At 47.2% G+C, this 57,180-nt stretch carries 58 protein-coding genes (2 of these 58 running past the window's edge); 42 read left to right on the forward strand and 16 right to left on the reverse strand.

The annotated features are described in order from the left end of the window. Window positions 1-329, forward strand: the 3' portion of a protein-coding gene (locus tag HPY27_RS14970) for a hypothetical protein (RefSeq protein WP_017251984.1). 52 nt of this gene lie to the left of the window's left edge; only the last 329 of its 381 coding nucleotides appear in the window; its start codon lies off the left edge, out of view; its stop codon occupies window positions 327-329. A gap of 193 nt (window positions 330-522) precedes the next feature. Then, window positions 523-984: a hypothetical protein gene (locus tag HPY27_RS14975; RefSeq protein WP_017251985.1), complete on the forward strand. Its 462-nt coding sequence runs from the start codon at window positions 523-525 to the stop codon at window positions 982-984. A 97-nt stretch (window positions 985-1,081) separates the two neighbouring features. Here HPY27_RS14975 and HPY27_RS14980 read toward each other — a convergent pair whose 3' ends face one another. Next, a complete protein-coding gene (locus HPY27_RS14980) occupies window positions 1,082-1,519 on the reverse strand; it encodes a Dps family protein (protein ID WP_017251986.1) in 438 nt (145 codons plus the stop codon). An 87-nt stretch (window positions 1,520-1,606) separates the two neighbouring features. Here HPY27_RS14980 and HPY27_RS14985 point away from each other — a divergent pair, with 87 nt between their 5' ends. Beyond that, the gene (locus HPY27_RS14985; protein ID WP_174225345.1) at window positions 1,607-2,239 is read left to right on the forward strand and encodes a molybdenum cofactor guanylyltransferase; all 633 of its coding nucleotides are present in this window, start codon (window positions 1,607-1,609) and stop codon (window positions 2,237-2,239) included. Window positions 2,240-2,276: 37 nt separating this feature from the next. On the opposite strand, the gene HPY27_RS14990 is transcribed toward HPY27_RS14985, so the two are convergent. Together HPY27_RS14990 and fdhD are read right to left on the reverse strand one after the other, a co-directional pair. Next, window positions 2,277-2,861 carry a hypothetical protein gene (locus HPY27_RS14990; protein WP_174225346.1) on the reverse strand — a complete coding sequence of 195 codons (585 nt, stop codon included), beginning with the start codon at window positions 2,859-2,861 and terminating at the stop codon, window positions 2,277-2,279. A gap of 31 nt (window positions 2,862-2,892) precedes the next feature. After that, on the reverse strand, window positions 2,893-3,690 hold the full coding sequence (gene fdhD, locus HPY27_RS14995; protein WP_017251989.1) for a formate dehydrogenase accessory sulfurtransferase FdhD: 798 nt from the start codon (window positions 3,688-3,690) through the stop codon (window positions 2,893-2,895). Window positions 3,691-4,091: 401 nt separating this feature from the next. Between fdhD and HPY27_RS15000 the strand changes: the two genes are divergently transcribed. From HPY27_RS15000 to HPY27_RS15030, 7 genes are all read left to right on the forward strand, one after another. Further along, complete coding sequence (locus tag HPY27_RS15000; RefSeq protein ID WP_026043355.1) at window positions 4,092-5,366, forward strand: L-lactate MFS transporter; 1,275 nt, start codon at window positions 4,092-4,094, stop codon at window positions 5,364-5,366. A gap of 53 nt (window positions 5,367-5,419) precedes the next feature. Beyond that, window positions 5,420-5,785 carry a Na-translocating system protein MpsC family protein gene (locus tag HPY27_RS15005; protein WP_007722503.1) on the forward strand — a complete coding sequence of 122 codons (366 nt, stop codon included), beginning with the start codon at window positions 5,420-5,422 and terminating at the stop codon, window positions 5,783-5,785. 194 nt (window positions 5,786-5,979) lie between these two features. Further along, entirely contained in the window at window positions 5,980-8,328 is a 2,349-nt protein-coding gene (locus HPY27_RS15010) for an FdhF/YdeP family oxidoreductase (protein WP_173623220.1), read from the forward strand. A gap of 42 nt (window positions 8,329-8,370) precedes the next feature. Beyond that, window positions 8,371-9,630 carry a molybdopterin molybdotransferase MoeA gene (locus HPY27_RS15015; RefSeq protein WP_173623219.1) on the forward strand — a complete coding sequence of 420 codons (1,260 nt, stop codon included), beginning with the start codon at window positions 8,371-8,373 and terminating at the stop codon, window positions 9,628-9,630. A gap of 3 nt (window positions 9,631-9,633) precedes the next feature. After that, window positions 9,634-10,149 carry a molybdopterin-guanine dinucleotide biosynthesis protein B gene (mobB, locus tag HPY27_RS15020; RefSeq protein ID WP_174225347.1) on the forward strand — a complete coding sequence of 172 codons (516 nt, stop codon included), beginning with the start codon at window positions 9,634-9,636 and terminating at the stop codon, window positions 10,147-10,149. 135 nt (window positions 10,150-10,284) lie between these two features. Beyond that, window positions 10,285-10,773, forward strand: coding sequence for a DUF2199 domain-containing protein (locus HPY27_RS15025; RefSeq protein ID WP_174225348.1), 489 nt, complete (start codon window positions 10,285-10,287; stop codon window positions 10,771-10,773). Between the two features lie 94 nt (window positions 10,774-10,867). Then, entirely contained in the window at window positions 10,868-11,404 is a 537-nt protein-coding gene (locus HPY27_RS15030; RefSeq protein WP_017251996.1) for a pyridoxamine 5'-phosphate oxidase family protein, read from the forward strand. A gap of 29 nt (window positions 11,405-11,433) precedes the next feature. On the opposite strand, the gene pdxR is transcribed toward HPY27_RS15030, so the two are convergent. After that, window positions 11,434-12,894 (reverse strand): MocR-like pyridoxine biosynthesis transcription factor PdxR, encoded by a 1,461-nt coding sequence (gene pdxR / locus HPY27_RS15035; RefSeq protein ID WP_174225349.1) that lies wholly within the window; start codon window positions 12,892-12,894, stop codon window positions 11,434-11,436. A gap of 225 nt (window positions 12,895-13,119) precedes the next feature. Here pdxR and hmpA point away from each other — a divergent pair, with 225 nt between their 5' ends. After that, complete coding sequence (gene hmpA / locus HPY27_RS15040; protein ID WP_174225350.1) at window positions 13,120-14,337, forward strand: NO-inducible flavohemoprotein; 1,218 nt, start codon at window positions 13,120-13,122, stop codon at window positions 14,335-14,337. 20 nt (window positions 14,338-14,357) lie between these two features. Here hmpA and HPY27_RS15045 read toward each other — a convergent pair whose 3' ends face one another. Beyond that, the gene (locus tag HPY27_RS15045) at window positions 14,358-14,867 is read right to left on the reverse strand and encodes a Crp/Fnr family transcriptional regulator (protein WP_017251999.1); all 510 of its coding nucleotides are present in this window, start codon (window positions 14,865-14,867) and stop codon (window positions 14,358-14,360) included. 165 nt (window positions 14,868-15,032) lie between these two features. Here HPY27_RS15045 and HPY27_RS15050 point away from each other — a divergent pair, with 165 nt between their 5' ends. From HPY27_RS15050 to HPY27_RS15080, 7 genes are all read left to right on the forward strand, one after another. Beyond that, window positions 15,033-15,980, forward strand: a complete 948-nt coding sequence (locus tag HPY27_RS15050) for an MBL fold metallo-hydrolase (RefSeq protein WP_174225351.1) — start codon at window positions 15,033-15,035, stop codon at window positions 15,978-15,980. A gap of 120 nt (window positions 15,981-16,100) precedes the next feature. Then, on the forward strand, window positions 16,101-17,891 hold the full coding sequence (locus HPY27_RS15055; RefSeq protein WP_173623214.1) for a M3 family oligoendopeptidase: 1,791 nt from the start codon (window positions 16,101-16,103) through the stop codon (window positions 17,889-17,891). 179 nt (window positions 17,892-18,070) lie between these two features. Next, complete coding sequence (locus HPY27_RS15060) at window positions 18,071-19,033, forward strand: metal-dependent hydrolase (RefSeq protein ID WP_017252003.1); 963 nt, start codon at window positions 18,071-18,073, stop codon at window positions 19,031-19,033. 124 nt (window positions 19,034-19,157) lie between these two features. Next, window positions 19,158-20,078 carry an ArsR/SmtB family transcription factor gene (locus HPY27_RS15065; protein ID WP_174225352.1) on the forward strand — a complete coding sequence of 307 codons (921 nt, stop codon included), beginning with the start codon at window positions 19,158-19,160 and terminating at the stop codon, window positions 20,076-20,078. Window positions 20,079-20,129: 51 nt separating this feature from the next. Continuing rightward, window positions 20,130-21,368 carry an MDR family MFS transporter gene (locus HPY27_RS15070; protein ID WP_174225353.1) on the forward strand — a complete coding sequence of 413 codons (1,239 nt, stop codon included), beginning with the start codon at window positions 20,130-20,132 and terminating at the stop codon, window positions 21,366-21,368. A gap of 370 nt (window positions 21,369-21,738) precedes the next feature. Then, window positions 21,739-22,911 carry a bis-aminopropyl spermidine synthase family protein gene (locus HPY27_RS15075; protein ID WP_174225354.1) on the forward strand — a complete coding sequence of 391 codons (1,173 nt, stop codon included), beginning with the start codon at window positions 21,739-21,741 and terminating at the stop codon, window positions 22,909-22,911. A gap of 53 nt (window positions 22,912-22,964) precedes the next feature. After that, a complete protein-coding gene (locus HPY27_RS15080; RefSeq protein WP_174225355.1) occupies window positions 22,965-23,303 on the forward strand; it encodes a DoxX family protein in 339 nt (112 codons plus the stop codon). 46 nt (window positions 23,304-23,349) lie between these two features. On the opposite strand, the gene helD is transcribed toward HPY27_RS15080, so the two are convergent. From helD to HPY27_RS15095, 3 genes are all read right to left on the reverse strand, one after another. Continuing rightward, a complete protein-coding gene (helD, locus tag HPY27_RS15085; protein WP_174225356.1) occupies window positions 23,350-25,710 on the reverse strand; it encodes an RNA polymerase recycling motor HelD in 2,361 nt (786 codons plus the stop codon). 253 nt (window positions 25,711-25,963) lie between these two features. After that, on the reverse strand, window positions 25,964-26,587 hold the full coding sequence (locus HPY27_RS15090) for a DUF6143 family protein (protein ID WP_017252009.1): 624 nt from the start codon (window positions 26,585-26,587) through the stop codon (window positions 25,964-25,966). A gap of 172 nt (window positions 26,588-26,759) precedes the next feature. Further along, window positions 26,760-27,134: a DUF423 domain-containing protein gene (locus HPY27_RS15095; RefSeq protein ID WP_012684886.1), complete on the reverse strand. Its 375-nt coding sequence runs from the start codon at window positions 27,132-27,134 to the stop codon at window positions 26,760-26,762. Between the two features lie 242 nt (window positions 27,135-27,376). Here HPY27_RS15095 and HPY27_RS15100 point away from each other — a divergent pair, with 242 nt between their 5' ends. Next, on the forward strand, window positions 27,377-27,559 hold the full coding sequence (locus HPY27_RS15100; RefSeq protein ID WP_017252010.1) for a hypothetical protein: 183 nt from the start codon (window positions 27,377-27,379) through the stop codon (window positions 27,557-27,559). 133 nt (window positions 27,560-27,692) lie between these two features. Continuing rightward, the gene (locus HPY27_RS15105; RefSeq protein ID WP_173623208.1) at window positions 27,693-29,114 is read left to right on the forward strand and encodes a SpoVR family protein; all 1,422 of its coding nucleotides are present in this window, start codon (window positions 27,693-27,695) and stop codon (window positions 29,112-29,114) included. A gap of 64 nt (window positions 29,115-29,178) precedes the next feature. Here HPY27_RS15105 and HPY27_RS15110 read toward each other — a convergent pair whose 3' ends face one another. Both HPY27_RS15110 and HPY27_RS15115 read right to left on the reverse strand, forming a co-directional pair. Further along, window positions 29,179-29,946: an SDR family NAD(P)-dependent oxidoreductase gene (locus HPY27_RS15110; protein ID WP_174225357.1), complete on the reverse strand. Its 768-nt coding sequence runs from the start codon at window positions 29,944-29,946 to the stop codon at window positions 29,179-29,181. Between the two features lie 28 nt (window positions 29,947-29,974). Then, a complete protein-coding gene (locus tag HPY27_RS15115) occupies window positions 29,975-30,676 on the reverse strand; it encodes an SDR family oxidoreductase (protein WP_017247299.1) in 702 nt (233 codons plus the stop codon). A gap of 200 nt (window positions 30,677-30,876) precedes the next feature. On the opposite strand from HPY27_RS15115, the gene HPY27_RS15120 reads away from it, so the two are divergent. The 5 genes from HPY27_RS15120 (at window position 30,877) to HPY27_RS15140 (ending at window position 37,254) form a co-directional block, all read left to right on the forward strand. Then, on the forward strand, window positions 30,877-31,809 hold the full coding sequence (locus tag HPY27_RS15120) for a 3-hydroxyacyl-CoA dehydrogenase family protein (RefSeq protein ID WP_174225358.1): 933 nt from the start codon (window positions 30,877-30,879) through the stop codon (window positions 31,807-31,809). 131 nt (window positions 31,810-31,940) lie between these two features. Continuing rightward, window positions 31,941-33,923 (forward strand): methyl-accepting chemotaxis protein, encoded by a 1,983-nt coding sequence (locus HPY27_RS15125; RefSeq protein WP_173623205.1) that lies wholly within the window; start codon window positions 31,941-31,943, stop codon window positions 33,921-33,923. Between the two features lie 215 nt (window positions 33,924-34,138). Then, a complete protein-coding gene (locus HPY27_RS15130; protein WP_017247302.1) occupies window positions 34,139-36,118 on the forward strand; it encodes a methyl-accepting chemotaxis protein in 1,980 nt (659 codons plus the stop codon). Between the two features lie 118 nt (window positions 36,119-36,236). Continuing rightward, window positions 36,237-36,773, forward strand: a complete 537-nt coding sequence (locus HPY27_RS15135; RefSeq protein ID WP_017247303.1) for a GNAT family N-acetyltransferase — start codon at window positions 36,237-36,239, stop codon at window positions 36,771-36,773. Between the two features lie 139 nt (window positions 36,774-36,912). Next, window positions 36,913-37,254, forward strand: a complete 342-nt coding sequence (locus tag HPY27_RS15140; protein WP_017247304.1) for a GRAM domain-containing protein — start codon at window positions 36,913-36,915, stop codon at window positions 37,252-37,254. Between the two features lie 61 nt (window positions 37,255-37,315). Here HPY27_RS15140 and HPY27_RS15145 read toward each other — a convergent pair whose 3' ends face one another. Further along, window positions 37,316-37,585 (reverse strand): hypothetical protein, encoded by a 270-nt coding sequence (locus HPY27_RS15145; protein ID WP_017247305.1) that lies wholly within the window; start codon window positions 37,583-37,585, stop codon window positions 37,316-37,318. A 168-nt stretch (window positions 37,586-37,753) separates the two neighbouring features. Between HPY27_RS15145 and HPY27_RS15150 the strand changes: the two genes are divergently transcribed. The 11 genes from HPY27_RS15150 (at window position 37,754) to HPY27_RS15200 (ending at window position 47,038) form a co-directional block, all read left to right on the forward strand. Beyond that, window positions 37,754-37,975: a hypothetical protein gene (locus HPY27_RS15150; protein ID WP_017247306.1), complete on the forward strand. Its 222-nt coding sequence runs from the start codon at window positions 37,754-37,756 to the stop codon at window positions 37,973-37,975. 37 nt (window positions 37,976-38,012) lie between these two features. Next, window positions 38,013-38,309 carry a hypothetical protein gene (locus HPY27_RS15155; protein ID WP_238144674.1) on the forward strand — a complete coding sequence of 99 codons (297 nt, stop codon included), beginning with the start codon at window positions 38,013-38,015 and terminating at the stop codon, window positions 38,307-38,309. 103 nt (window positions 38,310-38,412) lie between these two features. Beyond that, window positions 38,413-39,114 carry a TerC family protein gene (locus HPY27_RS15160; protein ID WP_017247308.1) on the forward strand — a complete coding sequence of 234 codons (702 nt, stop codon included), beginning with the start codon at window positions 38,413-38,415 and terminating at the stop codon, window positions 39,112-39,114. A 2-nt stretch (window positions 39,115-39,116) separates the two neighbouring features. Next, a complete protein-coding gene (locus tag HPY27_RS15165) occupies window positions 39,117-39,989 on the forward strand; it encodes a LysR family transcriptional regulator (RefSeq protein ID WP_017247309.1) in 873 nt (290 codons plus the stop codon). A 182-nt stretch (window positions 39,990-40,171) separates the two neighbouring features. Further along, window positions 40,172-41,239: an AbrB family transcriptional regulator gene (locus HPY27_RS15170; RefSeq protein ID WP_017247310.1), complete on the forward strand. Its 1,068-nt coding sequence runs from the start codon at window positions 40,172-40,174 to the stop codon at window positions 41,237-41,239. Window positions 41,240-41,442: 203 nt separating this feature from the next. Beyond that, complete coding sequence (locus HPY27_RS15175) at window positions 41,443-42,477, forward strand: Bug family tripartite tricarboxylate transporter substrate binding protein (RefSeq protein ID WP_017247311.1); 1,035 nt, start codon at window positions 41,443-41,445, stop codon at window positions 42,475-42,477. Window positions 42,478-42,558: 81 nt separating this feature from the next. Further along, on the forward strand, window positions 42,559-43,020 hold the full coding sequence (locus HPY27_RS15180; protein ID WP_017247312.1) for a tripartite tricarboxylate transporter TctB family protein: 462 nt from the start codon (window positions 42,559-42,561) through the stop codon (window positions 43,018-43,020). 12 nt (window positions 43,021-43,032) lie between these two features. Continuing rightward, window positions 43,033-44,556: a tripartite tricarboxylate transporter permease gene (locus HPY27_RS15185; RefSeq protein WP_174225359.1), complete on the forward strand. Its 1,524-nt coding sequence runs from the start codon at window positions 43,033-43,035 to the stop codon at window positions 44,554-44,556. A 23-nt stretch (window positions 44,557-44,579) separates the two neighbouring features. Next, on the forward strand, window positions 44,580-45,365 hold the full coding sequence (locus tag HPY27_RS15190) for a class I SAM-dependent methyltransferase (protein WP_174225360.1): 786 nt from the start codon (window positions 44,580-44,582) through the stop codon (window positions 45,363-45,365). Between the two features lie 235 nt (window positions 45,366-45,600). Beyond that, complete coding sequence (locus HPY27_RS15195) at window positions 45,601-46,053, forward strand: Lrp/AsnC family transcriptional regulator (RefSeq protein ID WP_017247315.1); 453 nt, start codon at window positions 45,601-45,603, stop codon at window positions 46,051-46,053. A 19-nt stretch (window positions 46,054-46,072) separates the two neighbouring features. Next, window positions 46,073-47,038: an EamA family transporter gene (locus HPY27_RS15200; protein WP_017247316.1), complete on the forward strand. Its 966-nt coding sequence runs from the start codon at window positions 46,073-46,075 to the stop codon at window positions 47,036-47,038. Window positions 47,039-47,066: 28 nt separating this feature from the next. Here HPY27_RS15200 and HPY27_RS15205 read toward each other — a convergent pair whose 3' ends face one another. Then, window positions 47,067-47,786: a response regulator gene (locus HPY27_RS15205; protein ID WP_174225361.1), complete on the reverse strand. Its 720-nt coding sequence runs from the start codon at window positions 47,784-47,786 to the stop codon at window positions 47,067-47,069. Next, window positions 47,779-49,407 (reverse strand): ATP-binding protein, encoded by a 1,629-nt coding sequence (locus HPY27_RS15210; protein ID WP_254612911.1) that lies wholly within the window; start codon window positions 49,405-49,407, stop codon window positions 47,779-47,781. The genes HPY27_RS15205 and HPY27_RS15210 overlap by 8 nt, the downstream gene beginning before the upstream one ends. 266 nt (window positions 49,408-49,673) lie before the next feature. On the opposite strand from HPY27_RS15210, the gene HPY27_RS15215 reads away from it, so the two are divergent. The 6 genes from HPY27_RS15215 (at window position 49,674) to HPY27_RS15240 (ending at window position 55,278) form a co-directional block, all read left to right on the forward strand. Then, on the forward strand, window positions 49,674-49,886 hold the full coding sequence (locus tag HPY27_RS15215; RefSeq protein ID WP_069846390.1) for a hypothetical protein: 213 nt from the start codon (window positions 49,674-49,676) through the stop codon (window positions 49,884-49,886). 545 nt (window positions 49,887-50,431) lie between these two features. Next, window positions 50,432-51,418, forward strand: coding sequence for a cytochrome aa3 quinol oxidase subunit II (gene qoxA / locus HPY27_RS15220; protein ID WP_017247320.1), 987 nt, complete (start codon window positions 50,432-50,434; stop codon window positions 51,416-51,418). A 23-nt stretch (window positions 51,419-51,441) separates the two neighbouring features. Then, window positions 51,442-53,412 carry a cbb3-type cytochrome c oxidase subunit I gene (locus HPY27_RS15225; protein WP_017247321.1) on the forward strand — a complete coding sequence of 657 codons (1,971 nt, stop codon included), beginning with the start codon at window positions 51,442-51,444 and terminating at the stop codon, window positions 53,410-53,412. A gap of 2 nt (window positions 53,413-53,414) precedes the next feature. Continuing rightward, on the forward strand, window positions 53,415-54,023 hold the full coding sequence (cyoC, locus tag HPY27_RS15230) for a cytochrome o ubiquinol oxidase subunit III (protein WP_069846385.1): 609 nt from the start codon (window positions 53,415-53,417) through the stop codon (window positions 54,021-54,023). 1 nt (window position 54,024) lies between these two features. Further along, window positions 54,025-54,342, forward strand: coding sequence for a cytochrome o ubiquinol oxidase subunit IV (gene cyoD, locus HPY27_RS15235; protein WP_100169655.1), 318 nt, complete (start codon window positions 54,025-54,027; stop codon window positions 54,340-54,342). A gap of 405 nt (window positions 54,343-54,747) precedes the next feature. Beyond that, a complete protein-coding gene (locus tag HPY27_RS15240; protein WP_017247439.1) occupies window positions 54,748-55,278 on the forward strand; it encodes a GNAT family N-acetyltransferase in 531 nt (176 codons plus the stop codon). Window positions 55,279-55,332: 54 nt separating this feature from the next. Here the strand turns inward: HPY27_RS15240 and HPY27_RS15245 are convergent, their stop codons facing one another. The 3 genes from HPY27_RS15245 to HPY27_RS15255 all read right to left on the reverse strand — a co-directional run. Next, window positions 55,333-55,869 (reverse strand): hypothetical protein, encoded by a 537-nt coding sequence (locus HPY27_RS15245; protein ID WP_174225363.1) that lies wholly within the window; start codon window positions 55,867-55,869, stop codon window positions 55,333-55,335. Between the two features lie 184 nt (window positions 55,870-56,053). After that, entirely contained in the window at window positions 56,054-56,584 is a 531-nt protein-coding gene (locus HPY27_RS15250) for a hypothetical protein (RefSeq protein WP_173623195.1), read from the reverse strand. A 50-nt stretch (window positions 56,585-56,634) separates the two neighbouring features. Then, window positions 56,635-57,180 carry the 3' portion of a YpjP family protein gene (locus HPY27_RS15255; protein WP_174225364.1) on the reverse strand. Its footprint extends 333 nt past the window's final position, so the window shows 546 of its 879 coding nt (coding positions 334-879); its start codon lies off the right edge, out of view; it ends in the stop codon at window positions 56,635-56,637.

Here is a 57,180-nt window from a genome sequence, read left to right on the forward strand (position 1 = left end):
CATTTGCTGCGAATACGGAAACAGAACCTAACGATACCTTTGAAATGGCGAATACTTTGGAGATTAACTCCTCTATCTTAGGTCAAGGGGAGAACGGTGATTGGGATACGTTTGTTTTTGTAGCAAATCAAACCGGAAAAATGAAAACGAACCTTACCAATAAGAACCAATCAGTAGTTCCATACGTTGTATTGGCTTCAGACAAAACTACCAGCCTTGCAGAGACTTCTGGTGAAGCAGAATTCGATGTAGTTGCTGGTGAAACATACTATATAAGACTCTGGTCTATTGGAAAATCCGATTACACTCTCTCATTGAACAATCTGTAAATATTCTTGAAAAAATACAGATAGCTTTTTACGAAAGCAGATTATGGCTTTGTAAAAAAGCTATCTTTTTATTTTGTAACCTGTGGCTATGATTGGGTGCTTCAAATTCCCATTTTCAACTAGTGAGAATTATATTATCATTGGGTATAATTCCATCATTCTACTTTTTGCGAAAAGGGGAATACATAACGCAATGTTTAACGAACGGAAAGCGTTACAAATGACATTGCAGGCCATGCTAGAACAGCGTATGGCACTGCGTCGACAGTATGTCGATCAGGACAAGCAGTTGGGAGCTGACATCAAGCAGCTTTTGAGCCGCATTCGTGAGTTGGATAACGAAGCCGGGATCGGAGACGATGAAAGCTCAGAAGATACAGCTATGTCGACAGAGGAATTTTCCGATGATCTGATGAAGCGAATGAAGGTGAGAAAGGCGCACATCCGTCACGATTATTTGGAAGTTGCAAAGCACATCGAAAACCTGTTACAGGAAGCGATGTCTCCGATGTCATTGGCTGATCTCTGTTCCGTGTTGAAAGCACGGCACCAGGTAGAGTTTGCGAGTCCCTACATTGGTGTACAGAAGTCATTAAAGTATCTACCCCAAGTAAAAGTAGAAAAGGACGGGCGGAAACTGATATTTTCACTTTAGGCAACCAGGGTGGATAAGCAGTTTCACGGGAGGCAAAACCCAAAAAAGGCGATGTGTCTATGCACAATCGCCTTTTGGTGTCTATTGATTTACTTGCTTATTGCAAGAAGGACTTGAGCATCCAAATGTGTTTTTCCAGGCCACTGCGGATTCCCAGCAGCATATCGGCTGTCGCTTCATCGTCAGCTTGGTCTGCCGTTTCCATAGCCAGCTTCAGCTCGTCTACGAGAATGGAGAAGTCTCTTGCGATCGTTTCTACCATTTGCTCAGCTGTTTCGCTTCCTTCTGCTTCGGTGATGCTCGCTGTGTTCAGACATGCAGCCAAAGTCGCTACAGGTTTTCCACCGATGGAGAGGACACGTTCAGCGAGGGAATCAAGATTCGCTGCTGCTTCGTTGTACAATTCCTCAAATTTTGCGTGGAGCGTAAAGAAGTGAGGTCCTTTTACATTCCAGTGAAAATTGTGTAGTTTCGTATAGAGGACTGTCCAGTTCGCCACTTGTTTATTTAGAACGCTGTAGAGTGTGTTTTCCATCGAGAATCTCTCCTTATTTATAATTATTATTTGTTTAAACTTATTATAAACTAATAAGGATTATTGTCAACACCCAGGAGGAAATTTATGCAGCAGCTGCGTATCGGTGCGGTTATCTTAGCGGGCGGAAAAAGCAGCAGAATGGGCTCGCCCAAGCAAAAATTACCGTGGAGGGACGGAACCTTTTTAACAGAGCTGGTAAAGGAAGTACAGGCGGTTGGTTTGTCTTGTTTCATTGTAGCGAACGATTTTTCGGACACTCAAGTGACACAAAAGGAACAAATTGATGAACAGCCCGTCACAATTACACCTGATCTGGTACCATCCTGTGGCCCTGTCAGTGGACTGGTTACTGCCTTTCGCGTAAGTTCCGAGGATGCTTTGCTGGTATTGTCCTGTGACCTACCTTTTATGGATCGTGGGCAAATCGCCAAACTTATTGAATTTGCGAGGGAGAGAAACGATTGGGATGTGATTGTCGCCCAATCAGAGGAACGAATCCACCCATTATGTGCAGTGTACCATCGGAGAACACAGACCAATTGGGAGCAGGCGCTGTTGCATGGACAGCGAAAACTGATGCGGACTTTAGATGAACTGCGCGTGGTGCCCTTGCCTGATGAATGGTTGGACCCTTGGGCTGTTTTTAATGTCAACACGCCTGAAGAGTACGAACAGGCCAAAATTGAAGAAGAACGCAGAAAGACAGGACATGCTTGAGGTATGTCCTGTTTTTTGTTTGGAAAAAAGAGGCTTTTCATAGAGGGCTATCATACAAGCGTTTCTCTGGACAAACCGTATAAATAGTAGTGATGGCTAACGAAAGGAGGGAAGCGCAATGATAAGAAAGTGCAAAAAACAAGGCAAACACCACGACCACCACTGTTGCTGCAAAAAACACGACAAGCATCACGACCACCACTGCTGCTGCAAGAAACACGACAAGCATCACGACAAGCATCACGACAAGCATCACGACAAGCATCACGACAAGCATCACGACCACCACTGTAGTTGCAAGAAACATGACGATTACTACGAGCTTCACTGCTACTACAAAAAACGCGATGAGCCGCATTGCTGCTGCAAAAAGCATGAACATTGCCACGATCACTGCTGTTGCTGCAAATGCCATGATTGCAAATGCTTTGAAAAACATGACCATCACTGTTGCAAGAAGTATGAAATAGATGATGAAGAAGAGGACGACGACGACGAAGACGAAGATGATGACGACAGCCATTGCAAGCATCACAAAAAGAAACATTGCTGCTGCAAATAATAAACTCCCACGTACAAAGAACAAAAGCCCGAGAGATAACTCGGGCTTTGAGATTACCAACAGCTTGTCCCGCTTTTGATTGAATCCTCCTTTAAGGTAGGAGGATTCTCTGGGCTTGTGTATACACGTTCATTTTGTCATTGCGGATAAATCCGACAGCGGTGAGCTTCAGCTCATCTGCCAATTGTAGGGCGAGATCAGTTGGAGCGGACTTGGATAATATGATGCCAGCACCAATCTTGGCAGCCTTGAGCAGCACCTCAGACGAGATGCGTCCACTGAAGACAAGAATTTTGTCCGTGGTCGAAATGTCATCTCGCAAGCATTTCCCATAGATTTTGTCGAGAGCATTGTGACGTCCGATGTCGGAGAACTGAAGCAAAACTTCATCCGGTGTACAGAGAGCTGCATTGTGGACGCCACCTGTTTGGCGGTGGATCTCAGACGACGCTTGCAATTCTTTCATCAGGCGCATGCACTGAGCAGGGGTGACAGTTGTTGTGCTTTCAACGGGCTTTGCTGTGCGCGCATCACTAAAAAAGTAAAAGGATTGTCTGCTTTTTCCGCAGCAGGAAGTAATTCTGCGTTTGGAGTAAAAGCTCTGTGACAAAATTGTTTCTTTATGCAAATCAACGTAAGCAAACCCTTGGGCCTCATTAATCGTAAGCTGTTTGATTTCCGAGTAGCTCTTGATAACGCCCTCGGCTGCGAGAAAACCGATGACCATTTCTTCCAGGTCGGCCGGAGTACATACGATTGTAGCGAATTCCTCATCATTGAGGAAAATGGTGAGGGGGTACTCGGTAACGATTTCGTCGTCTTCCCAGCCATGTTGGTCAGCCGAAATTTTCAACACAGGCAATCGGGTGGTGATGGTTAGTTCGGACATACGGGCCTCCTTTTTGTCGAAAATATGAAGTTTTTATGGCTATTTTGTGAGGAAAATATTGTCGAGTGAACGCTTACATGGTAGTATACTATGTGAGATGAAAAGTGTCATAAAATTTTCGTCTTTCCATGTATGCATAGCGTAAGGACAGATTGACACGGAGCAGCGACCCTGCCACCGATTATTTTGTAGCCTTGCAGCGAATTACATAGTGAACACAATGCTTGTTGATGCTGATGTAGCGTTCCTGCTGATGATTAACTGCTGTGTTTCATCGTAGCCCTCGTTTCCATTTGTGGAGACCTGGGTGAGTCGGTGAAATCAGCAGTTTTTCTTTTTTTCGAGAAGGCTGCTGATGGATCCACAGCATGCGAAAGACCATTGCGAAGGAGATGAATGATTTGGAACAAAAAGTGAAAAACCGCTGGCTCATCGCGTTGGCTGCGGTAGGCATCCACATCTCGATTGGATCGGTATACGCATGGAGTGTATTCACCAAGCCAATTACCGAGCAGTTCGGCTGGGACTTGCCAGACGTTCAATTTACGTTTAGTATTGCGATCTTGTTCTTGGGGCTGTCTGCTGCCTTTCTCGGTCATTATGTAGAAAAGCACGGCCCGCGCAAAGCTGGCATTCTCGCATCTATCTTTTTTGGAGTAGGAACTGTCGGGGCTGGCTTGGCGATTCAATTGAGCAGTTTGCCTCTGTTGTACTTATGTTATGGCGTGCTGGGTGGTATCGGACTTGGGGTAGGCTATATTACGCCAGTATCGACGTTGGTCAAATGGTTTCCGGATCGCCGTGGTTTAGCAACAGGTCTTGCGATTATGGGCTTCGGCTTTGCTTCCATGATTGCCAGTCCGATTATGAACGCTTTGATTGCAAATGTAGGTATCGCGAACACCTTTTATATTTTGGGCATTATTTATTTCGTTGTAATGTTGGCTTCGGCTCAATATTTGGCTCCACCTCCAAAAGGTTGGGTACCGGCTGGATTTTCCGCTGAGGGAAGAGCTGGCAGCAAGCAAATCAAAAAAGATTTGTGTCAATTGACTGCCAATGAAGCGATCAAGACACGCCGTTTTTACTGGCTGTGGCTGATGTTGTTCATCAATGTGACATGTGGAATCGCGGTTATTTCGGTAGCATCGCCGATGGCGCAAGAAATGGTGGGCATGTCTGTCGGAACAGCAGCTCTGATGGTAGGGCTAAACGGTTTGTTCAACGGTGGTGGACGCATCGGATGGGCGTCTCTGTCTGATTTCATTGGACGACCAAATACGTACACAGCTTTCTTTGCCATCCAAATGGTATTGTTCTTCCTATTACCGAATTTGACCAATCCAATCCTGTTCATGGTTGCGATGTTTATCATTATGACCTGTTACGGTGGTGGCTTTGCATCCATTCCGGCATACATTGGTGACTTGTTTGGAACGAAGCAATTGGGTGCGATTCACGGCTATATTCTGACGGCATGGGCTGCTGCCGGCTTGGCAGGACCGATCTTTGCAGCATGGGTTCGCAAGACGACAGAAAGCTATACAGGAACTATGAGTGTTTTCGCAGGAATGTTCGTTGTCGCTCTGGTGATCTCGCTAATAGTCCGTCTGGATATCAAAAAACTGAAGGAAGAAGCCAAACAAAGAGAAAAGTCTGTTGAATTGGCTAGTTAATCAATGGTAAAGTTTAAGTAGAGAATGATTTGAAGTAAAGGTGATTTTCCTCGATGAATAAGTTCGAAGCAGAATTCAGTAATTTGGTCAGGGCTTTCCGAAAGCGCCATATGGGAAAGGGACCTAGCAAGATCAGCACCACGTTCTGCAAGAACTGGGCGATCTGCGAGATGGAAGGCAACCTTTCTCCGGTGGAAAAGTTCATCGCCACTTCGGAAGACGGAAAGCAGACATTACGAGCTGCCCGAACCGAAATGGTCAAAGAGATCTATCGGAAACACCAGCCAGTTGACATGGAAGCGTTTCTTGGAGCAAAACTCGTTGATCTTTTCGTCGATATTGACATTGAACGGGATTTTGGAATGTCGATCTTTGTTTTTGATCAAGACATCGAAAAAAGAATGAAAAACGAACCGTAAGTCTAAACGAAGCAGCGTTCCTGTTCACCGGCTTAGACGTAACGGAATTCGCGAAAGCAAACACGAAGTTGAGACTAGGTAGCGAACCTGCCGTAGACAACCACCGTGAACACGCTCTTTTCCTATAGGACAAGGGACGGTTTCATGGTGGTTTTTTCGTTTCAATGGAGTTTATTAGAGGGGAGACAAAAGAAATGGGCAAGACCAAGCATGGAGGACCAATTAAGCTGGATACTTCGTGGAAGCCTTCCTTATGGGCTTCACTGATGCCGATGGGACTCGGAAAAATCAAGCCGCATCACATTCGCGATACGATGAAGGTGGCCTATGACAATCGCGATAATTTGGGCTATGCGTATCGTATTTTGACACAAGGGGTATGTGATGGTTGTGCTCTCGGCGTATCCGGTCTCTACGATCAGACGTTGACTGGTCCTCATTTGTGCACCACGCGACTGAATGTACTGCGTCTAAATACTATGTCTGCCATGGATGCCAAATGGTTTGAAGACGTGAATGCGTTGCGCAAGCTATCTAGCGAAGAATTGCGCAAGCTGGGAAGAATTCCGTATCCACTTTCAAGAAAGCCAGGCGAAAACAAGTTCACCCGCATTAGCTGGGATGAAGCGTTAAACCGCATCGCCACAAAAATTAAAAACATCAGCCCGAAACAGCTGGCCTTTTTCTTGACGGCTCGTGGGATTACCAACGAGGTATACTACACGGCAGCTAAAATGGCTCGTTTCCTCGGAACCAACAACATCGACAACGCATCACGTATTTGTCACTCGCCGAGTAAGACAGCACTAAAGCGTTCGGTTGGAATTGGTGCATCGAGCTGTAACTATCAGGATTGGATCGGTACCGATGTGCTCGTATTCTGGGGCTCTGTACCAGGTAACAACCAGCCTGTATCGACGAAATACATGTATGCTGCGAAAAAAGCAGGAACGAAAATCATCCTGATCAACCCGTACAGAGAGCCAGCGATGGAGAAGTACTGGATTCCATCTGTACCGGATAGTGCTTTGTTCGGAACGAAGATTGCAGACGATTTCTACCAAGTGAACATTGGCGGCGACATTGCATTCATGAACGGCGTGATGAAGATTTGGTTCGAGATGGAGGAAGCCAAACCAGGTTCTGCGATCAATCATGAATTCATCAAGGAGCACGCAAACGGAATCGAAGAGCTGCGCAAGCATGTGATGAATGAATCGTGGGACAAAATCATTGAATCCTCCGGTCTCAGCCGTGAGCGTATCAAAGAATTCGCGCAACTGCTCGCCAACTCCAAAAATGGCGTATTCGTATGGAGTATGGGACTGACCCAGCACAAATTCGGTACGGACAATATTTCTCAAGTAGCCAATCTGGCTACCCTGCGTGGATTCTTCGGTCGTAAGCACACAGGTCTCATGCCTATTCGCGGTCACTCCGGCGTACAAGGCTCCGGTGAAATGGGTGCCGATCCATTTAGCTTGCCTGGCGGAGACTTCGAAGAAAAATCGTGGGACCGCATTGAAAAGATCTGGAACTTCCCGATCCCGAAATGGCAAGGGGATATCGTGGGTATTACTTTGGAAAATGCAGTGTTGCCAGATGGACACGAGCGCAAGACCAGACTGTTCTACACGAGCGGTGGTAACTTCCTGGAGACGATGCCAGATCCGGACTTCATGGAAAAATGCTTGGAAAGCGTAGAGCTACGTGTACATCAGGACATCATTTTCAATACATCTACGTTGGTGGACGCCAAGGAAGAAGTGATCGTTCTGCCGGCAATGACTCGTTACGAGCAGCCGGGTGGCGGAACTTCGACTAGTACAGAGCGTATGGTCTACTTCAGTGCAGAAGTCGAAGGGCCACGTATTGAAGAAGCCCGTTCGGAATGGGAGATTTACGTAGACTTGGCGGCACGGGTAAATCCAGAGAAAAAGCATCTGATGCACTTCTCCAATGCGGCTGAAATTCGCGCAGAGATCGCCCTAGCGAATCCGAACTACGACGGCATCCAGCATTTGAAAAACCGTGGAGATGTCTTCCAATGGGGTGGCGCATGGTTGTGTGAAGATGGCGTATGCCCAACACCAGACGGACGTGCGAATCTGATCCCGATTGAGATTCCGGATTTGAACAAGCCAGAGGGCCACTTCTATGTAACGACTCGTCGGGGCAAGCAGTTCAACTCGATGGTCTATAGCAAGAAAGACCCGTTCAACAATGCGGACCGTTATGATATCCTGATCAATGCAGAGGATGCAAAAGAACTGCGCATTGCAGAAGGCGAAAATATCGTCGTTTACAATAAATATGGAACGTTCCAAGGACGGGCCAAATTCGAGGACACCAGACGCGGAAACATTCAAGTACACTGGCCGGAAGGAAACGTACTCATTCCGAAGGGTGTATACGAGACATACGCAGGTATTCCCGAATACAATACAGCCGTGAAGGTTGAAAAAGCGGACACTTTCCACGCCAACAAAGATTTGAAATACGTGGAGAGAGAAGTAGAAGATTTGGAAGTAAACGTCGGCTGACGAGCTGTAGCAATGGGTGGTCAAGATTAGGAGGAACAAGCCATGCGTTTTTCGCGACAAACACTCTCGGTTGAAGAAGCGATGAGCAAGCTGTTGGCAAAATTGCTGACAGGGAGAACGGAACAAGTGCAGATCGGGGAGGCATACGGGCGGATACTGGTCTCTGATCTATGTGCAACATACGATTTGCCGCACTTTGACCGATCGCCGCTGGATGGGTTTGCCGTGAGAGCTGCGGATACGGTTGGGGCCTCCGTTGACCACCCGATTACGCTAACAGTGCTAGAGACGGTTGCGGCCGGGCAAGTACCTACTAGAGAATTGAAAAAGGGCTACGCTACGCGGATCATGACAGGTGCGATGATGCCTGCGGGTGCGGATGCGGTCATCATGTTTGAGCAAACGTACAACCCAGCCGAAGAGGCGGATGCTGTACGGCTCAAGCGGGAGATGAAGCCTGGGGAAAATGTATCGCGTCGCGGTGAAGAGATGGCCGCAGGAACGATCATTGCCAAGGCGGGCGAGCGGATTAACGCAGGTACTCTCGCCAGTTTGGCTACGTTTGGCTATTCGCAGGTTGAGGTGTTCTGCAAGCCGCGTGTCGGTCTGATTTCGACTGGAAGCGAGCTGCTGGAGATTGATCAGCCGCTTGCTCCAGGCAAAATTCGCAACAGTAATACGGTGATGCTGACTGCCTTGATTGCCGAGGCAGGGGGCATCCCTGTTTCGTTTTCAAGACTGCCGGATGATTTGTCGGTGGCAAAGACGAAAATCAATGAATGCTTGCAGGGCGTGGATCTGGTCATTTCAAGCGGCGGTGTGTCCGTTGGGGATTTTGATGTGATCGCGGCATTAGTGGATGAGCCCGAGGTGGAGCTTCTGTTCAACCGGATCGCGATACGTCCGGGAAGTCCGACAACAGCGATGATCATGGAAGGCAAGCCTTTTATTGCCCTATCAGGTAATCCGGGTGCCTGTTTTCTCGGATTTGAGTTATTTGCGCGAACAGCGATTCGTCGCATCTCGGGAGAAGCCCATGTAATGCAGCAGGTGATTAAGGCGAGACTTGGTGTCGATTATACGAAGCCTTGTCCATACCCGCGTTACCTGCGAGGAAAGCTCCTTGAAAAAGACGGGGTTTTGCACGCGATCCCTGATTTTAATGAAAAGGCAGGGAATCTGGGGACGTTGAAGGACAGTGAATGCTTTATGATCATACCAGCCGGGGGAAGCGGGCAAAAAGCAGGAGAGCTGGTTGATGTTCTCACGCATACCGCCCCAACCTGGAGAAGAGAGGGATAGCGAATGGTTAAGCCACCTTGTGTTTTGCAGATTGTTGGTTATTCGAACAGTGGCAAGACGACGCTGCTCACCAAGCTCATTCCGATCCTCGAAAAGGCAGGGATAAGAGTCGGGGTCATCAAGCATGACGGGGGACATGATTTTGAGTGGGATCAGCCAGGGAAGGACACCTGGCGTTATCGTGAAGCCGGAGCATCGCTTGTTGCTATCACTTCGAAAACGAAGACAGCCATCGTGGAGCAAAAGCCGCAGGAGTTGTCCGTCCTTATCCAGCGCTTAGCAGTCGCCGGGGCCCAGCTCGTTTTAGTAGAAGGCTTCAAGCGTGAAGGTTTTCCCAAGCTCGTCCTGCTTCGCAGGCCAGAAGATGAGGAGCTTTTATCGATCGTTACTCATCTGGTAGGGATCGTAGGTTGGTCAGACAATCGTCAGCCGGGGTTGCCATTTTTCGATATTAATGACATAGACAACTTGGCCACGTTTGTAAGGGAACGGGTATCCGTTTGGTATTGTCAAAACTGATTAGAATAATTGAGATCATTCCAGCTTGGGTTGGGATGATCTTTTTTTGTAGCACTTGCTGGCAAGTTATCCATGTAATGAAAGATGTGGTAATGTAAATAAAAAATCGGCGAGAAATGATAAGGAGCAAAGAACATGAAATGCCCTCACTGTAACGAAGAATTAAATGAACTTCCTTTCTGTTATGGAATGGAAGCACCACATTATTTTTACATGGTACCAGAAGAGAAAAGAACAGAATTAATAAAAGATTTTTGTGTAATTGATGAACAGCATTTCTTTATTAGAGGACACATTGAAATACCAATATTGGATACAAATGAGAAGTTTATATGGAGTGTTTGGGTTTCTCTTAGTGAAGAAAACTTTTTGAAATCAAATGAACTGCTGCACGTAGAAGGAAGAGAAAATGAAGAGCCTTATTTTGGTTGGTTATCGACTGAACTTTCCATCTATCCCGAAACGACACTATCATTAAAGACATTGGTACATACACAAGAAGTTGGTGCGGTTCCATTAATAGAAGTAGAACAAACGAGTCATCCACTTGCAGTTGAACAAAGAGAAGGAATTACAATGGATAGAGTGAAAGAAATTGCTCATTTAATCAATCATACTAAGTAAATGGATTGCTTCAATCTGGTAGTTTTGGACGTATATATTCACTCCAATGGCTGATAAACTTGCAGCATGTTTCAAAATAATAGGAGTGATAACAATGAATGGAGTGCGTTACAAAATTAGAGAAGTATTGGATGAGAGCAAGATTGAGGCATTTTTGCAGCAAGCTAGAATCGGACATCTTGGAATGGTCGATGGTCATTTGCCGTATGTTGTTCCGCTCAATTTTGTCTGGACAAACGGGAAGCTATATTTCCATGGAGCCACCGGCGGGAGAAGAAATCAGGTTATGGATGCGAATCCAGAGGTCTGTTTTACGGTTTGTGAAGAATATGGAACGATTACTGATCCGGTGCCAGCTAAGACGGACACAGCGTATATGAGTGTAATGATTTTTGGCAAGGCACAGCCTATAGTCGATCTGGATGAAGCTACTCACATGTTGCAAGAAATGATGAATAAGTATGTACCTGGCTACTTCAATCGGCCTTTACCCAAGCAGCACGTAGACAAATACCGTTCAGCAGTATTCGGTGGTCCGGTTCAGGTGTATCGAATAGATCCAGATCATATCACAGCGAAAGAAAATCCAATGGAAGAAGAGAAAATGTTCAAACCGGGTAAAACTGTGTAAATGCTTTTGTGAAAACAGAAATGCTGCCGTTATTGATGCGGCAGCATTTTGCATGATGAACGCCGTGTAATCTCCGCAAGACGAAGAATGCCTTCTTCAATGGTTGATTCATCTACTTTAGCAAAACCCAGCACCCATCCTTTTCGATCGCTTTTCAAACAATACTTGCTAAGTGGATAAACACGGATTCCTTTTTCGAGTGCTAGGTTCGTCTCGGCTTCTTCGACAAACGATTTATCAGCTTCAAGAAGGATATGCAACCCCGTTTCTACGCCGCTTAGTGTGAAATGTTCGCCGAGACCTGTCGTGATGATGGCCTTTGTCATGGCTTCATGTCTGCGCCGATATACATTTCGAACTCGTCTCATATGGCGCATGAAATGACCATGCTCAATAAAATGAGTAAGCGTTAATTGTTCCATAATCGGAAGATGACGATAGGTTAATTCATGGACTTGGACGAGCTGACGAATGGCTTCTTTGGGACCAATGATTGCCGATATTCGAATACCAGGAGCAATCATTTTGGAAAAACTCATCATATACAGCGTGTTCTGAGGTCGCTGACTGAACAAGGTTGGAAGTGGGTCGCCGCGATAGCGAAATTCGCTGTCGTAATCATCCTCAACAATCCAAAACTGCTGCTCGGCAGCCATGTGTAACAATTGTTGCCTGCGAGGTTCCGACATAATGACTCCAACCGCACACTGGTGCGATGGCGTAACATAGACAAGCTTGGATCCCGGATGAATATGGTCTACGCATAACCCGTACTCGTCAACTGGAACGGAGACAACTTGCATACGCCGATACTTCATTGCCATCCAGGCAGCAGGGAAGCCAGGATCTTCAACAGAAACGGTATCTCCTTCTTGTAAAAGGGCTTGGGCGATCAAATCAATGCTATGTTGTGCGCCTGAGGTTAACATGATTTGATCGATAGTCACATGAACGCCCCGTTCAAGTGACAAATATCGTTGGATCTGTTCACGTAGCGGTTGGTATCCATAGGCATTGCCATAAGCCCAACTGTCCAGATTCGTTTCTGTGGAAGCTTGTAAAAACGAACGTCTCCAATTCTTTTGAAAATGTTCGTCCAAATATGGCTCATGGGGACTGAAATCGATCTCAACCTTTCGACTATCTTTATCCCCGAACCAACCGTGCAAATGACCGATTGTAGCGTTTAATAAAGGCAATTCGGGGGGGACAGGTCCTTCGGTCGCAACATCCTCTGAAGGACGCGTTGCATACGTCCATTCGCTCACTCTAGTCCCGCCGCGACGTGAGGTTACCGTGTATCCGCGGCTGAATAACTCCTCATAAACAATCTGTATGGTGGAACGGGAAACGCCAATTAAAGAAGCGAGTTCGCGGGAGGGGAGCAGCAATTCACCTGGCTGCCATTTTCCAGTGGTAATATTATGGATCGCTTGGTCCAGCAGTTGCTGCCAGATTGGACGCTCGTCATCTCGGTTTACTGTTAGCATTCATTCACCTTCAGTGTTTTTGTTGGAATGATAGATTTGGCTGATATGCTATCATGGCAATCGTTTCTTTTGCAACAAGAGAGTTGGGGGACGACTTTTTCTTATGGTCTTTTGCAGTTGTCACAAATCGTTTCTATTTCCTGTGACCAGAATCACATGTGTATTTCTGAACCTCCCGTACACTTGAAATATAGAAAGAACGAAGCACTTCAAGGAGGTTCTACGATGTTAAGCCCAAAAACCATTGAAATCATAAAATCAACCGTTCCTGTGCTAGAGGTACACGGAACTGCCATTACAAAACGCTTTTATCAAATGATGTTTGCTAAGCACCCTGAGCTTCTCAATATTTTCAACCACGCCAATCAAAAGCAGGGAAGACAGCAAACAGCTCTGGCAAATGCGGTTTATGCTGCGGCTTTGTATATTGATAAGCTGGAAACGATTTTGCCTGTAGTGAAGCAGATTGGACACAAGCACCGCAGCCTGGGAGTGAAGGCTGAACACTACCCAATCGTCGGGGAAAACCTGCTTGCTGCGATCAAAGACGTACTTGGCGATGCCGCTACAGACGAGATTTTACAAGCATGGGCGGAAGCGTATGGCGTCATTGCGGATGCTTTCATCGGTGTGGAACACGAAATGTATGATCAGGCCAGTGGAGAACCGGGGGGCTGGGCTGATTTCAGAGAATTTATCGTCCAGAAAAAGGTACGGGAAAGTGAAGTCATTACTTCTTATTATCTCGTTCCAGCGGATGTCGGGGCGATCTCTGCCTATGAACCGGGGCAATATGTAAGCGTCAAGGTGGAGATACCTGGAGAGGAGTACACGCATATTCGCCAATACAGTCTCTCAGATGCTCCGGGCAATCCGTACTATCGCATTTCTGTCAAAAGGGAGGATGCGACGCAAGATAAGCCAGCAGGGAAAGTGTCTGTTTACTTGGCCGAGGAAGTCAAGGAAGGAGATACCTTGCTCCTGTCTGCTCCTGCTGGAGATTTTACATTGAATCAAGAAGACAGCCGTCCAGTTGTACTGCTCAGTGGAGGGGTAGGATTGACCCCGATGATCAGCATGCTAAACACACTGCTAAAAGCAGGAACAGATCGTCCGATCACCTTCATTCACGCAGCACAAAACGGAAATATGCACGCTATGAAGCAGGCTGTAGAAGATTTGGCAGCCACTCATCCGCAGCTCTCTGTTCACTGGTGCTATGAAAAGCCGACTGAGCAAGATCGTTTGAACGGTGCTTTTCACAAAGAGGGGTATATCGACTTGCCGTGGCTGCAAAGCATTGTGGAGACGAAGGATGCGAACTACTATTTCTGTGGGCCAATCCCTTTCATGAAGGCAATCAACAATGCACTGTTGGAATGGGGAGTACCGGCAGACGATATTCACTACGAGTTCTTTGGACCGGCAGCGACCTTGGCCTAAAAGGCTGAGAGGGCCCAAGCTTACTCGCGATTCGCAGCTTGAGCGCGCAGCAGCCGATTTACCGTCTCGCGGCGAAGCCCGATGAGCTGACCGATTTCATCCTGAGTCAGCAAGTCTGAAAGCGAGGCGACAGGAATGAATGTCTGAAACCAAAGCTGGAGCTTGCGCAGCTTTTCAGCAGGAGAGACTTCGGTTAGTTGGTCGATACGCTGCTGCATCATCCGCAGCTTCCCTTGCAGCTGTAGCGCGATATCACGACACTTTTCAGGATTGTCATCCAGATGGCGATACCAATCCGGGGCAGACAATACTTCGACCTCGCAGGTCACGAGAGCGATTGCTGTCCCGTAATAGGGATTCGGGCTCATCAATGAATGATGCGGGATGATCTCATCCGGAACGATGATGTTGACCAGCGTCAATGCTCCGTCTGCATGTACCCGAACGATTTTTAACAGACCGCTCTTCAAATGATAGAGCGGTCCAGATTCTCCTTGTCGAAACAGGACTTCTCCCTTGTGCAGGATCATGGGTTTCTCCTCGATTCTCTACGTTTTTCTCTAGCAATTATAGCAAGCCCGGCAGGAGGAAGTAAGCAAGCGTAAAAAGCAGTTTGCCGCTTTTTTAGGCTTGCTACAGCAAGGATGCCTTTTGCTATAATGGGGAAATCACAGCTAGATAAAGGGAGTTGTCTGATGCTCAACTTTGTTACATGGGTAGGCTTCATAGTGGGGGGACTCCTTATCGGATTGATTGGCTATGTGGCTTACCGCTACTGGTACCATATGGGGCAGCTTCCGAAGCCGGAGTTTCGTCATCTGGATACAAAAAAGCCAATGCCTGCCGACTGGAGTCATGATGAGGTTACATTTACATGGATCGGTCACTCGACGATTCTGTTGAATATGTTTGGTACGAAAATACTGACGGATCCGGTTTTGGGCGAGAAGCTGGGGATTAAGCTTGCAGGTGTCCATTTTGGTCCCAAACGCTTCACACCTCCTGCCCTCGACTTTGCTGAAATTGGCGAGGTAGATATCATCTTGCTATCGCATGCCCATTTGGATCATGTCGATCTGCCTACCTTGCAGAAAATAGCGAATCGCTCCACACATGTCATTACGGCGCACCAGACGAGCAAGCTGTTTAAGCATATGCCGTTTGGATCGTATGAGGAAATGCAGCCGGGAGAAGCGATTACAACCAAAGAAGGAATGACGGTTACTGCGATTCCTGTTCGCCATTGGGGCAACCGCTTTCCATGGAATCATGAGTATGGCTACAACGGCTATATGATTGAGAAAAATGGCGTGCGCATCCTCTATCCAGGGGATACCGCTTATATCTCCATGGAAAATTTGCCGAAGCAATTCGGGCCGATCGATCTGGTGTTCATGCCGATTGGCGCCTACAAGCCAGACGCGTATCAAGCAGCACATTGTACGCCAGAGCAAGCATGGCAAATGTTCAAGGAGACCCAAGCCAAGTGGCTGGTGCCTATTCATTGGAACACGTTTGTGCTCTCGCGTGAGCCAGTTGATGAGCCGTTCGAGCGTCTGTTGGCAGCAGCGGGGGACGAGAGGGACAGGATCGTTGTTGAAAAACAAGGGGAGACGTTTTCGATCCCTGTTCAATCGATGTGAAAAGCTGGCGACTGCATACATGGCAGTCGCTTTTTACGTTGATATGAATAAATGGGGAAGGAATAGCTACCTTATTATAGAAATATTTTTATCGAAGGAGTTTTTGGAGGAGGAGTACATATGACAAAAGCATTTCCACAACGCTGGGATATGGATGTGATTTTTCCTGGTGGTAGTGAATCGGAGGATTTTCTGGCGTTTTTAGGGACGTTGGAAGGGGATATTGCGAACCTGAAGGCGCGGTTGGAGCAATCTGGTGCAGGTTTGCATGAAACAGCGGCTTTCAAGGAAGTTATCACTCATGTCCAAAGCATTGCCGTGCGGGTGAGACAAGCAGGTGCATTCATTTCCTGCCTGACTGCTCAAAATGTAAAGGATGAGCCAGCCAAACTGCTGGGTGGGCGTGTAAAGAGCATCTCGGCTGCGTTTGGTGCAGTATTGACGCGCTGGGAAGAACAGCTGCTGGCTGTCGACGAGGCTGCATGGGAGAAGCTGTTGGCAGACGAAGAATTGCAACCGCTTGCTTTTGTGCTGAATGAGCGCCGCCGCCGTGCACAGGAAAAGCTGTCCCCTGAACAAGAAGTGCTAGCAAACGATTTAGCCGTAGACGGGTATCACGCTTGGCAAGATTTGTACAATACCGTCGTGGGACGTATGACCATTGAGGTTGAGGTCAATGGAGAGACGAAGCAGCTGTCCGTCGGGCAAGCTTCTAACCTGATGAGCAGTCCTGATCGTGCTGTTCGTGCCCATGTTTTTGAAAAGTGGAAAGAAGCTTGGGGCAAAGAAGCGGAGTTGTGCGCGCAGGCGCTGAATCACTTGGGTGGTTTCCGTCTCTCTCTGTACCGTCATCGCGGCTGGGATTCCGTCCTGCGTGAACCGCTGGATATTGGACGGATGCAGGAAAAAACACTCGACGCGATGTGGCAGGCCATCGACAATCGCAAGGATCGCCTGGTTGCCTACCTGGAGCGCAAGGCAAAGCTTCTCGGTGTAAACAAACTGAGCTGGTACGATGTAGGAGCTCCAGTCGGTAAGGTACATAAAGAAGTGTCTTACGATGAAGCAGCTGCCCTGATCGTTGAGCACTTCAACCGCTTCAATCCGAGCATGGCTGAGTTTGCGCAAAAGGCATTCGATGAGGGCTGGATCGAGGCAGAGGATCGTCCTGGCAAGCGCCCAGGCGGATTCTGCACGAGCTTCCCAGTCAGCAAGCAGTCCCGCGTGTTCATGACGTATGCGGGAAGCGCAAGCAATGTATCCACACTGGCACATGAGCTGGGGCATGCGTATCATCAGCAAGTCATGTGGGATTTGCCAGCACTTAACCAAAATTACGCGATGAACGTAGCGGAGACAGCATCGACCTTTGCAGAGATGATCCTCGCTGACGCTGCTGTGAAAAATGCAGCCAATGAAGATGAAAAACTGGTGCTCTTGGAAGATAAGCTGCAATCCATCATCGCGTTTTTCATGAACATCCACGCTCGCTTTATTTTCGAGAAAAACTTCTACGAGAAGCGCAAAGAAGGTCTCGTTAGCGCGGCTGATCTCGACCGAATCATGGAAGAGGCGCAAAAGCAAGCGTACAATGGAGCTTTGGCAGATTATGAGCCGCACTTCTGGGCATCCAAACTGCATTTCTATATCACGTCGTATCCGTTCTACAACTTCCCGTACACATTCGGGTACTTGTTCAGCATGAGTGTCTATGCGCGTGCGCTTGAAGAAGGCGAGAGCTTTGCGCCGAAATACGATGCACTGCTCCAAGATACGGGCCGCCTGATGGTAGAGGACTTGGCGAAGAAGCATCTCGGTGAGGATATGACGACAGTTGAGTTCTGGCAAAAAGCTGTTGATCTGGCTGTGGCAGACATCGACGAATTCCTGCGCCTGACAGAAGAAGCATAAATCACGAATAAATAAGCTCCAAGCAGTCTGTCGCTTTTCTGACAGGCTGCTTTTTCGTTGAGAGATTGTTAATATCGCAGACGAAATCTTCGGATAACCTTTACCTGCGGTTTATAGAATCCTCGCTATTTTTTCGTACAGTAAAAGAGAAGGGAGTACTTGCAAAGGGAGGCATCGTAATGGACACTGGCAGTCATCTTTTGTTGGGTGTCACACTGGCGGGCTTAGCTCATATCACGCCGGCAGTGGCACATGATCCGGCACTTGCTCAGGCGCTGATGGTCGCAACGGTAGTGGGCTCTCATGCCCCGGATTTCGACACTGTGGCCAGACTTCGCGGTATTTCTTTTTACATTCGTTTTCATCGGGGAATTACTCATTCGATTCCCGCCTTGTTTCTGTGGCCCCTCATCATCAGTCTTGCTCTCGCCTGGGGTTTTGGTCTCATGGGGCAGTTCGGGATTTTGTACGGTTGGACGCTGCTGGCTGTTGTGCTGCATGTTTTTCTCGATATGCTAAACGCCTATGGAGTCCAGTGTATTCGCCCTATTAACAAGCGCTGGGTGCATTTGGATGTACTCGCGATTTTTGAGCCACTGGTGTTCGCGGTTCATCTAGCAGCGGCGATATGGTGGATAGCTTTTAACGGAGATCCCAGTGTGCTATTTCCGATAGCATATGGCATGACGTTCGTGTATATTGGTGTGCGGGCTTGGCAGCATCACCGTAACGTCAGACGGGTAGAAAGGGCATTGGAAACAAGGGGCATAACCCATGTTTTCCCTAGCATACATCCTTTTCACTGGCGATTCGTCGTAGAGACGGAGGAACTGTTTTACACAGGGAGAATCGAGTATGCACGTGTGATACTGGAGGATGTGTATCCGAAACAGCAGCGTGATGCAATCATTCAGGCTACTGTCGGTGTGGACGGAGTTCGTGCTTTTCTCGGATTTGCTCAACGAATCCACGTCACGTGGAAGGAGATTGCCGACGGTTATGAAGTCACGTGGAGTGATGTGCGTTTTTGGTACAACCGCAAGCTGCCATTTGGCGTAGATGTTGTCTTGGACCGTGATTTGAATGTTGTTGATCATCGGTTGGGCTGGCGAAAAAAAGCGTGGGACCCGCCGTTTGTATAAAAAGGCTGTTAGCAATGCCCCGTCAGTGAATCTGGCGGGGTTTTACTGTTTTTTACAAAAGTAGCTTTGCAAGCTCCGGAAAGAATGATACACTGAAAAAAACTAAACGTTCGATGGTGATAGAATGAATGGATTATATTCGATCAGAGTAGAATGGTCTCCTGCGTATGAATGTATCATTAGCCTCTACACTTACATTTACGAAAAGGAGCGCAAGCATTATTTGCTTGGTACGGCTTGGAAAGAGGAGACAAAACAAATGCTTCCGGCTTCTTTTGCAGATGAACTCGCAGATGAACGTTGGGAGGTACTCCACCGTTTGGTGCTGCTTGTAGCACAATCGCCTCAGACCAAATCCGTCGAAGAATTTCTTGGGTGGCTAGAAAGCATCCCTCCCGGTGAAATTTATGAGCGCCTCGCGCCATGGGTGGAGACAATCCCGCTGAACCTGGGGGAAATCCGTGATCACAGCTTGTCGCTGCTTACCCGGTGGAATGAACATTATTTTTCGAAACTGGAACCACGCATTTTACAAAGTTTGCAAAGGAGTGCCGATGAGCTGACGGCCCGCGTCAAAGAAATGCCTCCGATCGATTTGGTCGATCAAGTAACGAACGGTATCTGGATTGAGCCGATGGCAGATTTGCGAGAGGTTGTACTGATCCCGCAATATCATAGCGCCCATTCTTCTGTGCTCGACTTTTATCGAGGGCTTGCCACTTGCATGTATCCTGTCAAAGATGCGGCAATGACCAGACCACAGCCGCTCCTGGAGCTGTTACCCATCACACAGTGCCTGGCGGATGAGAAACGTCTGCAAATCTTGCGTTGTCTAGCGAAAAAGACTTGCACTCTCGGGGAATTGCAAAAGCAAGTATCACTGGCAAAAAGCACCGTCCATCATCATGTAACGGCGTTGCGCAGAGCGGGGTTGATTCGAGCTCATTATACAGGCAGTACGACGATTTCCTACTACAGTCTGCGCGAATCGTTCGTCGAGCGTCTTCCCGTCTTGCTTCGTTCCTTTTTTCATACACCAGAGTAAATTTGCTTACGGAAATGGCATGATTCTGTTGAGAGGGTAGGTTGAATCAGTATGAGCAAAATGAGGCAAGTGTGGGAGGCGTATCACCCGATTGTTCATTTATTGATGGCAGGGACGGTTTTCGTTCAGCTAACGCAATCCATGAGCATTCCGTTTTTGGCCATCTATCTCGGTGAAACGACGAAGCTCTCTCATGCCTATATTGGACTTATTATCGGTGCAGGTCCCTTGGCTGGAACAGTCGGGGGATTTGCTGGCGGGATTCTCTCGGATTTATTTGGCAGACAAAAGTTGATGTTTTTTTCCTTGCTGGCTATGGCGTGCTCGATTATCGGATTCATTACAGTAGCGTATCCGATCGGTTTGCTTTTGATCAGTATGATAATGGGATTGTCGGCCTCGATATTTGCGACGGTTTCAAAAGCATTGATGGGAGACTTGACTCCTGAGCATAAGCGTTTTCGTGTGTTCTCGAATCGCTATCTTGCGAACAATCTTGGCTTTGCGATTGGTCCTATGCTCGGTGCTTTTCTGGGGATTTCCGGCAGCAATCTGGCATTTTTTTTGACGACGGTATCCTTGGTGAGCTTTGCTATCATTTTAGTAGTGGCATGTCGGAAATGTGGGGTCACCGATGATGACGGGGGGAACGGAGAGGTAGAGAGAGCTAGTTTGGCTGAGATCTGGCAAGTGCTCAGAAGGGATGTCGTTCTTCTTACCTTTGTCACAGGTGGAGTCCTGTTAGTGACGGTGTACGGTCAGATGTCTGTTACGCTCTCCCAATACTTGCGGGAAAACTTTTCAGAGGGAGTCGCCTTGTTTGGAACATTGATGAGCGTTAACGGATTTACCGTCTTGCTTTTACAAATTCCAGTGACGAGGCTGGTTGAGCGTTATTCCTTGTTTGCGCGGATAGCAGGTGGCGCTGTGCTGATGGCTATAGGAGAAGTCGGCTTTGCTTTCTCACCAGACTGGGCTTGGTTTATTACGGCGATGATCATATTTACATTAGGGGAAATCCTGATTGTACCTGCGGAGTATGCGCAAATCGACGAAATCAGTCCTGCGAATATGCGAGGGACTTACTATGGGGCACAAAGCGCAACGATGCTGGGTAGCTTTCTCGGACCATGGGCAGGAGGTATGGTGCTCACTGCATATGGTGGCCCCGTGATGTTTTTGGTCATGGCAGTATTGGCGCTGGTTAGCTTGATCTTTTATTGGCTGGGACGCAGGCTGCATGAAAAGCGGAAGCAGCCTAGAAATGCGATCGTAGAGACTGCCATATAGCTTCTTGCCGATTGATTGCGAGTGCCGTATAATGGAAAGTATCTTTTCAAAAGGGGACGTTTTGATGTCGGTGTGTGTTCTTAACTAAGCAATTGGATAGGGTACTCCCATTCTTTTTGGCAAAAATCTCATTTTATGTGAGCTTATTTGCTATGGAATAGAGGAGGCCTTGATTGGTTAAGAACTTACGGTCATCCATCTACCCATTTGCTCGACTACGGGAACCGTGCTCTTACGCACGGTTTTTTTGCGTGACTATCCACGCGCACGTAGCGAACGTATGCCTTCAAGGCGGAGATGAACGAATGTTCATGCTCTGCCTTTTTGCATGCATCGATGGGTCCATCCCTTTTGAAAAGAGGTTCTCTACATGAAAAATTATATCGAAGACACCTATAAACAAGTGCGTTTACAAGAAGGTCAACGAGTGATCGAACAGTTTCTGCTTGCGTGTTATTTTCATCCGGGTTTGCCTACGAAAGAGCTGGCAAGAAAGCTACTCTTGCCTGTACCTGTGGCGACTGCCATTAAAAAAGAGCTGATCAAGGCAGGTGCCATACAGCAGGGGAGCGGGGTAAGATGCACCGCAGAAGGGGAAGCGTTCATTGAGCAAAAGCTAGGGTATGGTGGGTTGGATCGAGAGTTGTACGAGAAGCTGATGAAAGACGACGAAGTTTGGAAAAACGAGCTGGTTGACTTGCAAACGGAGATGGAGACGATTTTTGCTGGGCGTCCGCAAGTCGATGTACAGATTGATCAGTCCAAATGCACAGTCGAGACGAGCTTGCGCAGGGCAATCTTATGCTTGCGGCATCAAAGCTTGGTGGGCAAAAAAATATTATGCGTCGGGGATGATGATTTAGTCAGCATCTCGCTGGGGCTTTTGCTCAAGCGTTTGTTTCCAGGGAATCAACAACGACCAGAGCAAATTGACGTAGTCGATATCGATGAACGCTTTCTCCAGTACATTACGGATGTGTCCAAGCAAAAAGCATTGACCGTAGCCTGCCATCAGGCTGATTTGCGGCAGCCGCTGCCGAAGAAGCTACAGGGTGGGTACGATTGCTTTTTTACTGATCCACCTTACACGCTGCAAGGAATGGCTTTGTTTTTATCTCGCGGAATCAGTGGGCTGCAAAAGCAAAAAGGACTGTCCATCTTCCTGTCCTTTGCGCATAAATCCCCGGATTTCACGCTGAATATGCAACGGGAGTTCGTGCTGGCAGGCTTGACCGTACGAGAGGTGCTCAGTCATTTCAATGAATATGAAGCGGCGCAAATGATTGGCAATAAGGGGCAGATGATCGTGCTCACCACTACAGAGCTGACGGCTCCGACGATCAAGCATCCGTTTCTGGAGTCGCTATACACAGGCGAAGAGACTCCTTCCAAACGTGAGTATCAATGCAAGCGTTGCAAAAGGTCGATCCAGGTAGGGGCACAGGCAAAAATAGTGACGATTGAACAATTGAAAAAACGCGGCTGCCCTCGTTGCAAGCATCAGAGCTTTGAGCTGTTGTCCCGCCGGAGAGCACAAGACTGATTGTACGCTAGTGGGCATATGGTAGTGGTGGAGGGGAGGGAGAATAAGAGAAGATGGCTTACGAAAAAGCGTTTGTTTTATTACGGATCGGGACGGGAATCTTGTTTTTCATTCATGGCATAGCCAAGCTGCAAAAAGGGATGGCTGTTGTTGTGACGACGTTTGGTGATCTCGGCTTGCCGGGGTGGCTGGCGTATCTGGTTATGATCGTAGAACTGATCGGCGGTCTCGCGCTGATCATCGGAATTGGGGCGAGATATGCTGCCTGGGGATTAGCTGCGATCATGGCAGGGGCGATTGTGATGGTGAAATGGGCGAAAGGCTTTGTGGGCGGTTATGAGCTCAACTTGATCCTGTTGCTTGTCACGATTTGTGTGGGTCTAAAAAGGTGAAAAAGAGATCCGGCTGAACCGGTAAGCGGTCAGCTGGATCTCTTTTTTAAACAAACAGCTCGTAAAGCTCAAGAGAAACGTTCTCTAAAAATGGACTTTTTTCACCCGAATAGTAAAGATGCAGCTCGTGCATGGCTCGTGTGCATGCCGTGTAAAAAAGCTTGCGTTCGCTTTCTTCGCCATAGCATGCGGCGGAAGCATCATAAAGGATGACCGCATCGAACTCGACCCCTTTTGCCAAGTAAGCGGGAATAATCAAGATTCCTTTTTCGAAGGAAAGGGTGGCGGGCTTGATCAAGCGAATCGGCAATCTTTCTTGTAAAGCGTCATGAACGCCTTGGGCTTCCTCTAGCGTTTTTGTGATAACAGCGATCGTCTGATGACCATGATCGGCGAGCTCACGTATGCGCGTTTCGATTTGATCGGTATGAGCTTGAGGTGATGTCACTTTGGTTAGAGTTGGCAAGCGACCGTCGCGCATAAAAGGCTCAATCATATCTCCGTTTCGCAAAAGTTGTCGTGTAAACAAGACGATGGGATAGGTGGAGCGGTAACTTTTGGTCAGGACAAAGGTCTCCGTCTCTTCAGGCTCAAACAGGGATGTGACAGCCTCAAAGCTATTCTGGTGATACGCATGAGCGTAAATCGCCTGATTCCAGTCTCCCAGCACGGTCATTTTGGCACGGGGAAACAAGCTCTTGATGAGAGCGAACTGAAAGGCGGAGTAGTCCTGGGCTTCATCGAGAAATACATGACGGACGAGATTGTTCGTCTGCTTGCCCTCCAAACGTTCCTGCAAATACAAATAAGGAGGGATGTCTTCACATGCCAAATACTGTTGCTCTAAACGCTCTGCTGTCTGTTCGCACACGGCGGGCCAATTGTTCAATACATCGTGGTGGAGAGTATTTGGCGCAAGCGTCTCGAGCAAGTCAGGTGACAAGAACAGCTGACGGTAAATAGCGCGAGTATCAATAAATTGAAGTTCCCGGATAAAATCGCGCAGAGGCTGAAACTGCTTTTTGACGATCCAGTTGGCTAAGAGCTCCTGCTCGCGTTCGAAGTCATCGAACGTATCCTCCCGAAACTGCTTTTTGCGGCGCAGCGATTGATAGGCAGCTACGTAAGCGTCTCGGTCAAGTAGCTCCATTTCCTCTTCGACCCATGGTTTTGATCGTTCTCGCTGTTCCAGTTTTTTCAGCTCTGTCAGCAGTGATTTGGCAACGAGTACCATCCGATTGGGGATCGGCAGACTCGTACTGAGAGAATAAAACAGCTCATGGATGTGGGCAGCACTGATTAGTGTCTGGTTTCTAAATGTAACGGGGCGAAACATGATACCAGATTCCTTTAGGATATTCGCGTATTCGTCCATGGCTTGCAAAAACAAGGCGCTTGATTTGAAACGGATTCCTTCCAGACGCGCCTCGTATCCAGACTGATCACTTGCTGTCAGTACATACTCCATCTGTTCAAGCGGGTTTTCCAGGCGGAAGTTGTCACCGAGACGATGCTCCGCATATTCCTGAAAAGTCGTTTGCTGCATATTTTCCTCGCCGAGCTCAGGAAGAACGGTCGAGACGTAGCTATTAAACAAGGAGTTGGGCGAAAACAAAACGATTTGCTCCGCGGTCAATGTCTTGCGATAACGGTATAACAAATAAGCGATTCGTTGCAAAGCCGCAGACGTTTTTCCGCTACCGGCAGCTCCGGAGACGATGACGAGTCGGCTGCGTTCGTTGCGGATGATGCGGTTTTGATCCCGTTGGATCGTGGCCACGATGCTTTTCATCTGCGAGTCAGCCTGTTTGCCGAGTACCTCCTGAAGCAGCTCGTCGCCAATCGTCACGCCCGTATCGAACAGGTGCAACAATTTGCCGTCGCGAATGATGTATTGTCTTTTACACGCAATCTCTCCATTTACGATTCCACTTGGGGTATTGTACTCTGCTGGCCCCGGCGAATAGTCGTAATACAGACTGGAGATAGGTGCGCGCCAGTCGTAGACGAGAAACTCCTCGTCGTTTTTATCCAGCAAGGAAGCAATGCCGAGATAGATGGCTTCTGGCTTCGATTCTAGCTCTTCTTGAAAATCAATCCTGCCAAAATAGGGAGAGTGCAACAATCGCTGTAGCGTACGCAACTGATTTTGGGCATGGCGATGGATGCGTTCACGTTCGGACAGGACTTCCGCTTGCTGCTTGATACTGGCGTAAGTCTCGACAGCTTCGATGGCATCTTCGAAGTTGACTGTCACATCGTCCCAAAAATGCTTGCGAATTCCGATGATATCCTCGCTCACGACATTCACATGCTCTTTGAGGTCATCTATTCGGTTCTTTATCTCTGAGATGACTCGTTCAACACGTTGTTGTTCGTTTTGCCGATCTTGATCAGTCACGCTCATGGTACCGCTCCTTTTTCGTTCCCCATTTTTGATCTGATGGTTTGACAATCGAAAGTGAATGTGGTACTATTATATTGGAGATAAAGTAGATACATATTAACAATTGACCAACAGACCAATTCTCATTGTATCACGTGAAAATTGGCTTTTCAACATGGTGTAGGAAAAATACGAATTGAAATGACAGGGAACTCCTTTGGGGGTTCCCTTTTTTGTTGTGACTAGACTTGTCCGTCAAGCGTTCCAGTGAGAGCTACCCATATACGGGTTGTTCCCACCAGTCTATGGAAAGGTAAAAGGCTGTCTTCTCACCAGTGTTTGGAACGCGAACAATGAGCGCCATTCCTGGTCCGAGAATCCACTGTCCGCCAGGGGTCGCCTCAACGGTGGAGGACGCCGGAATGATTCGCGTGGCGGTCTGAATGTGATCAGAAAAGGTATCCGTCATACCGGCGCCATGCAAAACTTGCCCTTGAGCGGCGGGACAAGCGGGGAGTTGAATATAACCAGAAGTCACTTGACGTGAGAGAGTTGCACCAGTGAGGGAGGAGCCTTTGCCAAACAAGAAATGTGCTTCTATCGGGTGCGGGGATGGATTGGTGACCATCCAGTGATGGACAAACAAATGAACACCGGAGCGTAAGGGATTCGACAAGGCAGCGATCCCGATAGCCCCATCGCTCACGATCATTTTTTCCGATTGCCCCATGAAGTATTTGCATTGATCCGCCATCGACATCGCATACGGAATGTGAACACTCCGACTCAGCTGTTCCGTAGCAGAAGGAGTGGGAAACGGATAGTACCCCATCTGCATGTAGACATCTGGTATTCCACCATAAAAGTACGAGGGGCGGGTATAGGAGGGCTTCGTCATGATTTCCTCTCCTTGTGAGTGGGGTAACTGCTAACCCTACAGCATATGGCAATCGTCCATGGAGGGTGTCAGGAGCTGGCGTTATTGGCAGGCAAAGTTCCGCTGAAGTCATGGCGTGGCGGATAGAAAAAAGGCTGGGAATGAAAATCCCAACCTTTTGCAAGATTTTTGTCTACGATACGGTTTTCCAAGCATGAATGGCAAGCAGCGCCCATCCAGCGAGGAACAAAACTCCGCCAATCGGCGTAATCGCACCGAGAACCTTAATTCCGGTCATCGCCAGCGTGTAGAGACTGCCGGAGAAGATCAACGTACCAGCTGTAAAGCACCAGCCCGCCCAAACGAGGCCAGAAGAATCCGGGTACCACTTGAGCAACAGGGCAACCAGCACCAGAGCCAGTGCATGTGTCGTCTGATAGGTCACGCCCGTATGGAAAATGCCCAGCGAATACTCGTCCAGTTTTTCCTTCAGTGCATGTGCTCCGAATGCTCCTAACGCAACCGAAAGAAATCCACTGATACTGCCAAGCATCAAAAACAGCTTCATGAGTGCGTCACTCCTTTTTTCGCATAACCTGTACACTTGTCTGTTCTCTATTCTAACTTAAAAATCCAAGTTCAAAAAGTCGACTTTTCAGCACCGAGAAAGTGGCGAGAACCGCTAAAGCCCAATTGTAATTTGGTGAACATGCCTTGGACTACCGTACAGACCGCTTGTCAACCTCTAACATAAAGTAAAGTATCGCAGTGGCAACGCTTACAGGCTGCTGCGACGGGAGGTGACGTAATATGAACAAATGGATTTCCAACGTTGGAGGTCTCCTTGGTGGTTACGCATTGCTGAAAGCACCAGTGGATGGTTCCTTCCTTAATGGATTGGACCCGCTGGTAGATGGAGTTGGTCTCATCGCTGTGGTCGTATTCGCGGGAGCTCTTATTTATTCTGGTGTACGCGACTGGTTTAAGGGTTAAGAAGTAAGATGGAAAACAAATCAAGGGTGTCTCCAGTCGGGGATGCCTTTTTTTCTTCGGAAGGCTGGCGTCTTTTAGCATGGTCCCCCATATACATAAAGTAGACCGACTGCAAAAGGGGGAGGCGAAACGATTGACCAACGACGAGCGAAAAGAACTGGAGCGATCCATTGACGAAATTACCGAGATCGCCAAAGGGTTCAATCTCGATTTTTACCCGATGCGATACGAGATATGCCCGTCTGACATCATCTATACATTTGGCGCGTATGGAATGCCGACACGATTTTCGCATTGGAGTTTTGGAAAGTCCTTCTACCGGATGAAATTGCAATATGACCTGAATCTGAGCAAAATCTACGAGCTCGTCATCAACTCCAATCCTTGTTACGCGTTTCTTTTGGACGGCAATTCCTTGATCCAAAACAAGCTCATTGTGGCTCACGTGCTTGCTCACTGCGACTTTTTCAAAAACAATGTGCGCTTCTCCAACACCAATCGGGATATGGTCGAAAGCATGGCGGCCAGTGGAGAGCGGATTCGTCAGTATGAGATCGAGTACGGTAAGGATGCTGTCGAGAATTTGCTCGATGCGAGCTTGGCGATTCAGGAGCATATCGATCCGAGCTTGCTACGTCCAAAGCTGCGTTGGAAACGAGAGCCAGAGGAGTCGAATAAAAAGACGAGGAACGAACGGCAATCTCCTTATGACGATCTCTGGGGATTGGACCGCAAAGCAAAAGAGGAAGCCGAGCCAGTAAAAGCACCACGCAAATTCCCGCCAGAACCGGAAAAAGACCTATTGCTATTCATTATGGAATACAGCAATATCCTAGACGATTGGCAACGGGATGTGCTGACGATCATTCGAGATGAGATGCTGTATTTCTGGCCGCAGATGGAAACGAAGATCATGAACGAAGGCTGGGCCACCTACTGGCATATGCGCATCCTGCGGGAAATGGAGCTGACGGAAGCGGAGACGATCGAGTTTGCCAAGCTGCATTCCTCCGTCATTCAGCCTTCGACGACGAGTATTAATCCGTATCATTTGGGTCTGAAAATTTTGGAGGACATTGAAAAACGCTGGGATAATCCGACGAAGGAAGAGCAGGAGCGCTTCGGACGAAAGCCAGGAGAGGGACGCGCGAAAATTTTCGAGGTGCGTGAGCTGGAGTCCGACATCAGCTTCATTCGCAACTTCCTGACCAAGGACCTCGTCAGTGATCTGGATTTGTATATGTTCGGCAAGCAGGGCAACGATTGGGTTGTCGCGGAAAAACAGTGGGAGCAGGTACGCGATGGTCTTGCGGGCACACGGGTTAATGGGGGATTCCCTTATGTACTCGTGCACGATGGGGATTACTTACGCTCCGGCGAGCTGTACTTGAAGCATCATTTCGAGGGGCTGGAGCTGGATGTCAAATACGTAGAAAAAACATTGCCTTACATCTATACCTTGTGGGGGAAATCCGTTCACCTGGAATCGATGGTGGAGGATCGACAAGTGTTGTTTACGTACGACGGCAAGAAAGTGCACCGCCGCTTTTTATAGGGGAAAAAAGGCCGCATGCCCGGTGGAAGCTGACCGAGCGTGCGGCTATTTCTACGTGTCCGAACTAGGACAACTGATCCGTAATTCCGATGTGACTGCTGATCCCGCCGTCCATGGTGATGCTGGCTCCGTTGATGTACCCGCTATGTGGTCCGACGAGATGATAAATCATCTGGGCGATTTCCAACGGCTGAGCTACGCGTTTCACCGGGCTTTTGACGATGACTCGATTCATGTAATCCGAAATATCCTCCGGACGTACGCCCATCGCGGTATCCACATATCCCGGACAGATGGCATTGCAAGTAATCCCATGCTCTCCCCATTCCGCCGCAATTGTTTTTGTATAGCCGATCATGCCGTGTTTGGAAGCGACGTAGGTGGATGAATGCGCAGAGCCTAGCAAGCCCTGAATAGAAGCGATGTTTACGATCCGCCCGAAGTTCCTTTCTTTCATCTTGGGCAACAGGTTTCTGCAAAACAGGAATACACTCTTCAGGTTGGTATTCATGATCCAATCCCATTCTTCATCGGAGACTTCGTCCACCCGGTGGAATGGACCGCCCACTCCTGCATTGTTGACCAAGATGGTGATATCTCCGAAATGCGATTCCACAAGCTGGATGGCTTCTTCAACTTGCGCTCGTTGACCGACATCACAGCGAATGGACAAGGCTTGACCGCCTGCCTGATTAATTTCTTGGGCGACTATTTGTGCCTTTTCTTCTTGTACATCAAGAACAACGACACGGACCCCATGCTGAGCCAAAAGCTTTGCTGCTGCGGCCCCAATCCCATTGCCTGCTCCTGTGATCATTGCTACTTGTTGCATTTGTAAACTCTCCTTATTAATCTGTCATCTAGAGAATGCCTTTAGGAGGAAGGATTTTGACTTCATCGATTCGAACGTGTAGGGGACGGGAGGCGATATCTAACACGGTATCTGCCACATCTTTTGGTACGAGCATCGCACTCGGATCAAAAAAATGCCGGTCCTCCGTCATGTTTGTATGAACGGCGCCGGGAAAAATGGTAGAGACCCTCACATTGTCGTTTTTCCATTCTTCATTGCAAATTTGAGAAAAGCCTTGGACGGCAAATTTCGAAGCACCATAAACGCCGTTTTCCGCAATGGGAATATATCCGGAGACACTCGCGATATTGATGATTCGGCCTCCGTGAGCTTTCATTACCTTGTATCCTTCACGGCTGCAAAGAAAGAGTCCGGTTACATTGGTGCGGAAAACATTCTCCCATTCTTCTAAGCTTGTTTGTTCAACAGGCTTAAACACGCCGACTCCTGCATTGTTGACGAGGACATCTAGACGTCCGTATAACCTTTGTACTTGCGCAAATAGGGCAAGGACACTTTGCTCGTCAGTCACGTCCAGCTGTATATTCGTCACACTTCCAGGTTCAGCGTGTGCGATCTCGTTCGGATGAGGCGCGGATCGAGAGGTTGCCCAAACAATCGCTCCTTCTTTTGCCAGAACATTTGCCATTTCAAGACCCAATCCTCGACTGGCTCCTGTGATGACCACGATTTTATTCAGTAGTTTCATCTGTACCTCCATATACGAAACATCCATCCAATAATTGGATGCTTATATGTTGTTTAATGGTACAGAAATTTGACTTCCCCAGCAAGCGCCATAGGGATGAATTTCGGTAAAAGTAGTAGTAATTTGCTGGGCAGGAACTAGGTATTTGATCGTGGAAAGCTTTGTTAGTAAACCTATTTCACCCCTGGGAGGCTCGTTCTATGGAAAAGCATGCGGCTGTTATCGGATCAGGTGTTATGGGACATGGAATCGCGCAGCTATACGCATTGGCTGGATTTCGTGTTTCTCTTTACGATTTGCAGGAAGCGTTTTTGATGAAAGCAAGAGCTAGCATTGAGCACAGCCTTTCTCTTCTGGTTGCAGAGGGAGTGATTGCAGACCAGTCTAGAGTAACGGCGCTCGAGCATATCGTCCTGACCACGGATTTGCGAGCGGCAGTATCTGATGCAGAAATCATCACAGAAGCGGTACCAGAAGTCATCGAGCTAAAGTGGGAGCTGTTTGAAAAGCTGGAGCAATACGCGAGGCCAGATGCGATAATTGCTTCCAATACGTCTACGTTTTCCATTGCACGATTGATCGAAAAAGCAACGACGCCACAACGTTTTATCATTACACATTTTTTCAATCCAGCCCAATTGGTTCCGTTGGTTGAGGTAGTCAGGCACGAGAGCACGGCGCAGGAAGTGGTTCACAAGACGATGCAGCTGATGGAAGAGATCGGGAAGTCCCCAGTTTTGCTGAAAAAGGATGTACCGGGCTTTATCGCCAATCGGCTGCAAACAGCTTTGATGAGAGAAGCTTTTCACTTGCTTGCAGAGGGTGTGGCAGATGCAGCCCAGATCGATACGGTGATGAAGGATGGAATTGGCTATCGTTGGGCTTTTGTCGGGCCTATTGAGACGGCGGATTTTGGTGGACTCGATACGTGGAAGCGTGTGATGGATAACCTAGCGCCAGAGCTGGATGCTTCGACAAAAGCACCCGCCATTATTGAAGAAAGAGTAGCAGAAGGCAATCTCGGTACCAAGACCGGAGCAGGTATATACTCATATATGGATACGTCTGTCTCACAAAAGCTTCGTGTACGTGACGAACAGTTCATCCGCTTGGGGAATATGAAGCGCGGTTGAAGTGACTTACAGAAAAATACTTTATTCGTAAAAAATTCACTACATACTCATTCATTCCTAGCCGATATTAGATTGGGGTTATATCATGGAAAAAATTTCCCCAATACAACCTAGAAAGTAGTTGAGAATGAGTGAGAGTTCGCTTAATAAATTGGAGTAGAAGCTTTAAAACGAGGTTAATCGCATCCTTCCTGTTAATTCTGCTTGTTCCTACTATTGTCGTTGGAACACTGGCTTCCAATCAGGCGAAGCAGGAGATGGAAAAGGAGATCTTGAACAGCGCCAAAGAAAATGTCGGGCTGGTCAATTCGATTGTGACGAGTACGTTTAAACCCAAGCTGGATACTATTGAGTTTTTAGCAAAAACCATTAACAAAAGCATGTATCCAACCAAAGACAGTGCAGCGCTCGTTATGCCGCATCTGGATATTTACAGTGGAATGCTTCCGGACACGAATGGCGTAGGTTTGGGCACAGTGGACGGACAGTATTATCAATCCCCGAAGGTAACAGTTAAGGCTGGCTTTGATCCGCGAACGAGAGAATGGTACAAAAAAGCGATGGAAAATAAGGGGAAGGCTGTCATTACCGAGCCGTATGTCTCAGCAGCATCAGGCAAAGTCATCGTTACCATTTCTAAAACGACGGATGATGGATCAGGTGTAGTCGGCATTGTGATGGGCGTCGAGCAGATCAAAGGTCTGGCGGACATGGTCAGTATCGGAAGTGACGGGTACGTCATGATTTTGGACAGCAACAAGAAGTTCGTTGTTCATCCTGAAAAAGAGTCTGGTACTGTGGCTGAAGAGAGCTATTTTGAAAAAATGTATGAAGGTGCATCAGGTGACTTCCGTTACGACGAGCAAGGTAACGAACAAGAAGTGCACTACACGACGAATGAGTTGACTGGCTGGAAAATCGCTGGAAAGCTGGATCGTTCGGAGATACAAAACTCTGTACAGCCTATCTTTACCTTTACGTACGCGACAATCGCGATTTGCTTGATTGTAGGAGGGCTGATCGTAACCGTTGTTCTGCGTTCGCTTATCCGATCGATTCAAGCGGTCAAGGTACATGCAGTCAAAGTGAGTGAGGGCATACTGACGGAGCCTATCCAGGTTCGATCCAATGACGAGATTGGGGAGCTGGGCCGCGCGTTCAATACGATGCAAGACAACCTGCGCACGCTTATTTCAAATGTAGAGACAAGAGCAGAACAAGTGGCCGCTTCGTCTGAGCAATTAACCGCGAGTGCGCAGCAGACGAGCATCGCCACTGAGCATGTTGCCACAGCCGTGCAAGAAGTTGCTGGCAGCGTAGAGAAGCAAACGAATGGAATTGACCAAAACGTCCACTCTCTCCAAAATATATCAGACGGCGTAGCGCAAATTGTAGAGAGTGTGCATGGATTGACGGATATCGCTGAGCAAACAACTATTCACGCTGGTGAAGGCGGCGAATCGGTTCAGAAGGTGATGGGCCAGATGAACTCGATTCACGCATCTGTGGAACAGCTCAATCACATGGTCCATTCCCTTTCTGAACGCTCCAGAGACATTGTTGCCTTCTCCGAAGTGATCAGTGGAATTTCGCAGCAAACAAACCTGCTTGCACTGAATGCAGCGATCGAAGCGGCGCGGGCTGGCGAGCATGGCAAGGGGTTTGCGGTTGTAGCAACAGAGGTAAGATTGTTGGCAGAGCAATCGCAGGAATCGGCCAAGCAAATTTCCGACCTTATCGTAGAAATTCAACGCGATACGCAAGAATCCGTTGAGACTATGGAGAAAGTCAGACGCGATGTCTCGGAAGGCTTGCGGATTTCCAAAGGTACGATTGATAAATTCGAGGAAATTTTGACAAGCACGAAACAAACAAATCCTCGTATCGAGGAGGTCTCGTCGATCGCTCAACAAATCGTGGCAACTGTTGCGGAAGTGAAGGTAACAGCGAACGAGTTGGCGATGATTGCAAAAGGCAATGCTGAGACCGCAGAGGAAGTAGCCGCTTCTACAGAAGAGCAGCTCGCATCGATGCAAGAGGTCTCAGCCTCTGCCCAATCGCTGTCATCGTTGGCAGAAGAGCTAAATGCGATGATTAATAAATTTCGTTACTAAATAGTCAATCAATATCGACCGTCCTGTCTATCTACATAAGCAGGGCGGTTTTTCTATGGCCTCGGGGGCGGTATACTCCCCGCTTTTTTTATATCTATTACAGTTCTTTATATTTTTTACTTCATTAAGTTTCCTTCGTTACCGATATAAAAAATTAGGACTTCACCAACATGAATCGTTTATCCAAATACAACTTAGAAAGAAGATGAAATGAAGTGAAAGTTAACCTTAGGAATTGGTTCAGAAGCTATCGAACCAAACTTATCATCACATTTCTCTTGATTCTGCTAGTCCCTTCCCTTGTCGTGGGAAGCTTGGCTTACCATCAAGCGAAACAAGAAATTGAAAGACAGATCATGGATAGCGCCAACGAAAACGTCGATTTGGTCAACTTCATCGTCAGCAATACGTTTGAGGGCAAAAAGAAGGATGCTGACTATTTGGCAAAAGATATCACACCTAGCGTGAAATCAGCGGATGTTCAAGAAGAAATCATGCATCATTTGGAGATGTATATGGGTATGCATGTGGAAGCGTCCAGTATCAGTCTGGGAACGGTTGACGGACAGTACTTCCGCGCTCCCAAGCAAGAAGTACAGGCAGGGTTTGATCCGCGTACGAGAGACTGGTACAAAAGAGCGATGGAAAACAAAGGGACTGTCGTCGTGACAGAGCCCTATATTTCGGCGGTATCAGGTGAGGTTTTAGTAGCGGTAGCAAGAACGACGGAGGATGGTGCAGGGGTTATCTGCATTACCGTTGGGATTGAACAGATCAAACAACTGGCAAACTCAGTCAGCATCGGTTCTGATGGAGATGTCATCGTAGTGGACAGCAATAAGAAGTATGTCGTCCATCCGGAAAATCAGGCAGGAACGCTGGCACAAGAAAGTTATTACGATAACATGTATCAAGCAGAAACAGGTAAATTCAATTACGAGGAGCAAAGCATCCCGAAACAGATTTACTATGTGACGAATCCGGCTACTGGTTGGAAAATTGCCGGGTCGATGTACCTGTCTGAGGTTGAGGATGCTGCACAGCCGATTTTCGCGCAAACGTTTTGGACGATTACGATCTGCTTGGTGCTGGGAGGACTCATTGTAGCAGCTGTACTGCGTTCCCTTCTCCAGTCCATCCAGGAAGTGAAGATACATGCAGTCAGAGTGAGCCAAGGTATTTTAACTGACCCGATTAAAGTACGGTCAAACGACGAAATTGGTGAGCTGGGCCATGCTTTTAACACGATGCAGGATAACCTGCGCGCGCTCATTTCCGATGTCGAGGCCAGAGCGGAGCAAGTAGCAGCGTCTTCGGAGCAATTGACTGCGAGTGCGCAGCAGACGAGCATTGCAACCGAGCTTGTAACGACTGCTGTTCAGGAAGTAGCTGGCAGCGCGGAACAACAAACGAGCGGAATCGACCAAAATGTTCGCTCATTGCATGACATTTCGGAAGGGGTCACACGGATTGTTGACAGTGTCAATGTGTTGTCGGATACTGCTCAGCAAACAACGGTTCAGGCAGAAGAAGGTGGCAACTTTGTCGCTCAAGTCATGAGTCAGATGAAGTCGATTCATGAATCGGTAGAGCAGTCGGATCGCATGACCAAATCGCTCTATGATCGTTCGAAAGAAATCGGCACGATCTCGGATGTCATCAGCGGAATTGCCCAGCAGACGAATTTGCTGGCATTGAATGCTGCGATTGAAGCGGCGCGGGCTGGTGAGCATGGCAAAGGCTTTGCCGTTGTTGCTACAGAGGTGCGCCTGTTGGCTGAGCAATCACAACTGTCGGCCAAGCAAATTTCTGAATTGATCACAGAGATTCAGCGGGAGACTAAGCAATCCGTCGACAACATGGAAAAAGTCAGACTGGATGTTGCAGAAGGCTTGAACGTTTCGGAGGAGACGATTCACAAGTTTGAAGGCATCATGGAAAGCACCAGACTGACCAATCCACATATCGCAGAGGTCTCCTTGATCGCACAGCAAATCTTGGCTGCTGTTCAGGAAGTAACCGCGACAGCCAATGTGCTCGTCACCATTGCGAAAAGCAATGCCGAAACGGCCGAGGAAGTAGCAGCTTCTACCGAGGAGCAGCTCGCCTCCATGCAAGAGATCTCATCCTCCGCTCAATCCTTGTCGTCATTGGCGGAAGAGCTGAAAGTATTGATCAATAAGTTTACCTATTAATCTGTATCCCTAAACAAACAAAGCGCCCTGTCTCTAGGCATACGAGCAGGGCGCTTCGCTGTATAGATGTGATAACATATGGGCAACACAAGCGATATGGATTTAGGAGATGGGAACGATGAACATGAGGATCAGAATAGAACAGGTAGATGATTATTCCGTTACGGAACAGGTCGTAAAAAGTGCATTCGCGAATGCGGAGTTCAGCGATCACAAAGAACATGAATTGGTGTCTCGCATCAGAAAATCTGATGCATTCATCCCCGCGTTATCTCTAGTCGCGATTGATGAAGAAAATCAAGAAATCGTTGGACATATACTTTTGTCGAAAATCTCCATTCGCAATGACAATCAGAGCATAGAGTCACTTGCACTTGCCCCAGTGTCAGTCCTGCCTGATTATCAAAGCAAAGGAATCGGAAAGAAATTAATTCTCGAAGCCCTTCAAAAAGCAAAAGAACGGGGATACCAATCTGTTGTTGTTCTCGGGCATTCCGAATATTACCCAAAGTTTGGCTTCCAAAAAGCTTCGCACTGGGGAATAAAAGCACCTTTCGACGTACCGGATGAGGTATTTATGGCTTTGGAACTGCAAGAAAATGCATTGGCTCAAGTCTCGGGCGTTGTTGAATACTCCAGTGCTTTTTTTGAATAGGTAGGGAGAGTTAATGAAAAGAAACGCAGTAGATTGGTGAAGCCATCTATTATGTTTCTTTATTCCTAATTATGGTAATATGAAGTGCCTACCAATTCGAGAAAAAACGGAATCGTATGTCGGAGGGGAAAAGGAAGAAATGGAACTCAGGCGAAACGAATCGATCGTGCTAGAGAATATACCAGCATACCTATTCAGAAGAATGGAAGGAGGAGGTGGGAGGTTAACGATTACGAGTGAAAGACTTTATTTTCAACCACACAGTCTCAATATTCAAGCACAACCTCTCGAAATAAACTTGAAGGATATGGCGGCAGTTGAAAAGCGGAATACGCTGTTCGTGATCCCAAACGGAATGAAAATCAAGATGCATAACGGACAAGAGCATAAATTTGTTGTATGGAAGCGAGCGGAGATCATCGGCATGATTCAGGATACAAAAATGAAGCAAAAAATGACGGTGATCATTAAGACGAGGTAAGCTATCCGTTCAATGAAAATCGCCTGCCACAAGCAATGCTGCGCAAGGCGATTCCCACATCTTACAAGTCCTTTGCAATGTGCGGTTTGCTATAATGACTGGTACCCCCACCGCCAACCAATACTCTTCCACCTTGTCTGAAGATGAGCAATTTCCTAGATCCATTTGAAAGCAGTACAGTGATTTTTGCCCGATTCGCTGTTGCAATATATATAACGTAACCACTTCTGGAGATTACTGTACGCCAGTTGCGATCGAATTCAGAGCGCAGAACCCGATTGGAGTACACTTGGCTTTCCACGCGTCTCGCAGTGATTCTTTTCTTTTTCATCGAGTCTCAACACCTCCTGTCAATCTATCCTATTCAGGGGGGAGAAAAAGGAATGGACAAGAGTTGTAGGCGATTTTACTATTTTCGTTGCAACAACACAGGAAGCGTTCTATGATAACACCAAGGACGGTATCCATTATAAGAGCCGTAAAAAAGGAGTGAAAGACAATGGCAAAAAGCGCAGCACGCAAGCAACGGGAAAAGCTGGCCCGTGAAGGCAAAAGAAATCCGGATCTCAACAGAAGCATTTTCGCTTTTGCTGACATGAGACAGCGGACGACGAAGACCAGAGCAGAAAAACTGAATCAACAGAAGCACAAAAGGTCGTTATCCTACCAAAGTGATGATGGCCTTTTTTATTTGCGTGCGAAGCTTGCTGCAATCGTTTAACATAAAGTCATCCCGTACCAAAGTGAGGCATGACATCATGAATAATACCATTCATCCCGAATGCGCGAGAGCCATTCAACAACTCCTCCAGCTGAAGGACCCAAAACGCGAAGACTTTTTGGCTCTGAAAACATACGGAAATGATCGCTATTCCGCAATGGGCTGGGAGGAGCTACAGACGTATATCAATGAAAAGACCGTCATCATTGTCGAGCAGTTTGAAAATGAACAAAATATTATGTCTGCCTTGCGCTGGGTAGCGAGAGGATTGCCAGTTTGGCTAGCGATTCGAAAAGTGCGAGCGGATTATTCTGTGTATGGATACAAGAAGTAGCCTGTCTTTTTAAAAAAATATATGCAAATAATAGAAATAATACTGCGCTAACGAAAAGATAGGTCTATTATTGTCAGTATCAGCAACATTGGAGGGAGACATCATGACAGAATACTTACTTAGCTTACTACAAATCATTATGATCAACCTGGTCCTGAGCGGAGACAATGCAGTCGTTATTGCTCTTGCCTGTCGGAACCTGAATCCAGAGCTACAGAAAAAAGCCACCTTTTGGGGGAGCTTCGGTGCAATCGGATTGCGGATCATTCTTACCTTCATTGCCATCTGGCTGTTGAAAATCCCGTTTGTCCAAGTCGTCGGAGGGCTTTTGCTCATCTGGATTGCGGTCAAGCTGTTAAAGGGTGAAGATGAGGACAGTCACATTGGTGGCGGAGCTAGTTTTGTTGAGGCACTTAAAACCATTATTTTTGCCGATCTGATTATGAGTCTGGACAATGTCATTGCCGTAGCGGGAGCAGCGAACGGGAACCTGGTTTTGGTCATCATCGGTCTTACCATCAGCATTCCACTCATCATTTGGGGAAGCCAGTTGCTGATGAAGCTGATGAACCGTTATCCGATCATCGTATTATTAGGGGCGGCTTTGCTTGGATATACAGCAGGAGAAATGATTGTAGGAGACAAAGCAGTTGGCAGCTTCCTAGAAGGGGTAATGCCTTCGTTGCATATGATTTTGCCGGTAGCATTGGCACTTCTGGTGATCGTGATTGGAAACTATTTGAAACGGAAGGAGAAAAATGTGATAAATAAAGAAGTGACAAATAATCATGCGGAGACACTATAGCCATGGAATATCGCGATTGGTACATTCTCCAAACCTTGTACCAGGAACAAAACATTACAAAAACAGCCGAAAGCTTGTATTTGTCCCAGCCTGCGCTGACCAAACGACTGCGGCAGATTGAAAAAGAATTTGGCGTACAGATCGTGCAACGGGGGAGTAGAGGCGTCCATTTCACTCCGCAAGGCGAGTACTTGGCCAAATGCGCGGATGAAATGCTGCTCAGACTGCGCAATATCAAGGAGCATGTCTTGAACATGGGAGACGAGGTCAATGGTACGCTCCGGTTGGGGGTTTCCAACTATTTTGCACGGTACAAGCTCCCGATGATCTTGAAAAAGTTCAAGGAAGTCTATCCAAACGTCGAGTACAAGGTAGTTACCGGATGGAGCAAAGACGTCTACAAGTCCGTGTATAATCAGGACGTGCACGTAGGCTTCGTCCGAGGAAGCTACAACTGGTCCGACCAAAAGTACTTGCTGTTCGAGGAATCGGTCTATGTCGTTTCCACGGAACCCCTTCATATCGACGACCTGCCCAGCCTGCCGCGAATCGACTATGAGACCGATCCGATGCTGCGGGCGTTAGTGGACGACTGGTGGACCGAACGATTTTCCCAACCACCGCTGATCGGCATGGAGGTCGACAAGGCGGATACATGCAGTGAAATGGTAGCAAACGGTTTGGGGTACGCCATCCTTCCACGAGCCGTGCTGAATGGCAAAGACGATCTGCACATGATTGAGCTGACCAGCGCAGAGGGGGAGCCGATCAAGCGAAGTACCTGGATGTTTTATCATGCCGACTCAATGGACTTGCAAATGGTCAAGGCATTTGTACGCTTCATGGAGCAGGGTGAGATATCATTCATCGATTAAGCTGGGAAAAAGGAACTGCTGGGAACTCTCGACTCGGGAGCCAGCAGTTTTTTATTATTCATACAAGGAATCGCCAACGATAACCATTTTGTATTTTTGCTGCGAGCACAATTGTTTTACACTAGGTGTACCCCCACCCTAGAAGCTTCATACAACGTCGGAGAGTAGGAGAGGGAACGCTTATGCTGCTACGTATTCTGTTTACATTGCTGCTCGGATCACTGGGAGGCTGGCTGTTTGCTACCATCCACAGCCCACTTCCTTGGCTGCTCGGAGCGCTAGTCACCACCGTTATCTGTAATATGCTTGGGGTCAAAAATCTTTGGATTCCCCGTTGGTTTCGTCAAGCAGGATTGACAGTGATTGGGATCACCCTTGGTCTGCGAATGACACCTGAAATCGTCGAGACGATGACAGGGCACATCGGTTTGATGCTCATCACCACGATCTTGACCATCTTGATCAGTTTGGTGAACGCTTGGATATTTTATAAGGTCTGCCGAGTAGACGGAATAACGGCGATCTTCAGCAATATTCCCGGCGGATTATCGGAAATGGTGTCGGTGGGGCAAACGGCGGGAGGAAATCAACAAGTCATCACGATTTTCCACTCGATCCGTGCGATCAGCGTCGTGCTTTGTACCCCTTATCTTGTGACATTTCTACCTACCCATGCTGCCATACAGACGGCTACTACAGAACACACGCTGGGGATTGGGCAGACAGTCATGCTTCTTGTGGTTGGTGTCATTGGAGCATTGATTGCGTCACGCTGTTATATACCCGCTCCGTTCTTGCTAGGTGCCTTGCTCGTGACCGCTTTGATTTCGATGAATACATCGCTTGTGGGAGAGAGTCCTGCGTTGCCAAGCATCCTGGTCCAAGGGGCGCAAATATTCATCGGGGTCAGCATCGGTCTTGGCTTCAAACGAGAGGACATCGCCAAAAACCGCCGATTCTTTCTGTTCGGTCTCATGCATTCCCTGTTCTTGTTCGTTATGGTGATCGTGATTGCTATCGGCATTTCTTACGTGACTGCTACCGATATCGTGACGGCCATTTTGGCTACGGTGCCAGGTGGACTCGCCGAAATGAGCTTGACTGCCTTGGCGACAGGAGCCGATCCGCTCTTAGTAACGGCGTTTCATCTGTTTCGTGTGGTTCTTGTACTCACGTTGTTTTCCTTTGGTGCTCGTGCATGGACGAACCGCCACAGCAGGATAAAACAGCCAAAGGAGACCAGCGCCTGACGCAGTTTTTACAGTCGAATCAATGGCAAGGCCTGTACGTTCCCTAATCGGAAACGGCAGGTCTTTTTGGCGTGAAAAAAATGAAAATAATCATAAATATGGTGTTTATCCAAATTATCTGAACAAACTAGGAAGCGTTTTCATCGAATGCTATGATCTCCTTAACTTATTTGAAAACGCTATCAATCGAGGGGGTTATAAAGATGAAAAAATCAAACAAATGGACAAAATGGACCGGAGTACTCCTCACTACGGCAATGGCACTAAGCCTCGCAGCCTGTGGAGGCGGCGGTGGGCAGACGGCATCCACTGGAGGAGCTTCTACCTATCCAGAAAAACCAATCTCGGTTATCGCTCCGTCGGGGGCAGGCGGCGGCTTGGATAAAACAGCGCGTTCCCTTGCAAAGGTGATGTCAGCAACGAAGCTGGTAGACAAGACGATCTCCGTCGAAAACAAGCCAGGTGGCGGACAGGCAGTTGGCTTGGCTGATTTCGTGACGCAGGACAAGAAGAACAACTATAAGCTCCTGCTTCCCTCTACACCAATCGTCATCAACAATGTGAAAAAAGAAGGAAACAGCCCGCATTCCTACAATGATATGACTCCGCTGGCACAATTGACGAAAGATTACGGCGCGATCGTAGTAGCAGCCGATTCTCCATACAAGGATCTGAAATCGTTAATGGATGCAATCAAAGCGGATCCAACCAAAGTAACGGTTGCAGGCGGTTCTGCTCCTGGCTCGCTTGATCACTTGACCTTTTTGATGCCAGCTGTAAAAGCGGGAATTGATCCGAAATCTGTGAAATACATTTCCTACGATGGCGGCGGAGAAGCGATCGCATCTCTCTTGGGTGGCAATGCTGACGTACTGGCTACAGATGTATCCGGTTCGGGTGAATACTTGAAATCCGGCAAAGTAAGAATCTTGGGTGTTTCATCCCCTGAGCGTTTGAAAGGTATGTTCAAGGACATCCCGACGTACAAAGAATCCGGTTATGACACGGAGCTGATCAACTGGCGCGGTGTATTTGGACCAAAAGACATGACGCCAGATGCTGTTGCTTACTGGGAGCAAAAATTGAAAGCGATGACAGAGACTCCTGAGTGGAAAGCAGAGCTGGAAGCAAACGGCTGGGACGATGGCTACAAAAACGGCGCAGACTTCAAGAGCTACCTGGGTGAGCAAGAAAAAATGTTCAAGGAAATCTTGGGCTTGCTCGGAATGGCGAAATAAAAAGGTTTGATGGGGGATGGAGAAGGAGCGATTCTTCTCCTCCTTCATTCTGGATTCTTGTACGAACAGGAGGGAACATGCGTGAGCAAAACATTTGACCGCTTCGCCAGTCTGGCTTTTCTCGTGTTAGGCGTAGCATTTGTGGTCGGGAGTCAAAACATTTCGGCGAGCGCTTACGGCAGCAATGTCGGACCAAACATTTTTCCGATGGGACTCGGAAGTCTTCTGATCCTGCTCAGCCTGCGATTATTTTATGAAACGTTCAAATACAAGCAAGAGGGCGAGAAAGAGAAGCAAAAGCTCGATTACAAACGGTTCCTCATCATTCTTGTCGCGGCATTATTCTACGTATTGCTTTTAGAGGAAATCGGCTACGTGATCAGTACCTTCCTTTTCCTTTTGGTTGGATTCCAGACGATGCAAAAAGGAAAATGGCTCAATAGCGTGATCATTTCCGGTGCGTTTTCATTCGGTGTCTACTTGTTGTACGTGGAAGTTCTCGATGGCACGTTGCCCGGTTTACCAACATGGTTAGGCTTGTAGGAGGTGGATGAAATGGGTGCGATTGATTATTTGCTGGACGGATTTGCCACTGCCCTGCAATGGCAAAATATTATCTTTGCGTTTGTCGGCGTCTTGATCGGGACAGTAGTCGGGGTATTACCAGGGATTGGGCCAATCAGTGGCGTGGCCTTGTTGATTCCAGTGACAGCTTCGTTGACGAGTGGACTGCCGCCAGAAGCAGCGGCGACCAGCGCCATTATTTTGCTGGCAGGGGTTTACTACGGAGCGATGTACGGCGGCTCTACCACTTCGATTTTGTTGAATACACCTGGTGAGTCATCTTCTGTTGTTACTGTACTGGACGGATACCCGATGGCCAAGCAGGGAAGAGCGGGAGTTGCTCTCTCCATCGCTGCGATTGGTTCGTTTTTTGCCGGGCTTGTCTCGCTTGTCGGTCTGGTATTTTTGGCAGAGCCACTCTCTGAAGTAGCGCTCAAGCTCAGTCCAGCAGATGAGTTTTCGCTGATGATCTTGGGGTTGTGTGCACTGAGCGGGTTGGCAGGCAAGTCCGTCACGAAAGCATTGATGATGACGGCTTTCGGCTTATTGATCGCGACGATCGGGCTGGACAATGTATCTGGCGTGGCGCGTTTTACCTTTGATATGCCAGAGCTTTATTCCGGTTTGGAATTCTTGACGATTGCCGTTGGGGTATTTGCACTCGGGGAAGTGTTCAAGACGATCCTCGAACGTGATATCAATGAGGGGGAGATCGCCAAAATCTCCCGAATTTTACCGACTAAGCAAGACCTGAAGGAAAGTGCCGGACCGATTCTCCGCGGATCGCTGGTTGGATTCTTTAAAGGTATTGTTCCTGGTTCTGGTGCAACACTGGCATCCTTCCTTGCCTATTTGTTGGAAAAGAAAATCAGTAAAACGCCTGAAAAATTTGGCAAAGGGGCAATCGCTGGGGTAGCGGCTCCAGAGTCGGCGAATAATGCAGCATCTGGCGGGGCGATGATTCCACTGCTGACCTTGGGGATTCCGGGTACAGGGACGACAGCGGTATTGATGGGTGCATTGATTATGTACAACGTGCAGCCAGGTCCGCTCTTGTTTGAAGATCATCCGAGCATCGCTTGGGGCTTAATTGCCAGCATGTTCATCGGAAACGTGATGCTCTTGATCCTCAATATGCCGCTCGTAAAGGTGTTTGCGAAGCTGATTGAGACACCGCCTAAATATTTGATCCCGATGATCGTTGCCATTTCCGTGTTTGGTGTATACGCAGTCCGTGTCTCCGTATTTGATCTAGTCTTGCTGCTCCTCTGTGGACTCGTGGGTTACTTTTTGGCGAAAAACGATTTCCCAATGGCTCCACTCGTTCTTGGCTTGGTCTTGGGTCCGATGATTGAAAACAATTTGCGACGCGCGTTGACGACGTCCAATGGTGATTTTTCTATCTTTATTCAAAAGCCAGTATCGCTGGTGTTTCTGATCATTGCGGTTCTATGGATCACCGTTCCCTTGATCATGAAAATGAGAGGGAAGAAAGTAATCGTGAACGAAGAATAGAAGAATAGGGGAGGGCGATTCTCATGCGCGATGACAAAAAGATCAAAGAGGAAGTCAGACAGCAGTTCGGTGCGAATGCCGAAAAGTATGTGAATAGCCAGACGCATGCTACGGGAGAGGATCTCGCTCTCCTGAAGCCTTGGCTGAATCCTTCGCCTGATTGGGTATTTCTCGATGTGGCAACGGGTGGCGGTCATCTTACCAAGGCAATCGCTCCACATGTCGGTCAAGTTTTTGCGACCGATTTGACGCAGCCGATGCTCGCAGCGGCGCGAAACCATCTGAAATCTCACGCAAGCAATGTCTTTTATGTAGTTGCGGATGCGGAAGCACTTCCGTTTTTGAGTGAAACCTTTGATGCAGTCGGGTGCAGAATCGCGGCTCATCACTTCCCGAACCCAGAGGCGTTTGTAAAAGAAGTGGCCCGTGTCCTAAAGCCGGGTGGAAAATTTGTGCTGATCGACAATATCGCAGCAGAGGATGAAAAGCTCGATCAATTTGTGAATACGCTGGAAAAACTTCGAGATCACAGTCATGTACGAAGCTACTCACGGTCCGAATGGTTAGCATGGATAGAGCAAGAGGGACTGGTGGAGAGTCATTCGCGCATCCGTAAAAAGACGTTCCCGTATGCGACTTGGGTCAGACGTACGACTGAGACTGAGGAGCAGGTTGAGCAAGTAACCGCGCATATCACAAGCGCCGATGAAGAAATCCAAGCCTACTTCGCAGTTGAAAAAGAAGGAGAGCAAGTCGTTTCCATCCAAGTGGATGAGTGGATGGCGTTGTTTGAGAAGAAACCAGAATGATCAGGACGATGCTTCTAAGCTGGTCCCCGCTTACAATCAAGCGGGGGCTTGTTCTTTTTTGTATGGGTACCTAAGTAACGATTCGTAATGATAAGGGGGCTTTCAAGATGGTTTTATTGCATTATATTTTTGATATCTTGCTTCTGTATTTACTATTCGTTTGAATTCGGTCAATATAGAGTACGAATGGTCTATATGAAGGAAAATATGCTACTATAACCACAGGAGGTATGTGATGGATGAGGTTGACCTGAGAATTGTTCAATTGCTCGAGGAAAACGGAAGGATATCTCACGAGGAAATCAGCAAGCTGCTGCACATCTCGCGACCAGCTGTCCACCAACGGGTTGCCAAGCTTGAAAAGAATGGCGTTATCAAGGGATACCGTGGCATCATTGACTGGAGAAAATTAGAGCAAAGACTGAAGGTATTGATCTTCGTCAAAGCAAGATGTCAGGATTTCAAAGAAATCACAGCAAAGATTGTGAACGTTCAGGTACCAAACGTGACCATCATCGAATGCCAGCGGCTCGCGGGAGAGTGGTGTATGATGCTAAAAGTACGTGCGACGGCACCGGAAGACATCACCAATCTGATCGATGAAATGGTCCAGTATGACGAAATACTGGAAACCTCCACGACCTTCATCTTGTCGACGATCTACGAGGATGGCAGGAAAGAAATTTGAAAGCCAAGGTGGAAACACAATGACAGAAAAAAAAGATTCGAAATTATTTGTCGTTACGATTGCGTTGCTAGCGGTCTACCTGTTTTGGGGAGGCACTTATCTCGGAATGAAGATCGCTATTGAATCGATGCCACCCTTTATTATGGCGGGGGCGCGATTTTTTCTGGCGGGATTGGTCCTATTCCTGATTGGGCGTTGGAAAGGAGCAGAGCTGCCAAGTGCAGCAGAATGGAGAGGGGCTGGAATAGTTGGGGCGCTGCTGCTTCTCGGTGGGAACGGTGTAGTTGCATGGGCACAACTCAAGGTACCGTCAGCAATCGCGTCCTTGTTAATCGCTACGGTTCCATTATGGATTCTCGTTTTCAACTGGATCGGTGGCAGCAAGCAAAAGCCAACTGTTGGAGTCATGGGAGGAATCCTGTTTGGCTTGGCGGGGATCGCTGTGTTGGTTGTCCATCCCGAGGGAACAGGCAATCAAGGGATCGACACGATCGGAATCGTGGCGCTTCTGTTTGCCTCGATCTGCTGGTCAGTGGGATCGCTGTATTCGCGCAATGCAAAGCTCCCAGCATCGCCTGTGATGGCGACGGCCTTGCAAATGATCGTCGGAGGAAGCTTGCTGGGGATCGCGTCGCTGTTTCTCGACGATTGGACGAAGCTGCATATAACGGAGATTTCCCTGCGTTCCTGGATTGCTTTTGGTTATTTAGTTGGATTTGGTTCTATTGTCGCCTACACGGCGTACATTTGGCTTTTGAAAAATGCAGAGCCTTCTCTGGTTTCCACGTACGCCTATGTGAACCCGATTGTCGCTGTATTTCTAGGCTGGCTGATCGCTGATGAACAATTGACAAGCCAAACCTTGATTGCTGCTGTCATGATCATCGCAGCCGTTGCCATCATCACGATGTTTCGGGAAAAGAGTCCAGGTGCGACAAAACCAGTAGCAAGAAAAGAAAAAGGGAAGCTTCAGGTTCATAAATGAAGCTTCCCCTTCTTTTTGCCATCAGGCATTATTTGGCCGTTTTTTGCGGTACCCAGCGGTATTTTCGTTCCGGACGCCCGACGGTTCCATAGAACGTCTCGACAGTCACCTCATTAATAGAGACGAGAAATTCGAGGTATCTGCGCACCGTCGAATGGCTCATGCCAGCAAGTGCAGCCAAATCATCGGCATTCATGCTTTGAGTGGTCTCCTGCATCTTGTCCCGGATCAGCTTTAACGTCAGCTTGTCGATGCCTTTCGGGAGTGTAGTGACAGTCTCAACGGTTTTGGTAGCAGGAGTGTGTGCGGCTTTTGTAAACAGCTTGTCCACTGCTGTTTGATCAATGGTTGTATGCTGCTGCAGCTGACGTCGCGTATTGGCATATTGCTCCAAGGTAGACATGAATTTATCGATCATAATCGGCTTGATGATGTAGCTGTATGCCCCGCCACGTATCGCTTCTCTCACGGTTTCCACATCGTTTGCGGCTGTGATCATGACGACATCGATCCCGCGAAAATGATTCCGTACTTCACGCAACAGGTCAATCCCGTTCATATCTGGTAAATAAATATCCAAGAGCAGAACATCCGGCGTAACGACGTGAAGCATCTCCAATGCCTGTTTTCCAGTCGTGGCCGTGGCAATAATCTGGAATCCTTCCAGTTTACTTGTGAATTGTTCATAGATTCTAGCTGCAATTTCGTCATCTTCCACGATCATGACGGTAATGGGTTTCTCAGACATGGTGGATTGCCTCCTCTCTACTTACTTCGTCCCATTTCTTGGGGACGACGACGGTGAAACGCGCTCCGCCAAGATCACTTTTTCCGAGTGAAATTTGCCCCTCTAACACCTCGATGGCGTTTTTCACAATAGCCAAACCGAGTCCTCGATTTTCACCTGATTTCGTAGTGACACCGCTTTCAAAGATGCGGGGCTCCAATTCTTTTGATACCCCATGTCCATTGTCTTCGATGTCAAAAATGATATCGCCACCTAAATCAGTAAAGGATACGTGGACCATTGCGTCAGAGCCTTTGTATTCGAGGGCAGCTTCCATCGCGTTGTCGATCAAATTGCCGAGAATAGTGACCAATACCTTTGTATCCAAGCTGTCAGGTACATTTCCCAAATAGCTGTCCTGATCAATTTCGAGTAATACCTTCAGCTCTTTGGAGCGATTGATTTTCCCTAGCAGACAAGCTGCGATGAAGGGCTCTTTGACTGAACTCGTAATGAAGGCGAGAATATCCTGCCGTTCCTTTACTTCATCGGTGATGAGTTCGATTGCTTTGTCGTACTCCTTTAGCTTGAGGAGACCGTAAATGGTGTTCAAACGATTTAAATATTCGTGATTTTGTGCACGCATATTGTCCGAAAAGGAACTGATTTTCGTAATTTCTTCGGTGAGTTGCTCGATTTCAGACTCTGGACGAAATGTGAAGACCACGCCTCTGATTTCATTATTGCTCAAAATAGGAGAGTAGTCGGTTATAAAAATTTCATGCCCCAGCAAAATTTTGTAGTTCATTTCTTGTGTATTTCGATTGACAGAATGAATGATGTCGCGCAATTGCGGGCTAGCGATCGATTTGCCTACGGTCAAATCTTCTTGGAGGAGGGAACGTGCGCGTTTGTTCATCGAGACGACACGCCCTTGCATATCGACTGCTACCGTAGCATCGCGAATCGATTCAAGAATAGCTGCTTTTTCCGTAAACAAAAATGAGATTTCTTCTGGCTCCAGACCAAAGATCAATCGCTTGACTCGTCGGGCAATGATAATCGCGCCAATAATTCCGATAACCAGCAGCACCAGGGATAAGGAAACGACCCTTTCCTTGTATTCTGCGACCTTTTTCTCTACATCACTCATCACATAGCCGACAGAGGAGACGCCGATTGTTTCGCCTTTCTTATTGACGATCGGTGTTTTTGCTTTGATGGCTGGACCTGAAATGCCTGTCCCCCGATAAATGACCGAGCGATTTTCTAAGAATACGGGGTCATTGCTGGTTCCCATCGGTAATCCAATCTGCTTTGGGTCGTAGTGAGAGTACCGAATACCATCCTTGTTTCCAATCACGACATAGCTGGCGCCCGTTTCCATCCGAATGGTTTCGGCTATCGGTTGAATTGTCTTGGAAGGGTCATCCGTTTCAAAAGCTGCAATAATGCGTTCGTCCATGGCAGATAGCTTGGCGACCGTCATGGCTTGCTGTCCAATATAACGATCCAAAATGTCATCTAATATGAAGGAAAATAAGGCAGTTCCTATCCCCATACTGATCAGGACAACGATGGAAATGAGCAGAACCATTTGGGTTAAGAGGCTGATGCGGGCTTTTTTGGGTGTATGAACCATGGGCAAACCACCTTCGATGACAGTTCAAGATGTTAGGAATGTATGAAACCGTTTACTCCATTCATTATAACAATAACGCTTTCACATTTGTGACACAAAGTAAATTTGTAACAACACGATAGCCAATAGGTTTATGAAAAAAGTTTTGACAATTTTTTTATAAAAAAATGAACAAAATATGAACAACAAGTGAATATTGTGTTACAATAAGAGCATCAAACAAAAACGGTCACGCAAAAAATCTATGATGATAGGGGTTTTGTGTTATGAATAACGATCGAAAAGCAGCAGATGTATTAAGATGGATGGCTTGGACAGTACTATTTGTTGGTGCTGCTATTATGGCTTTCACTGCAAGCGATTTCAGATCGCAGAACTTGCCGTTGATGGTGTCGATCGGATTTTTGATCGCTGGCATGAATATCTTCATTATGAGCACGGTGTTTCGCTTAATGACACTAAAAAGAACGGACGCCTAACAAGATAAAAATAGTCCCGTTGAGAACCTCTCATTTTCTTCATTTATAAATGAGAGGTTTTTTTATTTATATGGAATTTTGCCGTCAGCCAAATGAGCTGGCGTTTTTTTGATTTTTTTATTAAAAGTGAAAAGAAAACTTGACATTCACAATTGGGCGAGATGACCAAAAATGGGTGCTGGACTTCATTAGAGGAGAATCCTAACAAGAATATGATCAACTCGTGACTGCAATGTGAACACTTTGTAACAGAAAAGCTACGAAATATTGAACGTCGTTAAAAACGAGTACAAAAGCTCGCTGACTCTGATAGTATGTATATGCGGCAAATAGTGAAGTTCACTTGTGTTAAAAAACCTCTATTGTGAGGAACTCTCGAAAAGTGTGAATGCACGTTAAAAAAGAAGGTTTTCCAAAGCCTCGTTCGAGACCTCTCCATAGAGAGTGACTGCACTATCGACATATGTGAGGCGAAGTCACCTGAAAAGAACTGCGCTCTCAAAGTATTACATGCTTGTTGTTTGTGACTAGGAGGGATTAGGAGAATGAGCGGAGGAAAAATGCTGAGGCATATCCAGTTTTGGATCTTGGCAGTGTTGGGCACCGTTCTGCTGACAGGCTGTGGTAGCGAATACCTCGTCTTGAATCCAAAAGGACCTGTAGCAGAAACGCAGTACAATCTCATTATTATTTCCACGATATTGGTCGCTGTCATTATCGTTCCGGTTATTGTGCTTACCGCTTTCATTGTATACCGCTATCGGGATACACCGGGCAATAAAGCAAGTTATAAGCCGGAGTGGGCACACAGTACAACCCTAGAGGTAATTTGGTGGATTATTCCTATCGTTATCGTTGCATTGCTGGGTTACTTTACTGTCCGTGATATTTATTTGTTAAAAGAGAACCCGAATAAAGAAGTTGCCCCTATGACCATTCAGGTTACGGCTTTGGACTGGAAATGGATGTTTACGTATCCAGAACAAAATATCGCAACTGTTAACCATCTGGAGATTCCAGCAGGCGTACCGATTCGCTTCCAGGTATCTGCTGATGCACCGATGAACTCTTTCTGGGTTCCAGAATTGGGTGGACAGATTTATGCGATGGCGGGAATGGCTACCGAGCTGTATCTGCAAGCAGATGAACCAGGTACATTCGCTGGATTTAGCTCCAACTTCTCTGGTGAAGGCTTCGCCAAAATGCAGTTTAATGTAGTGGCAAAACCGAAAGAAGAGTTCGATAAGTGGGTTAAAGAAGTAAAAGGTACGACTCCAGCTATGACGAAGGCAGATTATGAAGAACTTCGCAAGCCTGGCGTGACAGATAAGTTTACGTATTCTGCATTCCCAGAAGGTATGTTTGAAGAGATCGTTGCGAAATATGGCCATGGTCACGATATGGACTATGTGATGGAGAAACTTCCTGCGCCTGCAGGTGACAAGTCTTCTAATGAGACTTCGCAAAATACGCAGCAAAAGACTGAATCGCACAACATGCCTGGAATGAATCATTCCAGTATGAACCACTAGGCGAGAGGGAGGAGGAATACCACGTGTGGGAGAACATTAAGGATTTTGCATCCACGTTCTTTGTAACAGGTGACCCGCTGATTTACGGTGCGGACGTATCGATTGTACTATCCATGGTTGCGATCGTATTCGTTCTGACTAAGTATAAAAAATGGGGTTGGCTATGGCGTGAATGGTTGACGACAGTTGACCATAAGCGTATTGGTATTATGTATTTGATCGCATCGCTTCTGATGCTGTTCCGCGGTGGGGTTGACGCCCTGCTGATGCGTTTGCAACTGGCATTCCCGAACGTAGAGTTCCTGAACTCGGATCACTATAATGCCATCTTTACGACTCACGGTACGATCATGATTTTGTTCATGGCGATGCCGATGATGTTTGCCTTGTTCAACATGGTAGTACCGCTTCAGCTCGGTGCTCGAGATGTAGCGTATCCGTTCTTGAACGCACTCAGCTTCTGGCTGTTTATGCTCGGTGCGATGCTGTTCAACATTTCGTTCGTAATCGGGGGCTCCCCGGACGCTGGTTGGTTGTCTTACCCGCCATTGTCACAAAATGAATTCAGCCCTGGGCCAGGTCAGAACTTCTATATATGGGGGATTCAAATCTCCGGTATCGGTAGTTTGGCGACAGGGATTAACTTTATCGTAACGATTCTCAAAATGCGTGCACCTGGCATGAAGCTTTCCAAAATGCCATTGTTTAGCTGGTCCGTATTGTCCAGCTGCATTATGATTATCTTCGCTTTCCCAATCTTGACTGTAACACTTGCACTGTTGTTCCTTGACCGTTTTGCAGGTGCTCACTTCTTCACGATGGACGGCGGCGGTAATCCGATGATGTACCTCAACCTCATCTGGATGTGGGGTCACCCTGAGGTATATATCGTAGTAGTACCAGCTTTCGGTATCTTCTCTGAAATCGTGGCTACGTTCTCACGCAAAAAGATTTTCGGCTACAAATCAATGGTTTGGGCGATGATGATCATTGCCGTTGTATCGTTCTTTACATGGGCTCACCACTTCTTCACAATGGGTACGAGCGCAAGTGTTATCGCCTTCTTTGCGATATCAACGATGGTTGTTGGTATCCCGACCGGGGTTAAGGTCTTTAACTGGCTGTTTACAATGTACCGTGGTCGGATATCCTTTAAACAACCAATGCTGTGGACCATTGCCTTTATCCCGTGCTTCGTTATTGGTGGAGCGACAGGGGTAATGCTAGCAGTAGCTCCAGCAGACTATCAGTATCACAACAGTTACTTCTTGGTTGCCCACTTCCACCAAGTGTTGATCGGTGGGGTAGTATTCGGTTACTTGGCTGGTATTTACTACTGGTGGCCAAAACTGTTCGGCTTCAAGCTCGACGAGAAGCTGGGCAAATGGGGCTTCTGGTTCTGGAATATTGGTTTCTACGTGTGCTTTATGCCGCAATACGCGCTCGGTTTCATGGGTATGACTCGCCGTTACTACACGTACGGTTGGGACCGCGGCTGGGCAGATATGAACCTCGTATCCACTGTTGGGGCATTCATGATGGGTATCGGTTTCATCTTCCAAGTATGGCAAATCGCTTACAGCATCAAGAATGGTGAGCGCGACACGACAGGCGATCCATGGAATGGTCGTACGCTGGAGTGGTCGATTCCGTCACCTGCACCGTTCTACAACTTTGCTGTTGTACCACAAGTGAAAGAAATGGATGACTGGTGGGCAACAAAAGAAGCAAAAGCAAATGGCACCTATAAAGAACAACCGGCGAAACTTGAGCCGATTCATATGCCGAAGAACTCTGGAATTCCGTTTATCATGGCGAACTTCTGGTTCTTGGTAGGTTTTGGTTTCACGTTTGGTTGGGTTTGGATGGCCGTCATTGGATTCATTGGAGTATTCGCATGCATGTGGGCACGCTCCTTCCAATACGACACGGATTATTACGTACCGGTGGAGGAAGTGCGTCGCACTGAGGCTTCACTGGGGAGGGTGGTGTAACGATGGCGCAGCATCATGACCATGGTCACGGCCACGACCACGACCATCATGAAGAGCATGAACAATTAAAGGTTCTTGGTTTTTGGATTTTCGTTGTAACAGACTGCGTGCTGTTCGGTACATTGTTTGCAACATATGCGGTAATGATGAATAGCTTTGCTGGCGGACCAACTGGACAGGAATTGTTCCAGCTGCCAGGTGTTATTGCCTCAACCTTTATCTTGTTGACAAGTAGCTTTACCAGCGGTCTCGCTGTTCTGGCGATGAACAAAGGCAATGTTAAGCAGCTGATTGCTTGGCTGGCTGTAACTGGTCTTTTGGGACTGTCTTTCGTAGTGTTGGAAGTCACTGAGTTTATGCACTTGATGAGCGAAGGCGCAACCATGGCGACTAGCGGCTACTGGTCCGCTTTCTACACACTGGTTGGTACGCACGGATTGCACGTAACGCTTGGTCTGTTCTGGATGACTGCGTTGATTATGCAGCTGAAGCGTCGTGGAATCTCTGCGGTTACTCGCCGCAAAATTACCAACTTTAGCTTGTACTGGCACTTCCTTGACGTTGTGTGGATCTTCCTCTTCACAGTCGTCTACTTGATGGGGGTGATGTAAGGTGGCACAACATCAAAACCATGGCGGACATCATAGTCACGGATCGATGAAAGAGTACGTAATCGGTTTTATCCTGTCGATCGTGCTCACCATTATCCCACTCGTGCTGGTCATGAACTCGATTTTGAGTAAAACGGCGACCATAATCGCGATCTTGGTAATGGCGGTCTTGCAGTTCGTAATTCAGTTGGTCTTCTTCATGCACATCCGCGAAGGAGAAAAACCGCGCTACAACGTGCAGACATTGATTCTTGGACTTGTGATTGTATTTACAATCGTTGCAGGTTCCCTCTGGATCATGTTGTTTAACAAATATTAATCAGTTAAGAGCGTGGCACAAGCGATTCGTTGCTTGTGCCGCGTTTTTTTTGTTTTTTTGATAGTAGCGGTAGTGAAGGGAAGAAGCGCATTTCCAGTCTACGCTTCGGCCTACGCCCCGCAAGGGGGATTGACTGTCCGCTTCGGAAAAAATAGCGGGAGCGCTTCAAACGTTGTAGTTTCGATGAAGGATTCCATAAATGAAGCTGAAATTCCCCGCCATTTTTACCGAAGCTGAGTTGGGCTCCAGAGGCGCTTGGACTGGAAATGCGCTTCTTCCTACGCGGCATTTAGTCAACCAGTGGAAGTGATTCAAGAAGTAAAAGATTGTTTGGCTAGTAAACCTCTCTTCTTGGAGATATAATAGAAAGAATTTTACGCCAAAATGTGCAAGGGGAGTGAGACGATGGCTGGGCAACTGTATGTAACGAAGCCTTGTGCAGAACTTCAAGCAGAGTATATTTCCTTTTACGAAGAGTGGAAAGAAAGTGGAGAGCCTATCGTACCGTGGGTGGTGGATCGGGATCCTTATGATTTTCCTGCGTATCTGGAATTTCTGGAGAGTGAAAGCAACGAGGAAAATCTTCAGGATGGCTATGTTCCTCATTCGACGTATTGGCTCGTGAATGAGGAGCGACGCATAGTTGGGGCGGTGAATATTCGACATCGTCTCAACGAGCGTTTACGAAAATACAGCGGGCATATCGGATACGGAATCCGGCCTTCCGAGAGACGCAAAGGATATGCGACGGAAATTTTAGCGCAAGCCCTAAACATCACGAACGAGCTGGGGATAAACGAAGTATTGGTGATTTGTGATTATGATAATGTTGGATCGGAAAAAACGATTCGGAAGAACGGGGGCGTCTTTGAGTCGGAATGTACAGACGAGGATGGATTGGTCATTCGCCGCTTCTGGATTACACGACCTTCGTAAAAGGAGAGGGCTATCTCATTGTCCGTTTACAAGACGTTTGAGATAGCCCTTTCCCTATTTATTATCTACCTCATATGCAATCAACTTGCGAACCCATTGCTCCATCTCATCAAGAATATAGTCGGGGGGTGGAGTTTTGCCGTCCTTTTTTGGTAGGACGAGCCATTGTAATGGTTTTGGGACATGGCAGATTTTCTCAAGAAGTTGTATTCCTTGATCGTCACTGATGATGTCTCGTAAAAAGATGAACATTCTTTTGTTTAACGTATGGATTAGCTTTCCTTCATATTTTGTATCGGAGATCGTAACGCAAGGGTGGCCATGCCGCTCAATACTGCCTAATACTTCAACCCATACAAAATCATACAACTGGGAAAGTTCAGCTTCAAGGAGATCGGGATCTTTAATAGGGACTGGACATGTGGAAGAGAAGGAACGATCTAAGAAAATCTCTGGGTCCATTTCCATAAAGTCTAATACTACCTTACAAGATGCATCTTGTTTGTTTTCATGGGTGTATAAAATATCCCGGACTTTGTTGCAATCAATTTTTTTGCCAATCACAAAGCCGATTCGCAGTTCGATTATCATTCACTCCTTATTGAAGAAGAGAAAATCGAAGTACCTCAATTATCTATCCATTAATCTTCTCCCCAATGTTCTAGAAATTGATTTTTTCTTGTAATTTTAATCTGGATTTACGCGAGATTGTGAAAGAAGAGGGCTATCTCAACGTTAGTTTGCATGACGTTTGAGATAGCCCTTTCCCTATTTATTAATCTACCTCATATGCAATCAACTTGCGCACCCATTTCTCCATCTCGTCAAGAATATAGTCTGGGGGTGGGGTTTTGCCGTCCTTTTTTGGTAGGACGAGCCATTGTAATGGTTTGGGGACATGGCAGATCTTCCTAAGTAGTTCTCTTCCGTGATTGTCAATAATGATATCACGTAAAAAGATTAGCACTCTATTGTCTATCGCATGGATGAGCTTACCTTCATATTCTATATCAGAGATAGTAACGGAAGGATGCCCATGTCTCTCAATACCGCCTAGTACTTCAACCCATACAAAATCATATGACTGGGAGAGTTCAGCTTCCAGGAGATCGGGATCTTTAACGAGTACCTGTTCTGTGGAAGAAAAGGGACGACTTAAAAAAATATCTGGGTCCATCTCCATATAGTCTAATACGACCTTACAAGATGCAGCTTGTTTGTTTTCATAGGTGTATAAAATCTCTTCAATTTTTTCGATATTTAATTTTTTTCCAATCACGAAGCCTATTTGCAGATCGATTGTCACTCACTCCTTCATGAAGAAGAGAAAATCGTGTTAACACGATTTCCTGTCCATTAATCCTCTCCCCAATGTTCTGGGAATTGATTACTTTTCGTAATTTTAGTTTGGCCATGATGCCACTCGAAATTATCATCCTTTTTATGCCAATGGAAGTCAATGCTTCTACCTTTGTCCACTCTTTTCATATGAAATCTCAATAAGTGTTTATTTGTCCTCTTGTGAATAATATTGAAAACCTTTTCTCCTTGGTTAATGCCATTTAACTCATTTTTATCTTCTGGGCCGTCATAATCAATATCTCCATTATATTGTTCGTGCAACGCATCAACTTCTGCCCATATCTCAGGCTCTATTCTTTCTTCAAATTCGTCATAGGCCATTCTTTTTATTTTCTTCCCCATTTTTTTCTTAACGGCTTCTTTAAGAGCCAGTCTTAGGAGAATAGGTAATATAGTAGCTTGAACTTTATCTTCGCTTTTAATGCTTGAGTTACTTTGCAACAGCAGGACTTCTGTTATTTCGGGCAATACCGAATGATTTTCAGCTATTTGGTCTTTTACATCACGTATTAAACTGTTCAGCTCTTTTTCATCATCGTG

This window comes from Brevibacillus sp. HB1.1 (assembly GCF_013332445.1).
Lineage (GTDB): Bacteria > Bacillota > Bacilli > Brevibacillales > Brevibacillaceae > Brevibacillus > Brevibacillus porteri.

What these genes read in the sequence shown, in the direction of transcription:
- helD (WP_174225356.1), bottom strand. Translation starts at nt 25,710, where the DNA reads ATGAGCGTGACTGATCAAGATCGGCAAAACGAACAACAACGTGTTGAA.
- HPY27_RS15210 (WP_254612911.1), bottom strand. Translation starts at nt 49,407, where the DNA reads ATGGTTCATACACCCAAAAAAGCCCGCATCAGCCTCTTAACCCAAATG.
- HPY27_RS15060 (WP_017252003.1), top strand. Translation starts at nt 18,071, where the DNA reads ATGGACACTGGCAGTCATCTTTTGTTGGGTGTCACACTGGCGGGCTTA.
- HPY27_RS15160 (WP_017247308.1), top strand. Translation starts at nt 38,413, where the DNA reads ATGACAGAATACTTACTTAGCTTACTACAAATCATTATGATCAACCTG.
- pdxR (WP_174225349.1), bottom strand. Translation starts at nt 12,894, where the DNA reads ATGCTAACAGTAAACCGAGATGACGAGCGTCCAATCTGGCAGCAACTG.
- HPY27_RS15145 (WP_017247305.1), bottom strand. Translation starts at nt 37,585, where the DNA reads ATGAAAAAGAAAAGAATCACTGCGAGACGCGTGGAAAGCCAAGTGTAC.
- HPY27_RS15010 (WP_173623220.1), top strand. Translation starts at nt 5,980, where the DNA reads ATGGGCAAGACCAAGCATGGAGGACCAATTAAGCTGGATACTTCGTGG.
- HPY27_RS14975 (WP_017251985.1), top strand. Translation starts at nt 523, where the DNA reads ATGTTTAACGAACGGAAAGCGTTACAAATGACATTGCAGGCCATGCTA.
- HPY27_RS15215 (WP_069846390.1), top strand. Translation starts at nt 49,674, where the DNA reads ATGAATAACGATCGAAAAGCAGCAGATGTATTAAGATGGATGGCTTGG.
- HPY27_RS15070 (WP_174225353.1), top strand. Translation starts at nt 20,130, where the DNA reads ATGAGCAAAATGAGGCAAGTGTGGGAGGCGTATCACCCGATTGTTCAT.
- HPY27_RS15065 (WP_174225352.1), top strand. Translation starts at nt 19,158, where the DNA reads ATGAATGGATTATATTCGATCAGAGTAGAATGGTCTCCTGCGTATGAA.
- HPY27_RS15200 (WP_017247316.1), top strand. Translation starts at nt 46,073, where the DNA reads ATGACAGAAAAAAAAGATTCGAAATTATTTGTCGTTACGATTGCGTTG.
- HPY27_RS15120 (WP_174225358.1), top strand. Translation starts at nt 30,877, where the DNA reads ATGGAAAAGCATGCGGCTGTTATCGGATCAGGTGTTATGGGACATGGA.
- HPY27_RS15095 (WP_012684886.1), bottom strand. Translation starts at nt 27,134, where the DNA reads ATGAAGCTGTTTTTGATGCTTGGCAGTATCAGTGGATTTCTTTCGGTT.
- HPY27_RS15135 (WP_017247303.1), top strand. Translation starts at nt 36,237, where the DNA reads ATGAACATGAGGATCAGAATAGAACAGGTAGATGATTATTCCGTTACG.
- HPY27_RS15005 (WP_007722503.1), top strand. Translation starts at nt 5,420, where the DNA reads ATGAATAAGTTCGAAGCAGAATTCAGTAATTTGGTCAGGGCTTTCCGA.
- HPY27_RS15100 (WP_017252010.1), top strand. Translation starts at nt 27,377, where the DNA reads ATGAACAAATGGATTTCCAACGTTGGAGGTCTCCTTGGTGGTTACGCA.
- HPY27_RS15015 (WP_173623219.1), top strand. Translation starts at nt 8,371, where the DNA reads ATGCGTTTTTCGCGACAAACACTCTCGGTTGAAGAAGCGATGAGCAAG.
- hmpA (WP_174225350.1), top strand. Translation starts at nt 13,120, where the DNA reads ATGTTAAGCCCAAAAACCATTGAAATCATAAAATCAACCGTTCCTGTG.
- HPY27_RS15175 (WP_017247311.1), top strand. Translation starts at nt 41,443, where the DNA reads ATGAAAAAATCAAACAAATGGACAAAATGGACCGGAGTACTCCTCACT.
- HPY27_RS15075 (WP_174225354.1), top strand. Translation starts at nt 21,739, where the DNA reads ATGAAAAATTATATCGAAGACACCTATAAACAAGTGCGTTTACAAGAA.
- HPY27_RS15140 (WP_017247304.1), top strand. Translation starts at nt 36,913, where the DNA reads ATGGAACTCAGGCGAAACGAATCGATCGTGCTAGAGAATATACCAGCA.
- HPY27_RS15195 (WP_017247315.1), top strand. Translation starts at nt 45,601, where the DNA reads ATGGATGAGGTTGACCTGAGAATTGTTCAATTGCTCGAGGAAAACGGA.
- cyoC (WP_069846385.1), top strand. Translation starts at nt 53,415, where the DNA reads ATGGCGCAGCATCATGACCATGGTCACGGCCACGACCACGACCATCAT.
- HPY27_RS15115 (WP_017247299.1), bottom strand. Translation starts at nt 30,676, where the DNA reads ATGAAACTACTGAATAAAATCGTGGTCATCACAGGAGCCAGTCGAGGA.
- HPY27_RS15050 (WP_174225351.1), top strand. Translation starts at nt 15,033, where the DNA reads ATGCTCAACTTTGTTACATGGGTAGGCTTCATAGTGGGGGGACTCCTT.
- HPY27_RS14985 (WP_174225345.1), top strand. Translation starts at nt 1,607, where the DNA reads ATGCAGCAGCTGCGTATCGGTGCGGTTATCTTAGCGGGCGGAAAAAGC.
- HPY27_RS15090 (WP_017252009.1), bottom strand. Translation starts at nt 26,587, where the DNA reads ATGACGAAGCCCTCCTATACCCGCCCCTCGTACTTTTATGGTGGAATA.
- HPY27_RS15030 (WP_017251996.1), top strand. Translation starts at nt 10,868, where the DNA reads ATGAATGGAGTGCGTTACAAAATTAGAGAAGTATTGGATGAGAGCAAG.
- HPY27_RS15110 (WP_174225357.1), bottom strand. Translation starts at nt 29,946, where the DNA reads ATGCAACAAGTAGCAATGATCACAGGAGCAGGCAATGGGATTGGGGCC.
- HPY27_RS14980 (WP_017251986.1), bottom strand. Translation starts at nt 1,519, where the DNA reads ATGGAAAACACACTCTACAGCGTTCTAAATAAACAAGTGGCGAACTGG.
- HPY27_RS15155 (WP_238144674.1), top strand. Translation starts at nt 38,013, where the DNA reads ATGAATAATACCATTCATCCCGAATGCGCGAGAGCCATTCAACAACTC.
- HPY27_RS15190 (WP_174225360.1), top strand. Translation starts at nt 44,580, where the DNA reads ATGCGCGATGACAAAAAGATCAAAGAGGAAGTCAGACAGCAGTTCGGT.
- HPY27_RS15055 (WP_173623214.1), top strand. Translation starts at nt 16,101, where the DNA reads ATGACAAAAGCATTTCCACAACGCTGGGATATGGATGTGATTTTTCCT.
- qoxA (WP_017247320.1), top strand. Translation starts at nt 50,432, where the DNA reads ATGAGCGGAGGAAAAATGCTGAGGCATATCCAGTTTTGGATCTTGGCA.
- mobB (WP_174225347.1), top strand. Translation starts at nt 9,634, where the DNA reads ATGGTTAAGCCACCTTGTGTTTTGCAGATTGTTGGTTATTCGAACAGT.
- HPY27_RS15170 (WP_017247310.1), top strand. Translation starts at nt 40,172, where the DNA reads ATGCTGCTACGTATTCTGTTTACATTGCTGCTCGGATCACTGGGAGGC.
- HPY27_RS15240 (WP_017247439.1), top strand. Translation starts at nt 54,748, where the DNA reads ATGGCTGGGCAACTGTATGTAACGAAGCCTTGTGCAGAACTTCAAGCA.
- HPY27_RS15205 (WP_174225361.1), bottom strand. Translation starts at nt 47,786, where the DNA reads ATGTCTGAGAAACCCATTACCGTCATGATCGTGGAAGATGACGAAATT.
- HPY27_RS15245 (WP_174225363.1), bottom strand. Translation starts at nt 55,869, where the DNA reads ATGATAATCGAACTGCGAATCGGCTTTGTGATTGGCAAAAAAATTGAT.
- fdhD (WP_017251989.1), bottom strand. Translation starts at nt 3,690, where the DNA reads ATGTCCGAACTAACCATCACCACCCGATTGCCTGTGTTGAAAATTTCG.
- HPY27_RS15025 (WP_174225348.1), top strand. Translation starts at nt 10,285, where the DNA reads ATGAAATGCCCTCACTGTAACGAAGAATTAAATGAACTTCCTTTCTGT.
- HPY27_RS15150 (WP_017247306.1), top strand. Translation starts at nt 37,754, where the DNA reads ATGGCAAAAAGCGCAGCACGCAAGCAACGGGAAAAGCTGGCCCGTGAA.
- HPY27_RS15165 (WP_017247309.1), top strand. Translation starts at nt 39,117, where the DNA reads ATGGAATATCGCGATTGGTACATTCTCCAAACCTTGTACCAGGAACAA.
- HPY27_RS15045 (WP_017251999.1), bottom strand. Translation starts at nt 14,867, where the DNA reads ATGATCCTGCACAAGGGAGAAGTCCTGTTTCGACAAGGAGAATCTGGA.
- HPY27_RS15185 (WP_174225359.1), top strand. Translation starts at nt 43,033, where the DNA reads ATGGGTGCGATTGATTATTTGCTGGACGGATTTGCCACTGCCCTGCAA.
- HPY27_RS15080 (WP_174225355.1), top strand. Translation starts at nt 22,965, where the DNA reads ATGGCTTACGAAAAAGCGTTTGTTTTATTACGGATCGGGACGGGAATC.